Genomic DNA, 47584 nt, shown 5'->3' on the forward strand with positions numbered 1-47584 from the left:
CCCCACCGACGCGGTGTACTTCACCTTCCGGACCCGCAACATGACGGATCTGGCCGGCTTGCCGCGCCGCACGGCGCTGCAGCGGATGGTGCTGGAGCGGATCGACGACGGCGGCTGCTGGCAGCTGGCCTACGGTTACCTTCCGCTTCCCTAGAGTCATCGGGGGTCAACTGCGGTAAACTAGGTATTTTGGCCACCCCGCCCCGGCCTACTCACCACCACAGCACAGCACGGAACCAACGCAGCAGCGAAAGAAGCACAGTGTCCCAAGACGTCATCTCCCCCGCCCGTGTCAATGAGATCCGCGTCAATAAGATCACTGGCCAGGCGGCACGTCGGCGCACCTTCGCCGTAATTTCACACCCGGATGCGGGAAAGTCCACGCTCACCGAAGCCCTTGCCCTGCACGCCAAGGTTATCGGTACTGCCGGCGCCACCAACGGAAAATCGAACCGCAAGGACACAATTTCCGACTGGATGCAGATGGAAAAGGACCGCGGCATCTCGATCAGTTCCGCCGCGCTCCAGTTCTCCTACCGGGACACCGTAATCAACCTGCTGGACACTCCCGGCCACGCGGATTTCTCCGAGGACACCTACCGCGTGCTGGCCGCCGTCGACTGCGCCGTCATGCTTGTGGACGCCGCCAAGGGCCTGGAAACGCAGACCATGAAGCTGTTCGAAGTGTGCCGGCAGCGCGGGCTGCCGATCATCACGGTGATCAACAAGTGGGACAGGCCGGGACTGGACACCTTGGCGCTGATGGACGAAATCACCGAACGAACCGGTCTGCTGCCGATGCCCCTCACTTGGGCCGTCGGCATCGCCGGCGATTTCCGCGGCGTTTGGGATCTGAAGCGGGACCGCTTTGTCCGCTTCACCCGCAACAACAGCGGCGCCAATATCGCTTTGACAGAGTACTACACGCCGGCAGAGGCCGCCGTCAGCGAGGGGGACGTCTGGACCGACGCGGTGGACGAGGCCGGCCTGGTTTTGGATTCCAACCTGTCCTTCGACCCGGCGAGTTTCTATGCCGGCAAAGCCACACCGATCCTCTTCTCGTCGGCCGCGCTGAACTTCGGCGTCAAGGAACTGCTGGACACCCTGGTCGACTTCGCCCCGCCCGCGGCGCCCCGCCCCGACGTTGCGGGTGCCCTTCGGCCGGTGGCTGCGCCCTTCTCCGGCTTCGTCTTCAAGGTCCAGGCCGGGATGAACCAGGCGCACCGGGATCACGTTGCCTTCGTCCGCGTCTGCTCGGGGATCTTTGAGCGCGGCATGGTGGTCACGCAGACCCGCACCGGCAAGTCCTTTGCGACCAAATATGCCCAGCAGGTCTTCGGCCGTGAGCGCGAGGTAATTGACGAAGCTTTCCCAGGCGACGTCGTCGGACTTGTCAACGCCTCGGCGCTGCGTGTCGGCGACAGCCTCTATCTGGAAGATCCCGTCGAGTTCCCCGCCATCCCGCTGTTCGCCCCGGAACACTTCCAGGTTGCGCGGTCCAAGGACCCCAGCCGCTACAAGCAGTTCCGCCGCGGCATTGACCAGCTCGAACACGAGGGCGTCATCCAGGTGCTCCGTTCCGACCTGCGAGGAGACCAGGCACCCGTACTCGCAGCCGTCGGACCGATGCAGTTCGAGGTGGTGGAGGACCGCATGACGCACGACTTCAACGCGCCGATGCGCTTCGAGCGGCTGCCCTACACGCTCGCCCGGCTTACCACGGCAGAGGCCGTCGACACCCTGGGCCTGGTGCACGGCGCGGAGGTCCTGGTCCGCTCCGACGGCGAATATCTGGCGCTGTTCAACGACGTTTGGGCGCTTCGCCGGGTGGAGAAAAACAACCCGGACCTGACCCTGCTGGCCATCGGGACACAATCCCGCAGCGGGTCCTAAGGACCGGACGGCAGGCCTCCCAAATCCTGCGTCGCCCCGGCGGGGCACCCGGGGCATCGTCCCGGCGGCGTCATCGGGCCGCTAGTTTTCCTTCATCACCCGCTGCAGATCCTGCGCCGCGGTGGTCCGCAGCTCCTCCAGCTGGGTAAGCCGCTTGTGGTCAATGTCCCCTTTGGTGTAGTCGCGCTGCGCCTGCGTCAGCTGCCGATTGGCCTCGTCCAGATTATCCTGGGCCCTCTTGACGGGATCTACATGCTGAAAATTGCTCATACCCGCATCATTGCATCGTTTCCCTAACACCGCCAGAACGCCGCGCGGCTGCCAGCTGTGCCATCCGCGGCGTTCCGGGTTCAGGGACCATACCCGGACTCCAGCGTCTGCTGCCGGGGGCAGGCTGAGAGCACGCGTTTCATGGCATCCTTCTCCGCCTGCGTCAGCCAGAGCCGGTACGCGGCCTTCACAGAGATCTGCCGCGCCACATACCGGCAGCGGAACGCCCTGTTGGGCGGCAGCCAGGTGGCGGCGTCGCCGTCGCTCTTCTGGACGTTGGTGGGGCCATCCACGGCCAGCAGATTCAGCGGATCATTGGCCAGACTTTGGCGCTGCTCGACGGTAAGCTGCTGGGCCCCGGTCTGCCAAGCATTACCCAGCGCCACCACGTGGTCGATCTGAATGGCCTTACTGCTCTGCGCGCCCCGGCTGAAATCCAGCTCCTCGCCGGTATAGGGATCCGCCAGCTTGCCCGAAACCCACAGGCAACCCGAACCGGTGACCAGCTGCCCCTGCATCAGATCCCGGGCCAGAATGTCATTGCGCGTGTCGCAGCCGTTCCGGTCGACATCGAGCCACGCCTCGCCGAAGGCGAGCCGGTCGTAGGTGTTCCTCGGCGCCCGGCCCTTGACCTCCAGGATCTCGAGCACGCTCAGCGCCGCCGCCGAATGTACCCGCACAATCGGGCTACCGAGCCCTTTCCAACCAGACTCGACCACCAGCGGTCCCTGCTCCGCGAGCGTCGTAGAGACAGGATTGAGCGGCCCCCAGGTATAGAGCCACGCCAGCAGCGCCACGGCCAGAGCGAACGCGGGAACGGCGACGGCCAGCACCCGCGGCCGCCGTCCCGGCCGGACGGTACGGCGGGAATCCTGAGCGGACCCGGCGGGGCTGGCACTTCGGTGCCCAGAGGGGTTTGCACCCCGGTGCCCGGAGGAGCCGACGCGTTCGACGAGACCCGCACTGAGGAACCGGTGAGAACGGCCGGACCCGCGGGCGCGCCCGACTGATCGGGGAGACGTGGTTCCTGGTGACATCGCCGCTGCCTGAGTACTGGTGGAATGCTGACTGACTGCCACTCAGTGTAGGCAGGAGCCACGACACCGTGCCGACGATATCCACACCTTAAACCCGGGGTGCTCCAAATGGGGCAGGAATGCCGATTTGACCCCATTAAGCGCACCTCAGAGAGTCGGTGCGGGATAATAGATGCCGGCATTATGCGGAACTGGGGCTGTCGCGCGCCTGGACCTTTGGGCTGGATGGGTTGGCCGATACGCCGGGTTCTGTCATCCCGCTCCGTTACCAGCGCGGGAGTGGCGGCCATCCATCTACGAACGCCGTTGCCGACGCCCTCCAGCGGCCTACCCAGACACTCGGGCGAGCAGCCCTCAAACATGCCCTGTCTGGCCTTGCTCCCGGTGGGGTTTACCTAGCTTCCCTGGTCACCCAAGGAACTGGTGGTCTCTTACACCACCGTTTCACCCTTACCTGCCTGCACACGTGTTTCCACGCAGCGGGCGGGCGGTCTGTTTTCTGTGGCACTTTCCTGCGGGTTACCCCGAGTGGGCGTTACCCACCACCATGCTCTGTGGAGCCCGGACGTTCCTCGAGCCACTTTCGTGACGCGCGGCCGCCTGGCCAACCCATCCAGCTCTACAGTCTACTGCCCCACCGGCGGTGCCCGACGACGTGGATGCACGGCGACGACTGTGTCCGACGACGGCGGGCCGGCCGGCCGTCGTCGGGTCCGGTCTGTGGTCGCAACTGTACCTAGCGGACGGAGCAGGCCAAGGGACGCACCCGGTCCACGGCCGGGAAGGCCGGCGGATTCGCCCCGGCCATTTCCTCCATCACACGGACCACCTGGCAGCTGTAGCCGAATTCATTGTCGTACCAGACGTACAGCACCAAATGCTTATCCGTGCTGATCGTGGCCAGCCCATCCACAATCCCGGCGCGGCGCGAGCCGATAAAATCGGTGGACACGACCTCGGGGGAATCGATGAAGTCGATCTGCTTGTGCAAGTCCGAATGCAAGGACATATTGCGCAGGTAGGTGTTGATCTCTTCCTTGGTGGTGCCGCGCTCCAGCGTGAGGTTCAGGATCGCCATCGAGACATCGGGCGTGGGGACGCGGATCGAGTTGCCGGTCAGTTTCCCTGCCAGCTCCGGCAGCGCCTTGGCCACGGCTTTCGCCGCGCCGGTCTCGGTCAGCACCATGTTCAACGCGGCGGAACGGCCGCGGCGGTCACCTTTATGAAAGTTATCTGTAAGGTTCTGGTCGTTGGTGAACGAATGCACCGTCTCCACATGTCCGTGAATAATGCCGAACTTGTCGTTGACCGCTTTGAGCACGGGTGTGATGGCGTTGGTGGTGCAGGATGCGGCCGTGATGATTTTGTCCGTAACGCTGATGGCGTCGTGGTTGATGCCGTGCACGATGTTCTTCAGCTCGCCCTTGCCCGGGGCCGTGAGCAGCACGCGGGCAACGCCGCGGCTGAGCAGGTGCTGGGACAGGCCGTCGGCATCGCGCCAGCGGCCGGTATTGTCCACCACCAGGGCGTCATGAATGCCGAAGGCGGTGTAGTCGATGGTGGCGGGATTGTCCGAGTAGATGACCTGGATCAGCGTGCCGTTGGCCAGGATGGTGTTCTGCTCCTCATCCACCGTAATAGTGCCCACAAACGGGCCGTGCACGGAGTCGCGTCGCAGCAGGCTGGCCCGCTTGACCAGGTCCTGGTCCGAGCCGCGGCGAACCACAATGGCGCGCAGCCGCAGCCCGTCGCCGCCGCCGGCATGCTCGATCAGGATCCGTGCCAGCAGCCTGCCGATCCGTCCAAAGCCATAGAGCACGACGTCGGTGCTGTTGCGCTCGTCGGTGCCCTGGCGGTCGACGACGTCGGCCAGTTCGGCGCGCAGGAATTCGTCCCGCGTCCTGCCTGCACCTTCCTGCGCATAGAGGAGGTTCAGCTTGGCAAGATTGATCGAAGCCGGGCCCAGTTTCAGGGCGCTCAGCGCCTGGAGCAGCGGCAGCGTCTCCTCGGGGCGGAGTTCGACGTTGTCGACGTGGCGGGCGAAGCGGTGCGCCTTCAACACGCTGATGGCGGACTGGTTGATCAAGCTGCGGCCGTGGACAGAAATGACCACGTTGTTTTCCCGGTACAGCCGGCCGATCAGGCCAATCATTTCTTCGGCCAAGGCCTCGCGCCTGATCCAGATGTCCAGAGCTACATCAGAGGTCGGTTTCACAGATTTCCCTTTCCTGTCCCAACCGGAAACGCCTTCGGTGCCGGCCGCTTGCCGGATCCCCTCGGTGCGGACACGGCGCCCGGTCACGCGGCGCGGATTGCCGAACGTTCCGGGAAATTCATCCTGCGGTCAAACGCGGGATGAGGTGAGCGGTGAGTTTTCGGGCCGCCCTGCCCGCTATTCATTCTAGATGAGGTGGCGCCTGCATGGCTCATCGGATGGCCGAACGTGCTAAGGATCACGTCCAGGGAACGACCCGCACGTTCCGCGCGGCGACCGCGGTGCCGCACCGGTTAGGCTCATCGGGTGCGTATTCTGCTGCCGCCTTCCGAAGGCAAAACTCCGGTCCTCTCCGGCTTCCCCCTCCGTCTCGATGAGCTTCACTTCCCGGTGTTGAACGCCGCTCGGGCGCAGGTGATGGAGGCGCTGGCCCATGTTTCCGGCAAAGACGATGCGCTGACCCATTTGGGTGTCGGGGCATCGCTTGCTGTCGAGGTGGCCCGGAACATCCGGCTGGGGACCGAACCGGCGGCGGAAGCGCACCGGGTCTATTCCGGCGTGCTCTACGATGCGCTGGGCTACCGCACCCTCTCCGCCGCCCAGCGGCGCAAGGCGGACGAGGCAGTCGTCGTGATGTCCGGGCTGTGGGGTGTGATCGGCTTCGCGGACCGGATTCCGGCCTACCGCCTCTCGATGGCAGTCGGCCTGCCGGAACTGGGCAAGCTGGCGGCCTACTGGAAGCCGCGGCTGGCGCCGGCACTGGAGGAATTCGCTGCCGGGCATCTGCTGGTCGACTGCCGTTCCAGCACCTACGCCGCCGCCTGGGCTCCGCCGGCAGCCCAGACCGTGGCCGTGAATGTCTTTCGGGAGATCGACGGCAAACGGACCGTCGTTTCACATTTCGCCAAGCACACCCGCGGGGAGTTGGCACGCGAGCTGCTCACCCGACCGGGCAAGGCCCCACAGACGCCCGCACAGCTGCTCAAATTTGCCGGCACTCCCGCGTTTCACGGGCGCTGGGAGGCCGAACTCATCCCGGGGACGACACGGAAGGCACACTCGCTGAATCTCATCCTGCGCTAACAGCTTCTCCTCTGCCCGGATCGCCCGCCGCGCGGCCGGTGGCTGGTGGCTGGTCGCTGGCAGACCATCCTGCGCACCGTTGGGTGTCGGCGCGGCGCACGATCGACTCCTGCGCACTGTAGCGGGCCAACTCCGCGCAGCTTTAGCCGCACGGCCGACCCGGCAGCGTTTATGGCGGGTCGACCAGGGCGACAAGCTCAACCAGCGGGTTAGCCGGTCAGCTCCACTCCGCCGAGCGGACCAGGATGCAACCGGCGTCCGGGCACATGACGAGGTCGTCGTCGGCTGCCTTGCGGATGTCCGCGAGGTCTCCCGGACTAAGTTGCATCCCGGAGCCCTCCGAAGTTCCGTGGAAAAGCCTCGCCGCGCCGATTCCGCGTTTGGTCAAAGCCCGTTCGTAGATGGCCAACAACGCGGCATCGAAGGACGCCGCGAGTGCGGTCCGGTCCCGGACCACGGCCGAACGCTCTGCGGAAACCTCGGCCAACTGCGCATCCACGTCATTGCGGATGGTACCGAGCGAGCCGTCAATGTCATCCACCACGCCCTGCTGCTTGGCCGCCCGGGCCGCGGAGCCCTCGAGCCGTTCCATCAGCTCCAGCTCAATGTCCTCAAGAGTGGAGCGCCGCCGGGCGAGCGATTCGAGCTCCTTCTGCCAAGCGACCAGATCCTTGGAGAGGCCGCTGCCGCTGTTGAGCCGGGCCTCGTCACGGGTTATCCGGGTGGCGACCTGCTCCACATCTGTCTCGGCACGGGTCAGTTCACGCTGGGTGTCGGCCGCCTCGGTGGTCCGGACGACCAGGTCGCTTTGTGCCACGGCCAGGCCGGCGTACAGATCGGTCAGACGCGGGTCTTCCCGCAGTATTTTGGCGCGGTTGTCCAGCTGCTTGATCTTCGCGTCCAGTGCCTGCAATTCCAGCAAACGTAACTGCTCCGCGGGTTCTGCCTTCGCCATCGAAATCCTCTCGGTGTGCCGGCGCCCAGCAAAACGCGGCCGCCCTTCTACGTCCTAGGTTACGTCCAACCCGCGCCGCCACCGCCCAGTCCCGGTGTCAGGATGAAATCCCACGGATCGGTGTTGGTCTGGCTGACGACAAGTTCGACGTCGAATTCCTGGTCCCTGAGCACGTTGCCGAGCGCTCGTGCCGCCGCCGGGAGCCAGAGCCACTCGCTGGCAAAATGCGACAGGTCGATCAGGTAGGGACGGCCGTTGACGGCAGACTCCCGGGCCTCCGAGGCGGGATGGTGGCGCAGATCCGCCGTGACGTAAACGTCGGCCCCACTGGCCCGGACCTCGTCGAAGAGGCTGTCACCGGCGCCCCCACAGACGGCAACCCGGCGCACCAGCCCCTGCCGGTCCCCCGCTACGCGCACTCCTCCGGCGACGGAGGGCAGCACCCGGAAAACGTGTTCGGCAAAATCACCCAGGCTCATGATCCCCGGCAGCTCCCCCACCCGGCCGATGCCTTCCTCCGGCAATCCGAGCGTCGCCGGGGTGAGCGGCGATACCGCCGTCAACCCCAGAGCATCGGCCAACACATCCGAGACTCCGCCGACGGCGCTGTCCCCGTTGGTGTGGACGGTCAGCAGGGCGCAGCCCCCTTCTATCAGCCGGTGCACTGCCCGGCCTTTGCCGCTGGTGGCGGCGACCGATTTAGCCCCTTTAAGCAGCAGCGGATGGTGGGTGATGAGCAGCTGCGCTCCCCAGTCAAGGGCCTCGTCGATGACTTCCAGGTTGGGGTCAACCGCGAACATGATCCGCTCCACGGTGGCATCGGGGCGCCCGACCACCAGACCAACGGCGTCCCAATCCTCCGCCAGAGATTCCGGCCAGAGCTCCTCCACCGCGAGCAGAACGTCGGCCAATCCCGGCCGGGACGCCGGTGGAGCCCCGGTTTCCGCGCGCGCCTCGCCCGCGCTCCCACTGAACTGCGTGCCGCCGTCGTCGTCCGCTTTATCCACCGGTTCCATGCGTCCCATTCTTCCGTAGGTCCGGCTCCCATTGTCCAACATAAGACGCGGACCGCGCGGGCGCCGCGGCAATTTCCGTGCCGCGGGAATCTTCTGGGCCGCCCGGACATTGATACAGGATATGAAGACATTTGTGCTCGGCGGAGGTTGTTTCTGGTGTTTGGATGCCTTGTATCAGCAGACCCTGGGGGTGACGGACGTGGTCTCCGGCTATACCGGCGGCCATGTGCGCCGTCCCGGCTACTATGACGTCTGCAACGGGATGACCGGCCATGCCGAAGTGGTGGCCGTTTCCTTTGACGAGAACATCGTTCCCGAGGAAGTGATCCTGGACATGTTCTTTGTCTCCCACGATCCCACCACGCTGAACCGGCAAGGGTACGACGTGGGCACGCAGTACCGTTCATCGATGTTCTACGCCGACGCCGTGCAGGAGGAAGCCTTCAGCGCCGCCATTGAGCGGAACCAGACCCATTGGGATAAGCCCATCGTCACCGAGGTGACGCGTCTGCCGGAGTTCTATGTGGCCGAGGAGGAACATCAGAACTTTTACGCGAAACGCCCGGAGCAGGGCTATTGCCAGGTGATTATCAATCCGAAGCTGGCCAAGGCCCGGAAATATTACTCTTCGTGGCTTGCGGCTTAGCCCGATCATCACCGCGCTGAATAAACTGGCGTTATATATGCTTACGGCAATTTTCCCTGCAGAGAAGAAGGTATAAATCAATGGGCCGCATTTACGACGACGTCACGCAGCTGGTGGGCAGCACGCCTCTGGTGCGTCTGAACCGTCTCACCGAAGGTCTGGATGCCACGGTGGCCGTGAAGCTGGAGTTCTATAACCCGGCCAACAGCGTCAAGGACCGGATCGGTGTGGCGATCGTTGATGCCGCGGAAAAGGCCGGTGCGCTCCAGGTCGGCGGAACGATCGTGGAGGGCACCTCCGGCAACACCGGGATCGCGCTGGCGATGGTGGGCGCTGCCCGCGGCTACAAGGTCATCCTGACCATGCCGGAGACCATGTCCACCGAGCGCCGGGTCATGTTGCGCGCCTACGGGGCCGAAATTGTACTCACGCCCGGGTCCGAGGGCATGCGCGGCGCCGTCGAGAAGGCCGAGGCAATCGTGGCCAGCACGGAAAACTCGGTCCTGGCCCGGCAGTTCGCCAATCCGGCCAACGCCGAGATCCACCGCACCACCACGGCGGAGGAAATCTGGGAAGACACCAACGGTGCCATTGACATCTTTGTGGCCGGCATCGGCACGGGCGGAACCATCACCGGCGTGGGCCAGGTCCTCAAGGGACGCAAGCCCGGAATCCAGATTGTCGCGGTAGAGCCCAAGGACTCCGCCATCCTCAACGGCGGCGCCCCCGGACCGCACAAGATCCAGGGCCTCGGCGCGAACTTCATTCCGGAGGTGCTGGACCGCGAGATCTACGACGAGGTGCTTGACGCCACGATCGAGGACTCGGTCCGGGTGGCGAGGGCACTGGGCACCGAGGAGGGCATCCTGGGCGGCATCTCCTCGGGCGCTGCCGTCTGGGGCGCCTTGGAGCTGGCCAAACGCCCGGAGAATGCCGGCAAACTGATCGTTGCGGTGGTTCCGGACTTCGGTGAGCGCTACATCTCCACTGTCCTTTACGACGACATCCGGGGCTGATCCTCCCGCGGCGCGGCGGCAGCCGCGGACTGCGGCAGCCGCAGAAAACCTACGCGCACCGTGGCCGGGGGGATCTAGGCGCAACATTGCCAGGGAACATCCGCCCGAAACACTGCCGGGGAACATTCAGCCGGCGAACATTCAACTGAAGGAAGTTCGTGACTTTACTCGTTCGGGCCGTCGCCCGGTTACGTGAGGACCTCGAAGCCGCCCGGTCGCACGACCCGGCGGCACGTGGTTCCTTCGAAAACTTCTTTGTCTACTCCGGCCTACACGCGATCTGGGTGCACCGGCTGACGCACAGAATGTGGGCCCACCCGGCGCTGAGGTTTCCCGCCCGGGCTCTGTCCCAGCTGGCCCGGTCTTCCACCGGCATCGAAATCCATCCAGGAGCCACGGTGGGGCGGCGCTTCTTCATCGACCACGGCATGGGCGTGGTCATCGGGGAAACAGCAGAGATCGGTGACGACGTGATGATCTACCACGGCGTCACTCTCGGTGGCCGCTCGCTGGCCAAGATCAAACGGCACCCGACCATCGGGGACCGCGTCACCATCGGTGCCGGCGCCAAGGTGTTGGGTCCCATCACCATAGGTGCCGGAAGCGCTATCGGCGCTAACGCCGTCGTCGTTAAGGATGCACCGGCAGATTCCATCATCACTGGCATCCCTGCGAAATGGCGGCACCGCGATGCGGCACGGGAGTCCGCCCCGGCCGTGGACCCGGCCGAGTACATCGATCCGGCCATGTACATCTGAGGCAGCAGACGCGTCAGCGCGTCGAGTAGCGAAGCACCTCATCGCCCCGCGATACCAGCCGCAGGCCGGCATTACCCAGCGAGTGTTGGGATGCCGGATTATTCGGCATCGTCTCCGCATGGACATGGGATGCCCCGGAGGAAAGTGCCCAGGCCGTCAGCGCGGCCAGGGCCTCGGCCGCATAGCCTTTCCCCCGCGCGCCCACGGCGGCACCGTCGATCCGGCGGCGGATTTGGTAGTACGCCCACAGCGCCGGCTCGGCGGTGGAGGGTTTCCCCCGAGGCCGGCCGCCAGCGCTCGCGGTCGCCGTCGCCGTCGAACGGATAATCTGCGGCCCAGATATCCCTCGGCAGGGCAGTCCCGGCGTGGATCCTTGCGCTTCGGCCAGCGTGACGGGGTGCAGGATGAGTCGCGCGGTGAGGATACCAAGGGAGCCGGCCATTCAGAGAGTCTAACTAGGCGTTGGGGTCCATGGTGGTTACACCAAGGCTGCTCCAGGCATTCAGCAGCCGGCGGTCTCTACTCGCCGCCGCGAAGTCCGTGTCCGTGAAGCCAGCAGCAGCTGCACAGTGCACGGAATCATAGCCGCTCAGGCCGTAGCGTCGAGCCAACTGCCCCGCCTCCCGCATCAGCAGATCGTCCAGTTCCCGGATATGACAAAGTCCCCATACCAAGCCCATCCGGGCAAGCGCGTCATCGTGCTGACTGTCGGTCAAACGACCGAGACGCCCGGCCTGCGCCAAGGCCGCGGACGCCTCTGTAAAGACCAGACGGGTCACCACCCGAGCCTCAGCGGCGGCCCACAAACGCCGGCACCGTTGAGTACCGGGTTCGGTGATGAACAACGGCAGGAACACCGAGGTGTCAAAGTAGGCAATCACCGTCGCTGCTCATCGACAAAGTCACTGACCGTCCCGGCGATGCCGATGGGTTCCGGAAGATCTCCCCCGGCCGTAGCGGGAGGCCGCAACAATCCACCCGCGAGCAGCACCTCAAAGGCCGATGATCCCTCCATCGGAACAATCCGGGCAATTGCCCGACCATGGTCAGTGATGGTCACGGACTCGCCCGCGCTAACGGCGCGCAAGTGCCGGCTGAGCGAGTCCCTCAGGTCCCGTATTCCAATATCCATGGCCGCCTCCGGTTCCTCGCAAATATTTCTGGCGTCTTTGATGCGCTTAATTGTAGCCACAACTGCCCTGCACACGCACCGACCAGCAGGTCTCCTCATCGATAACGCAATTAAGGCCCATGTCCTTGAAAAACATGGGCCTTAAATGCGTCACCGATGAGTGTGGGGCGGTTAGTGGGTGTCCACCGCTTCGACCTCGGACTTGTCCTCGCCCCAGAGTGTGTGGAACGTGCCGTCACCGTCAACGCGATGGTAGGTGTGCGCACCGAACAGATCGCGCAGTCCCTGCGTCAGCGCTGCCGGCAGCCGCTTGCGCCGCAGCCCGTCGTAATAAGCAAGCGACGATGAGAAGACCGGAACCGGAATGCCCAGCTGCACGGCGGTCGCCACCACACGGCGCCAGGCCGGCAGGGCGCCCGCAATGGCCTCGCTGAACGCGGGCGCGAACAACAGGTTCGCCGGCTTATCCTGCGCCGAGTAAGCCTTGGTGATGTCCTTGAGCAGCTCCGCGCGGATGATGCAGCCGCCGCGCCACAGACCGGCAATCTCGTCCAGCTTCAGGTCCCAGTTGTATTCCTTGGCCGCACCGGTGAGCATATCCAGGCCCTGCGCGTAGCTGACCAGCTTGGACGCGAACAAGGCCTGCCGGACGTCCTCGACGAAGCCCTCGCCCACGGTGATGCTTTCCTCGTGGCCGGCGAGCTTGTCCTGCGCCTCGGTGCGTTGCGCCGTTTGCGAGGACAGCGCCCGCGCAAAAACGGACTCGGCAATGCCCGACGTCGGCGAACCCAGTTCGAGCGCGGAGATGACAGTCCAGCGGCCGGTACCTTTCTGGCCCGCGGCGTCGACGACGACGTCAACAAACGGGCTGCCCGTCTTGGCGTCGGTGTGGGCCAGGACCTCGGCCGCGATCTCGATCAGGAACGAAGCCAGCTCGCCCTTGTTCCACTCGGTGAAGATCTTCGCCTGCTCGGCCGGCTCGATGCCGGCGCCGGCGCGCAATAGATCGAAAGCCTCGCCAATGACCTGCATGTCCGCGTACTCGATGCCGTTGTGCACCATCTTCACAAAGTGGCCGGCACCGTCCGTGCCGATCCACGCGCAGCACGGCTTGCCGTCCACGTGCGCGGAGATTTTCTCCAGCAGGGGGCCCAGTGCGTCATAGGACTCACGCGATCCGCCCGGCATGATGGAGGGGCCGTTCAGCGCGCCCTCCTCACCGCCGGAAACACCGATGCCCACGAAATGCAGGTCCTTCTGAGCCAGTGCGGCTTCGCGGCGGCGGGTGTCCTGGAAGTGCGAGTTACCAGCGTCAATGACAATGTCGCCAGGTTCCAGCAGCGGCTCCAAGGCCTCGATCACCGAATCCACCGGCGCACCGGCCTTGACCATGATCAGCACCCGGCGGGGCTTCTCCAGCGAGTCCACCAGTTCCTGCAGGGTCTCGGTGCGAACGAAATCTCCGTCGCCTCCGTGCTTTTCCAGCAGCGCGTCGGTTTTGGCAACCGAGCGGTTGTGCAGCGCGACTGTGAAGCCGTTGCGGGCCAGATTCCGGGCCAGGTTCGCCCCCATAACAGCCAGACCCGTTACGCCGATTTGTGCAGACATACATCCTCCATAATTAGTTTTGGACATTTACCTCCAGCCTAGCCCGGAGGTCACGCAACCAGAAGAAAACTCCGTTTCATGAATCAGAATGTGACGTGCGGGTATCCGTAACGGTCCAGCCGAGTCACGGGCTGACCCTGCGTCAGTGGCGAAACTTCAGCAGTACCTTGCCGCAGGCCGCGGAATCCATGGCCACCTCGAAGGCCTCCAGACCCCGGTTCAGGGCGAACTCGTGGGTCACCACCGGATCAACGAAGAGCGAACCATCCGCCAGCGCCTTGATGACCTCATCATTTTCATCGTTGAACCGGAAGGAGCCGACCAGCTCAAGCTCGCGGGTGATGGTCACGGGCTGCGGCCCCGAAGGCAGCAGCCCGACCATGACCACCATGCCGCCGCGCGCCGCTCCGTTGATCGCCGAGGCGAGGCCGTGGTGGCTGCCCGACGACTCGATCACGATGTCGGCCTCGACGGCCGCTTCCTTCCACCGGGCCGCTGCCGTCCGCCGCCGGCACCGCGACGACCCCCACGACTTCGTGGCCAAGGATCAGGGGAGCCTTCAGGATCGATTCGCCGGCCGCCCCCTCCAGCCAGTAATGCAGGTCAGAGCCGCAGACGCCGCCGTACACAATTTCCACCACGGCTTCGTCGGCACCGGGCTGCTTCAGCGCCACTTTTCAAGCCGCAGATCTCCGGCCCCGTGAGCCACCACCGCCGGGGCGCTGGCCGGCAGCCCGCCGGCGGCGGGAGACTTCGTCACCGGTTCGGACACCGCGCCGGGATCAAGGTCCGCCCCTGTTGGATCGTTCATCGTTACACCACCACCGTCATGCCGCCGTCGATGAATATTGTCTGACCGTTCACAAAACCGGCTGCGTCTGAGGCCAGCCAGACAACCGGCCCGATCAGGTCCTGAACCGTACCCCAGCGCCGCGCCGGCGTCCTGCCCAGAATCCAGGAATTGAACTCTTCATCGTCCACCAGATTCTGGGTCATCTCGGTATGAATAGACCCCGGCGCAATGCCGTTTATCTGGAGTCCACTGGCCGCTCATTCTGCTGTCATGGCGCGGGTTAGATTCCGCAGCCCGCCCTTGGCCGCGATGGAAGGAGCGATGGTCGGGCGCGCCAGTTCCGTCTGGACGGAACAGATGTTGATGATCTTTCCACGGCCGCGCTCGATCATCGAGCGGGCAGCTTCCCTGCCGACCAGAAATGCGCTGGTGAGGTACGTGCCCAGGACCCTGTCCCAATCCTTCACATCGAGATCCAGCATGGGAACGCGGTGCTGAATAACCGCGTTGTTGATCAGAATCTCCAGGTCCCCGACATTCGTGTGAATCCAGCGGACGCCGTCGGCCGCGGCCGTTGCGTCGGTGATGTCGAAGGCACAGCTGCGGATCCGGCCGGCGGGAAAGTCCGCAGCCAGCGCGGCTGCACTGGCTTCCAGCCGTTCGGGGTTGACGCCGTGCAGCACCACCGTAGCCCCAGCTTCGGCCAGGCCCCTGGCCAATGCGTTGCCGATCCCCGGCTGGATCCCGTTACCAAGGCCACCCGCCCGTCCAGTCTGAAAAGGCCGTTCATCCTGTTGTCTCCTTGTTGTGCCTGAAAAGTTGTGCCTGAAAAGTTGTGCCTGAAGGGTTCCGGTCTGAAGGGTTCCGGCCGGAACCCGGACGGATTAGCCGGAGCCTGGACGGATCAGCCGAGGCGCCGATCGCTGAGATTGGCAATAGTTTCACGCACACCACGGCCAGGTCAGACTCCCCCAGCCCCTGATCCTTTAGCCTTCCGTAGATGCCTTGCGCCGCAGTGGCCAAGGGGACCACGGTGCCGCTCTGCCGCGCGCTGTCGAGCACGAAGGTCAGGTCCTTGTGCATAAACTTTGCCGGCCCCGTTGCCTTGTAGTCTTTGGCCGCCGGACGGTGCTGCCCATCGCCTCGAACAGGGGCCGCAGCCTGGTGAAATCCTGCTCCGACGCGCCCGCCAAGATGGCCAGAGTCCCGGCCTGCGCTCCCGTTCTGCCGCCGCTGACCGGGGCGTCCACGACGACGGCGTTGCCCGCGCTGGCCGCATGAACAGTTGCACCGAATTCGCGCACGGCCACCGGGGAGACACTGCTCATGATGACGACGACGGTTCCCGGCTCGGGTGCCCTGGCGCGCCAAGCGGTAAGGAGCCCGGCGCCGGCTTCCTCTATGTCCGCCAGATCCGGCAGCATGAAGATAATGATCGGTTCGCGGTGAAGTTCGGCCACGGATCCGACCCTGTGCCCGCCCTCGGCAGTGAGCTCCGCCAGCGCGGGCTCGGAACGGTTCCAGGCAGTGATCCGCCAGCCCGCCCGAAGCAGGTTGGCGGCCATCGGGGCGCCCATCAGGCCCAGACCTACGAAACCGGCGGTGCGATCAGTCATCAGCGGGGTGGACCTCTTCTGGCAGCGGAAGTTCTCGGAGAACTCCGGGGAGTGGAACGATGTGACATTTGTTCAACATCCTTGCCACAATTCAGTATGATGAACACCATGACCTCCGACGAACTGACAGTAGCGATCGCCGTCCCCCTCGAAACCGAGTACGTGGACCGCATCCGCGCCGCCCACCCCTCCGTTAAGGTGCTGCACGAGCCCGACCTGCTGCCACCGGAACGATTCCCCGCCGATCATGCCGGGGACCCGGACTTCCAGCGGACAACGGAACAGGAGGAACGGTACTGGGCCATGCTCCGAGCCGCCGACATTCTCTACGGCTTCCCGAACGAGAATCCTGCCGGTCTGGCCACCATAGCGGAAGGCAATCAGCGGCTGCAGTGGATCCAGGCCATGGCCGCCGGCGCCGGCGGCGCCGTCAAAGCATCCGGCGTTAACACCGCGATACTGCAGCGGATCAGAATCACCACCTCTGCCGGCGTGCATGCGCTCCCGCTGGCGGAATTTGCGTTGTTGGGCGTCCTGAACGGATTTAAGCGCACGGCAGAGCTCGCGCAGGACCAGCACACCAAGACGTGGCCGGAGCTGCGGACCCCGACCAGACTGGTCAACGGCTCCCGGCTGGTCATTGCCGGACTCGGCGAAATCGGTCTCGAGACCGCCCGGCTGGCCCGCGCCCTGGGGATGAGGGTGAGCGGGACAAAGCGCACGGTGGAAGCGCTGGAGGGGATCGACCACGTGTCGGACAACGGCGGCCTGCCGGATCTGCTCGCCTCCGCGGACGCCGTCGTCAATACGCTACCCGGCACCCCGTACACCGAGAAGCTGTTCAATCACGAGATCTTCAGTGCCATGAAGCCGGGCACCGTGTTCGTCAACGTCGGGCGCGGCACGGTGGTCGACGAGGATGCCTTACTGGAAGCCCTGGACAACGGCCAGGTCTCCTATGCGTGCCTTGACGTGTTCGCCGTCGAACCTCTTCCGGCGGACAGCCCGCTCTGGGAACATCCCCGCGTCATGGTATCCCCGCACACCTCCGCCCTCAGCGCCGCGGAGAACAGGCTCATCGCCGAGCGCTTCACCGGCAATCTTGGGATCTTCCTGGCCGGTGGAGAGCTGCCGCATCTGGTGGATCCGGTGCACTTCTACTAACCACCTGACAGTGACTCCGGAGCCGGTCCGACGCGGAGTCACTGCATGGGAGTCAGTCGGGCGAGCGCCCTGGACGATACGGTGTCCTGCCGGTCCCGACGGTTTAACCTGCCGGCGGCGTCCAAGTCCAGTCGCGGATTTCGGGCATGTCCTCCAGATGCTCGCGAATGTAGTCGTGATGTCCGGCAAGTTTCTGCTCACAGTACCGGACCAATTCGTCGGAGCCTTCGAAGTGCCCCGTTACCCGCTTGAGTGCCTCAATGACCAGGTGGAACCGGCTCATCCGGTTCAACACGACCATGTCAAAGGGTGTGGTGGTTGTGCCCTGCTCGTTGTAACCGCGTACGTGGAATCGTGCCGGGTTGTTGCGGCCGTGCAGGAGCTGATGGAAGGCCCGGGCGTAGCCGTGCCAGGCGACGATGACTTCTTGGTTGTGGGTGAAGAGGCTTTCAAACCTGGAGTCCGAGAGCCCGTGCGGATGGACGTCTCGGGGCGGCAGCACCAGGGCGTCCATGACGTTGACCACCCGCACTTTCAGGTCCGGCACGTGACGTTGCAGCAGCCAGGCGGCGGCGAGGGTTTCCTCGGTGGGGACATCCCCCACACAGGCCAGGACGATGTCAGGATCTTCTGCCTGTGTCCGGTCCCCGGGCGTGGAGACTGCCCGTTCTTGCAGATGAGAAGCATCCGCCCCGCCGGGCTTTTCGGCGGCGTCGGCCTCGTTGCCGGCCCAGTTCCAGATTGACGCGCCGGCGGCGGCGTGTCGGCGTGCTTCTTCCAGCGTCAGGTACTGGGGGTGGGATTGTTTGTCCACCACGATCAGGTTCACATAGTTCCGGCTGTGCAGCACATGTTCGGCAGTTGCGAGCAGAGTATTTGAATCCGGCGGTAGGTAGACGCGGATGACGGACCCGGACAGGGACAGTACGGTGTCGATCAGCCCCGGGCCTTGGTGGCTGAACCCATTGTGGTCGTTGCGCCAGCAGGTGGAAGTCAGCAGAATATTCAGGCTCGGAACCGGCCTGCGCCAGGGAAGCTCGCGCGCGTGCTGGAGCCACTTGGCGTGCTGGACCGTCATGGAGGCGCTGACCATCGCGAACGATTCGTAGGTCGCGAAGAGCCCGAACCGGCCCGTCAGCAGGTAGCCTTCCAGCCATCCCTGGCACAGGTGTTCAGAGAGGACTTCCATGACGCGCCCGTCCACAGAGACGTGATCCTCGCCGCTGGGAGCGGCTTCCAGCAGCCCCCTGTTGGTGGCCTCGAATACGGCGCCGAGGCGGTTGCTGTTCGTCTCGTCCGGGCAGAACAGCCGGAACCGCGGGTCCGTGGAGGTGTCAGCGTAGATATCCCGCAGCATTTCACCCAGCGGGCGTGTGGTCTCGTGCTTCGTGGAACCGTGGGCGCCCACCTGCAGGGCGTACTTTTCCAGCGACGGCAGTTCAAGCCCGGTCACGTCCGCTCCCCCATTGGCAAAGGGTGTTGCACCCATCCGCAAATCACCGTCAGGAGCGAGCGCGGCGAGTTCCGGCAGCAATCGGCCTGATTCGTCAAAGAGTGTTTCTGGCTCGTAGGAGCGCAGCCACGCCTCCAACTGGGCCAGATGGTCCGGGTTTTCCCGCACCCCGGCCAGCGGGACCTGATGGGCACGGAATGTTCCCTCCACCCGAACACCGTCCACGACGGCCGGCCCGGTCCATCCCTTGGGGGTCCGCAGGATGATGGCCGGCCACGGAGCGGGCCCACTGACCCCGGTCTGGCCGGCCGTGTGCTGGATCTCCCGGATTTGTGCGTAGGCACTGTCCACGGTTTCGGCGAGAGCGGCATGTACGCGGATGGGGTCGTTTCCGGACACGATCAGCGGGTTCCATCCGTGGGCGGACAAGAGTTCTGCGACTTGGGCGTCGGATTGCCGGCCTAGAACGGTGGGCCCCGATATCTTGTAGCCATTGAGGTGCAGGATGGGTAGAACGGCGCCGTCCGTGACCGGATTCAAGAATGCCGGGGCCTTCCATGACCCCTCCAGCGGAGCTGTTTCGGCTTCGCCGTCGCCGACGACGCAGGCCACGATCAGCTCCGGGTTGTCCATCACTGCGCCTGTTGCGTGGGCCAGTGAATAGCCCAGCTCCCCGCCCTCATGGATGGAGCCCGGCGTGGGCGGTCCAACATGGCTGGGGATGCCGCCGGGGGTGGAAAATTGCCTGATCAGCCGGCGCAGCCCCGCGTGATCCTGACTTACCTCCGGGTAAATCTGGGAATAGGTGCCTTCCAGATATACGTTGGCCACGACCGCCGGGCCGCCGTGGCCGGGCCCTGCGACGAAGACAATGTTGGCACCGGTCCGCCGGATCAGCCGGTTCAGATGCACGTAGACCAGTGAGAGTCCGGGGCTGGTGCCCCAATGTCCGAGCAGCCGTGGTTTGATGTGGTCCCTTGTCAGGGGCTCACGCAGCAGTGCGTTCTCCTGAAGGTATATCTGGGCCACGGTGAGGTAATTCGCGGCGTCCCAGTAGCGGTTCAGCAGGGTCAGCTCTTCAAGATCCGCGGACGCCTTAGCGGCCTGGCTGGGTTCGATTGGTGTTTCTCCGGACTGATGGGTCATGTGCGCCTTTGCTCGTCACGGCAGCCCGGGAACTCAACGGTGAAAGGAACCGATTCCGGGACAGCCTGGTCCCAGACTGGCACACTCGCCACCAAATAGTTAGAGGCCGACGACGATCGCTGCGACGGAGACGATCCTGTCGTTGTCCTCCGTCCCGCCGCCCGGAGCCGATTCAACCTCGAGGCGCCATTGTTGCGGCGGGGTCCGTTGCTGTGGTTAATCGTACGGTTGTGGACGGAAGGGACGCTGGGACGCTGAACCGTGCTGCCCGCCGGTGCAGGTGATGGGTCCGGCCGCGGGGATGCGCGGCAGGGGAGGGTTGCTGGGCAGCGCGGGAGAAGAACCATTGCTTGGCGAATTCGACCATGACGAGGTAGATCACGGTCATCGCCAGCAGGGCCAGGAAAAACGGAACCGGCAGCAGATCAAAACCCAGCACGGCGCCCAATGGTGAGAGTGGCAGGTAGATTCCCACCGTGACTACCGCCAGGGAGGCCGCGATCAGTCCCAATGAGGGTCGGCTGCGCAGGAACGGTACCCGTCGGGTTCTGATGGCGAAGATGATCAGGGTTTGGGTGGCAATGGACTCGATGAACCAGCCGGCCCGGAACTCCCCGGGCGCGGCCTGGAAGACCAGCAGCATCAGTGCGAAGGTCGCGAAGTCGAAGAGTGAGCTGATCGGGCCGAAGAGGAGCATGAATCGCCGGATGAAGCCGATGTTCCAGTGCGAGGGTGCCAGCAGCTGTTCCTTGTCCACGCGGTCCCCCGGGATGGCCAGCTGCCCGGAATCGTAGAGCAGGTTGTTCAACAGGATTTGTCCGGGCAGCATGGGCAGAAAGCTCAGCACCACGGACGCCGTGGCGGCGCTGAACATGTTCCCGAAGTTACTCGAGGTGCCCATCAGGACATATTTGATCGTGTTGGCGAAGATCCGCCGCCCTTCCATCACGCCCTCGGCCAGGACACCGAGGTCCTTGTCCATGAGCACGATGTCTGCGGCATCCTTTGCGACGTCGCTGGCACTCTCCACGGAAATCCCGACGTCGGCATGGTGCAGCGCCAGGGCATCGTTGACGCCGTCGCCCATAAAGCCGACAGCCCGGCCATTTTGGCGCAGCAGTTGGATCAGCCGGGCCTTCTGCTCGGGTGAGACGCGGGCAAAGATGCTGGCACTTCGGGCGGCTTCGCTTAATTCCGGGTCGGAGAGTGCATCGATCTGGGTTCCGGTGAGCGTGCCGCCCGAGTTCAGCCCAATCTCCCTGCAGACTTTTTCGGCCACCCTCGCGTTATCGCCGGTGGCGATTTTGACCGTGATGCCCAAGGACGCCAACTTTTCCAGTGATTGTTTCGCGTTGCTCTTGGGCCGGTCCAGGAAGATGAGGAAGCCGACAAGCATCAGGTCTTTCTCGTCCGCTGGTTCAATGGCGGCCAGCCCCGGGGCCGGACGGGTGGCGACGGCGACAACCCTTGAGCCGGCGTCGAACTGTTCATCCAACAGAGCCTGCGCCTGCCACGGAATGGTCCGGCAGAGGCGCATCACGTCCTCCGGGGAGCCCTTGGTGATCAGGGTTGGGTTTCCGGCACCGTCACTGACGAGGACGCTGGTCATCCGGCGTTGGTGGTCGAAGGGGATGATGTCCAAGCGTTGGTGGGCGGCGGTGACGAAGGCGGCGGCTTGGGCGGATTCCCACAGGGCTGCGTCCAAGGGGTTCATCCCGACCGTGGTGACTTTTTCACAGGAGTAGTCGGCTTCGGTGGCGAGCAGGCCGAGGGTGCACAGCTGGTCGTTGGAGATGCCCGGGCCGACGGGCACGGTGCAGGTGAAGCTGACGCGTCCCTCGGTCAGGGTACCCGTTTTGTCGGTGACCAGCATATCCATATCCCCGAGGTCCTCAATGCAGACCAGGCGTTTGACCAGGACTTTCCGTCGCGCCAGCTGCCGGGTGCCGGAGGCCAGGCAGGTGCTCACGACGGCCGGCAGCAGTTGCGGGGTGATTCCGACTGCGATCGCGAGGGAAAAGAGCAGCGATTCGAGCAGGGGCCGGTGCAGCAGCAGATTCGCGATGAAGATCAGCGATGTGAGTCCGATGGCGACCTGCAGCAGCAGAAAGGAAAACTTCTTGAGACCGGACTGGAATTCGGTCTCAGGCTGATGCTCGCCCAGGCCCAGAGCGATGCGGCCGAATTCCGCCCTTCCTGCAGTGGCAACCACCACGCCGGTGCAGCTGCCGGACTGGATCACTGTGCCCATCAGGATGCACGAGGTCAGATCAGCCAGCGCAGCGTCCGTGCCGGTCGGTGCGGGATCCTTCGCAACGGGCAACGATTCCCCGGTAAGGATGCTCTCATCGCACAGCAGATCCTTGCTGCTCAGCAACCGGATATCCGCCGGAACTATGGCTCCCAGCCCCAGCTGGACCAGGTCCCCGGGAACCAGTTCGACGACGTCAATCTCACGGGGGCTGCCGTCCCTAGTGACGACGACGCTGTGGGTAACGCGCGAATGCAGGGCCTCGGCCGCCTGCTCTGCCCGAAATTCGTTACTGAAGCCCAGGCCGACACTGACCAGCAGGATTACACCGATGACGATCGAGTTGGTGGCATCACCAAGAAACAGGGACAGGGCAGCGGTAATGACCAGAAGAATCAGGATCGGGCTGCGCAGCTGCCGGCCCAACACCGACCAGGGACTGGCCTGGTGCGTTCTGACCGCGTTGGGGCCCACGGTGGCCAGACGGCGTCCGGCTTCTGCCCCGGTCAGTCCGGCAACACCCGACTTCAGCTCCCGAAGCATCTGCTCCGCGGTGCGCTGCGCCGACCCGCCAATTTCCTGTAGGTCCAGCTCTGCCATCGAAATGCCTCCGTCAATAGTGGCTCCGGGATCACAACAAGCCGTCCGCAACACGGCCAAGCGGCGACGTTGTCGCGGGCCGCCGTCGTCGCATTCTCAGAGCGCTACCTCTGGCGGCTGATGACGATCTTCAGCGCCTTTGTTTCGCTCGCCCGCGCGAAGGTGTCGTAGGCACCCAGTATGTCGTCGAAGTTGAAATGGTGGGTCGCGAACTTCTCCGCCGGGATCTTCTTCTGTGCCACAAGCTTGAGCAACAGGGGCGTCGTGTCCGCGTTGACCAGTCCCATGCTGATGTTGATGTTCTGGATCCACAACGTCTCCAGATGCAATTCGACCGGCTTGCCATGCACCCCGATGTTAGCCACATTGCCGCCGGGGCGGACCAGTTCCGTGGCCATGCTGAAGGTCTGGGGGATCCCGACGGCCTCAATTGCCACATCAACACCGGTCCCGTCGCTCAATGCCAGCACTTGGTCTTTCCAGTTGGCCGATCCGGAGACAACTGCGTCCGTGGCGCCAAAAGCCTTGGCCTGGTCGAGACGTTTCTCGTCCAAATCGATGGCAATAATTGTTGCGGCACCGTAGAGCCCGGCCGTCATGATGGCCGCCAATCCAACCGGGCCTGCCCCGATGACAGCCACCACGTCTCCGGGTTTGACCCGACCGTACTGGACGCCAATTTCGAAACCCGTGGGCAGGATGTCCGAAAGCATGACGGCCTGTTCATCGCTGACCCCGGCGGGTAGTTTATGCACCGAATTCTCCGCATACGGGACGCGCACGGATTCGGCCTGAGTGCCATCGATCAAATGTCCGAAGACCCAGCCGATTCCGGACTGTCCTTCCTCGCCCAGACAATGGGAGGAGAGTCCGGTCCGACAATTGGAGCAGTGCCCGCAGGACGTGATGCAGGAGATGATGACCCGGTCCCCCACCGCCAGCGTGCTGACGGACGATCCGACCTCCGTAATGGTCCCGACACCTTCGTGGCCAAGGATTCGGCCAGGCTGCACGGCCTGCACATCGCCCTTGAGGATGTGCAGATCCGTTCCGCAGATGGTGGTCGTGTCAACTTGCACGATGATGTCGGTGGGATGGATGATTTCCGGATCCGGGACGTCCTGCCACGTCATCTTGCCCGGCCCACCGTACACAAGTGCCTTCACGATATCGCTCCTTGACTGAACATTCTCCCGTGGCCGGGATGTCCCGCTTAACCGGTATGCGCCAGCACTCGTGGGCTATTCAAAGGACGCCCGCCGCGCGTCGGAGAGGGGGGTGGCCCAGATGTCCGGCCTGGCAACCTTGAAGCGGCGCCCGCTGATGATAGCCACATTGATGCGTACGAATTGTTCTTTGGCCCCTGCCTGCCACGGGAAAAGAGGAAGGGACAGGGTGTCCACCAGTTCCTGGGTTTCCCGGATCTGCTCTGCTTCGCCACGGAGAACAATGCTCCAGGCCTGTTCTGCCTTGGCATCGTAGCCATCAATCTCGAGGGCAACCGGCGACTCGGATACGGCCGCCGTCAGTTTTGTACCTTTCGCCGTCCGGAACACCACGGTGCCATGGTCCACGACAAAGTTCACCGGGAAAATATCAGGGTGACCATCGACGATGACAGCCAGCCGGCCCACGCCAGTGGAGCGCAGGAACTCCCAGCAGACGTTTTCCGGAAGGTCTTCTACCTGTGGCTGCTCGTTGCCTGTCATATACCCGATGATACGTCCCGCGTTGACACATTCGTCTACAAATTACGCCTTGACTTCGTCGGACACACTCTCCACTGCCGCAGATCCTCTCCGCAGGGCCGGACACTGCTTTGCTGCCGGGCCTGCTGCTGCGATCATCCACATCTTAAGCGGCGGTTCAGGGCCCGCGCGTCGGCGCCTGCGGTGGTGGCGGAGTTTGCGGCCGGCGTCATGCCGAATCCACGCACTCCCTCAACGGTTCGATTCGCTCGTGGCCACCTGCCGCCGTCGTCCTTCAGCCGACGGCTATCATGCCCGGGGACCGACATTCCATAGGAAATCTGAAACCCAAGGCCCGATCCCTGTCAGCAGAACGATGACCACGGCATCATCATGGCTGGCTTCTTAGGTCCAGTTCTCGTGGCCCACTATAGGCGTCGGCCACGGCGCATCACGAGGCGGCTGACCACCTGGCGCTCTCACCCCGGCCACTCCTGCCCGGCCCAACGCGGCCACTCCGGCCGGCCCAACCCGGCCCGCGGAGGGCCAGGTTGTCAGGCGTTTTCGAGGGACAACAGGTCGCGGCCCTTGGTTTCTGGAGTGAAGAACGTGGTCACAAAGGAAATCAGGGCCAGCACGAGCGAGTAGATGCCCAAAACCAGCCACGAGTTTCCGGTGACGGCCAGCAAGGTATCGCCCACCAGCGGAACCAGGCCGCCGGCCAGCACGGCGGAGAGCTCGCGGCTCATGGCCACGCCGGTGAACCGGTGTCGGGAGCCGAACAGTTCAGGAAGCAGGGTACACTGCGGGCCTAGCATGGCCTGGACTCCCAGGCCGATGAACCGGCCCGAGAGGGCCCCGAAGAGCACCACCAGTACCGCGGAGAACCCCGCGGCGATGAGCACTCCTGCGGGCCCAATGAATTTGTCGCCGGGGAAGACACCCGCCTTGGCGCTGATGAAGTCGACCAAAAGCGCGGAATAGAGGGAGGAGTTGCCGTTCTCTCCCATCCGCAGCCCGATACCGATCAGGACGTTCTTCTTCGAGCTCCTCCAAAGCTCGCCGATGGGGTTCGTGACCACATTCTTGTGCTTCTCCGGCTCCTGGAAAACCGGCGCTTCGTTCAGCCGGAGCCGGATGAAGATCGCCACTGCGACCAGCAACAGGCCGGCCAGGAACGGAACGCGCCAGAGCCAGCCCTCCAGGACGTTTTTGTCCGCCACTGCAATCGGCGCGAACGTGCCCGCACGCGCCGCAGCCGTCCAGTTTGGCGTGCCTCGGGCTGATTTATCACAGACACTCCCTCAATTGGCTCCAGACTCTCGTTGGTCTGCCGGGGTAGCGGCAGCGGCTGAGACGCTGGTTATTATAGTGAACAACGTACAGTCACCTGAACGATTAGCCGAGAGTCCGTGTTCCCTCCAAGACTCACCCCATCGGGTTACCCAGCGACCGCGCCAGCTCCTTAAGCTCCTCCACCATCGCCTCGCCTTGGGCTTCGGAATAGGTCGCCTTCAATGCGGTAACCGAGAGGCCCAGGCTGGGCAGGTGCGCACCACGCGTGGGCACGGCGACTCCCAGACAAACTACGCCGGTGGCGGACTCTTCATCCTCGAACGCGAACCCCTGTTGGCGGATACTGCCCAGCTGCGCCTTCAGCTCCGCACCTGTCCGCAGGGATTGAGGCGTGAGGACCGGCAACTGCCGATCGTCGGGAAACATCAGGGCAATGTCCTGATCGTGCAGTCGCGCAATCAGCGCCTTCCCGACGGCGCAAAGGGACACGGGCATCTTGTCGCCGATATTCGACGTCAGCCGCACAGCCGGGTGGCCCTCATACCTCGCCAGGTAAATCACATTGCCGCCATCGAGCATCGCAATCCGGACCGTCTCCCCGGACAGCGTCGGTGCCTGCTCACAGAAGCGGTAAAACTCCTGGACCTCATCCAGGCGGCTCAAATACGCGGCACCAAGTTCCACCAGCTTTCGGCCCAGCGAAAATCCCGATCCCTGCCGACTGATCAGTCGGGCTTCTTCCAGCGCGAGCAGTAGATTCGAAGTGGAGGATTTCGGGATTCCGAGTTCCCGGGCCAGATCGCTGAGGGTGAGCCGCCCCGATGGCGCATCGGCCAGAGCCTCCAGGACCGCAGCCGCCCGGGTCACCGCGGGCGCTGGAGACGCGCTGCCTTGTCCATCCACGGTGCGTGCTATCCGGGCATCAGTCATGACCATCCTCCAGGTGGGTTCATTGGAATGAACAGAAACCATCATACTGTCCTCTCCCCGAGCATCGCCGCTGCGCCAGGACGGTCTCGCGTTGTTCACCCCTCGCCGCGCGGCTCGCGCCGCCTCCGCCGACCGTCCTACCGGGCGCCGGCAGGACGGTTGGCTCATGGATTAAGATAGGACGTAGAACATCCCTCTTTACTTTTCCGTCCGGGGCCGTGTATATTTGTTTCAGGCCCTCCACTGCTGCATCCCCCAATAGCCGCAGCGGAGGGCTTTCCAATTTAACGCTCGTCGCCGGCACCCGCCCGAAGTTGTCCGTGGGTCCAATTGAACGAGCGGGGCCCGGAGGTCTTGCGGTCATCCCGACCACCGGCTATATTCGAGTACTGGCTCCGTACCATCGCATCCCCCAATAGCGATGGTGCGGAGTCTTTTAATTTCCGCAACGGTTCAGACCAGCCAGCACCGCCGCCCGTCGTCGGCCGTACATGATCAGGCAGCTGTGACCGAGCGCAGTTTCCACCCTCCACCCTGCTGGTCCCTGAGCAGTTCCATCGTGGTGAGCTCACTCCGAAGGTTCCTTCCCAGCCGTGCCTGAACACGCCAAACCTCTATATCCACCCGGCCCAACCCCTTGGGCATCCGCCGCTGGCTTTCCCACCAGCTCACACGCTCGAACCATCGCAGCGGCTCGGCGCCTATCAACCACTCGCGCCCAGCGCGCTGGACTGCTAAAGGCAACCCGGCCGCCGTCGTACGCACCACTACATGTTCCATAGTCCTGAACGTTATGCGGGCCCACCGACAAAACCCGCTGGAGGGTATGTGTAGGACCGACTGTTGACGGGCGGCGCCCAATCAACCGCATAAGCGCGGCTTTGCCGATGCCCTGGATCGGTTCAGTCACCACTAGCTCAAGACCTTGATTGCGTCCCACTGAGTGGCGGAGGTTCTCATGACGCCCTCCCGGTCGCCGGCCGTTTACTGCATGCCTCCAGTCCATGCCCAGCACGTCCAACAGTATGGTCAGGAAAAGAGCAACGACGGCGGCACGGGCCACCCCCGCACGCGCTGGCCTTGTAGCGTGGTCTCCCGGTGCGCAGCGCACGTGCTCCAGGAGGCGAAGCCGCCGGACTATCCCAGATCGAGCTGTCCGGACGATTCCGGATCCGCGCGAAACACTAACCCGAGCTGGCGAAACATAGTGAATGGATCCATATGCCTGGCCCCGAGGGCGCTACAAACATTTCGAATCCTAACGCGCTTGCGGCTCTGCGGGCTTGGTCGTTCACGCGTCACTAAACAGTGGGTGTCGGCCGAGGCCTTGGCTTCCGCGACATGACCCGACCGAGTTCCGCCTGAAACAGGCCGTCGAACCCATCATTTTTAAGGATTCCCGCCTTCCGCCGTTGAAGGATGGTCGGGGAAGATCATGGCCACTAGGCAGGTGCTGTGCCTGATCTTCTCGCGGGTGCAGTCCAGGCCGAGAACCTGGACGAACGCATTGGTTGATTCCCTGCCCAAGGCCTGGACCATTTTCCGCCACAGTCTTGCTCAGCTCTCGATCCGATCCCCGCACCGTGAGCTCGTCCTGCTTGGTGATATGCGCTGAGAACTAGGGATTCCAGATACCCCTGATCCGTTCAACGCAGACATTGATGCTACTCCTTGACCGGGCTTCATGCGAGGCCGAGCGACTGTGGCTGATCACGCTATTTTTCACGCTATAGGCATCAGCGCAACGGCCTCCTCTTCGGAGTCGACCGCCCCATCGGGCAGCAAAAAGCCCCGGCAACACAAGGCTTTTACCTTGGTTGCCGAGGCTTTATCTTTGTGGGCCCTACCGGGATCGAACCGATGACATCCACGGTGTAAACGTGGCGCTCTACCAGCTGAGCTAAAGGCCCCTTATGCTGCCGCGACCGTCCGCTTCCGCGGATTTCCTGCGCCAGCCAACGAGGAATAACTGTACCCGAAAGTAGACCGTCGATGCTAACCGGGCAGAATCGGGGCATAACCGCCAGGGACTCAGCCGCGCCGAACAACAGTTGGGACAGCGGGGATCGGCAAGCGACTCAGCCGGGCGGAGCCAGCTGGTCGGCCAGGTACTGCAGACTCTCGCTCACGCCGGCGTCGAGCTTGATACTGGCGGTGTCATCGCCGCGGGTTGGCCCGCGGTTGATGATGACCACCGGCTTGCCGGTCTTTTTGGCATGGCGGGGAAATCGAAGTCCGCTCATGACCGTCAGCGACGAGCCGGCCACCAGCAGGGCATCCGCTCCGTCCACGATCGCGTAGGACCGCTCAACACGTTCCTTGGGGACGCTTTCGCCGAAGAAGACAAAATCCGGCTTGAGCATTCCGCCGCAGATTTCGCAGTCGGCGATCACAAACCGCGCGATGTAGGCTTCCTGCTCCAACGCGGCGTCGGCGTCCGGGGCCGCTTCGATGGGACCTTCCGCCTCGACCAGCTCAACGAACCCCGGATTCAGGGTGTCGAGGACGTCGGCGAGATGGCTGCGGCTGACGACAGTGCGGCAGCTCAGACAGACGACCCTGTCGAAGCGCCCGTGCAGATCGACGACGTTCAGCGCACCTGCGTCTTCGTGCAGACGGTCGACGTTCTGGGTGACAATGCCCGTGGTCAGCCCGCTGCGTTCGAGTGTGGCCACGCCATAGTGGCCAGCGTTCGGGCCGGCGTGGCGCAGGTGCCGCCAGCCGAGGTGGTTCCTGGCCCAGTATCGTTGCCGCAGGGCGCTGTCGCCGACAAACTCCTGGTAAGTCATGGGGCTGCGCGGGACGGAGCCGGGTCCCCGATAATCCGGAATGCCCGAATCGGTGCTAAGCCCCGCGCCGGTCAGAATGGCCAGTTTCAGGCCGCCCAAGAGCGCCGTGATCTGCTCCAGCACGGGCAGTTCTGCCGCGGAAGGTTCGGGGACGCCGACACGCGCCGGTGCGCTGGCAAATCCAGTTATGCCGATTCCGACCGGCGGACGCGCATCCATCATGCCGCGGAGTCCGCCACCGCAGAGCCCGTCACCGCAGAGCCCGTCACCGCAGCAGTACCGGCACTCGGCCCCGGGTGCATTTCCACATCCGCCGGATCAGAGTTTCACGAGGGCCTGGCGGTACCGGTCAAGGGAGCGGGCCTGGCCCGTCGGCGTGCTGAAGGCGTCGCGCAGGATCCCGGCTGCATCAATGACAAAAGTTCCCCGCCCCGCCATGCCGCGCTCGTCGTCGAAAACCCCATAGCGGCGGGCCATTTCACCGTGCGGCCAGAAGTCGGCCAGCAGGTCAAAGTCCAGCCCCTCGGCCTCGGCGTACGCGCGCAGCGTGTATTTGCTGTCCACCGAGACGGCCAGCACCCGGGCCTTGGCGGTGGCAAATTCGCCCAGATTGTCCCGGAGAGTACACATTTCGCCGGTGCAGATTCCGGAAAAAGCAAAGGGATAAAACACGACGACGACGTTCCCGCCGCGCAGCGAAGCAAGCGAGATCCGCTCGCCGAACTGATTGGGAAGGTCGAAGTCGGGAGCAGCCTCGCCCACAACCGGCACACCTGCCGGTTCATCCGCCACCGGTGCGTTCGCCGCCGGCGCCGTCATTCCGCCGCCGTCACGTCCGCCGCTGCGGCGGTCATGGCTTCTTGCGCGGCGCGAGCCGGGTGGCCGCCCAGTCGGTCGAAACGCCGACAGTGGTAGTTGGGTGCAGGCCGGCCGTCGGCGCGGCCTCCTGGATTTCCGATGGCGGGACATAACCGACGCGTCCGTTTTTCGGCGTCAGCACCCACACGATGCCGCCCTCATCCAAGGTCGTCAGCGAGTCCACCAGCGCGTCCACCAGATCGCCGTCGTCGGCCCGCCACCACAAAAGAACAGAGTCAACGACGTCGTGGTCCTCCTCGGTAAGCAGCTCGGACCCGACCAGTTCTTCAACACTGTCGCGCAAAGCAAAATCAACGTCGTCGTCGTACCCGAGTTCCTGGATCAAATCGCCATCCTTGAAACCCAATTTGCCCGCCACATTAACTACTGTGCCGGCGTCGGCCTCGCTCACGTTGTTCCTCCTGCTTGAAACGCATCCGCGCTTCGTTGAAGTTGTCGTCTTGATGTCTATTTTACGAACTGCGGTCACGCTGCAAAACCTTTTGGCTCGTTTTCGGAAGCCGTCGATGACAGCATCCGCCCGGCGCCGCCGTGATTTGCGTTACTACAAGCCAACACCCTAACGCGTTCAGCTTCAAGCCAATGCCTGCGGGACATGCGTTTTCGGCGCAGACATCCAGCGCGGTGTCAGCGGCCAGGAGCACGCCGCCAACAGCACTACCCCTAATGGTACGGGGACCCGGGCACTTCCCGCAGGCCGCCGGCTACTTGGTAGGGCCTAACCCGGACTAGAGTGTTCGGTGTGCGCCCGCAGCCACAGCTGAGGGCCGGAAATACTGTCTTTAAGAGAGGTCTGACGTGGCCGCAGGCGAAGAGAATTCCCATATCCTAAGCGGGTTGACCCACCAGCTGCCTGATAGGGATCCAGAGGAGACCGCTGAGTGGATCGAGTCCCTGGATGCGTTGATTCAGGATCAGGGCACCGAACGTGCCCAATTCATTATGCGCAGCCTGCTGCAGCGGGCCGGCGCGCAGAGCGTCGGCGTGCCGATGGTGACCACGACGGACTACGTCAATACCATCCCCGCGGACCAGGAGCCGGAGTTTCCCGGTAACGAGGAGATCGAGCGCAAGTACCGCGCCTGGCTGCGCTGGAATGCCGCCATCATGGTGCACCGTGCGCAGCGCCCCGATATCGGCGTGGGCGGGCACATTTCCACCTACGCCGGTGCCGCGACGCTGTATGAGGTCGGATTCAACCACTTCTTCCGCGGCAAGGACCACCCAGGCGGCGGAGACCAGATTTTTTTCCAGGGCCACGCCTCCCCCGGCATGTACGCCCGCGCGTTCATGGAAGGCCGGTTGAGCGAAGAGGACCTGAACGGCTTCCGGCAGGAAAAATCCAAGGAAGGGCACGCGCTTTCCTCCTACCCGCACCCGCGCCTGATGCCGGAGTTCTGGGAATTCCCCACCGTTTCCATGGGCATTGGCCCGATGAACGCGATCTACCAGGCGCAGTCCAACCGGTACCTGCACAACCGCGGTCTCAAGGACACCTCCGACCAACAGGTCTGGGCGTTCCTGGGCGACGGCGAAATGGACGAGCCGGAAAGCCGCGGACTGCTGCAACTCGCGGCCAACGACAAGCTCGACAACCTCAACTTCGTGATCAATTGCAACCTCCAGCGGCTGGACGGGCCGGTGCGCGGCAACGGCAAGATCATGCAGGAGCTGGAGGCTTTCTTCCGCGGCGCCGGCTGGAACGTGATCAAGGTTGTCTGGGGCCGCGAGTGGGATGACCTGCTGGCAAAGGACGACGACGGTTCGCTGGTGAAGGTCATGAATACCACGGTCGACGGCGATTACCAGACCTACAAGGGCGAGTCCGGCGGTTTTGTCCGTGAGCACTTCTTCGGCCAGACTCCGCAGACCAAGGAAATGGTTGCGGACCTGAGCGACGACGAGGTATGGAACCTCAAGCGCGGCGGTCACGACTACCGCAAGGTCTACGCCGCATACAAGGCCGCCACCGAGTTCAAGGGCAAGCCCACGGTCATCCTTGCCCACACGGTTAAGGGTTACGGGCTGGGCACCAACTTCGAGGCACGCAACGCCACGCACCAGATGAAGAAACTCACCATGCCGGACCTCAAGCTGTTCCGCGACCACCTCCGCATCCCGATCAGTGATGCCGAGCTGGAAAAGGACCTGTACCGGCCCCCGTACTACCACCCGGGGATGGATGCACCGGAAATTAAGTACCTGATGGATCGCCGGGCCAAGCTGGGAGGGTTTCTGCCCGAGCGCCGCACCGAGCATGCGGAGGTTGCCCTTCCCGGTGACAAGACCTATGAGGTGGCGAACCGCGGTTCCGGCAAGCAGTACGCGGCCACCACGATGGCCTTCGTTCGTCTGCTCAAGGACTTGATGCGGGATAAGGAGTTCGGCAAGCGGATCGTGCCGATTATTCCCGATGAGGCCCGGACCTTCGGCATTGACGCGTTCTTCCCGACGGCGAAGATCTACAACCCGAACGGCCAGAACTATCTCTCCGTGGACCGCGACCTGGTGCTGGCGTACAAGGAATCCATCTCCGGTCAGATTGTGCATGCTGGGATCAACGAGGCCGGTTCCGTCGCTGCGTTCACGGCCGCGGGCACAGCGTATGCCACCCACGGCGAGCCGCTGATCCCGGTCTACGTCTTCTACTCGATGTTCGGGTTCCAGCGCACCGGGGATTCCCTGTGGGCTGCCGCGGACCAGATGGCGCGCGGTTTCGTGATCGGCGCAACTGCCGGCCGGACCACGCTCACCGGGGAGGGCCTGCAGCACGCGGACGGACACTCCCCGCTGCTGGCGTCCACGAACCCGGCGGTTGTCACCTATGACCCGGCCTACGGATATGAAATCGGTGTCATAGTCCGCGACGGCTTGGAGCGCATGTACGGCAAGGGACCCGCGTCCGGCGACTCGTCGCGGAACGTGATGTATTACATCACGGTCTACAACGAGCCGATCATCCAGCCGCCCGCGCCGGAGGACATGGACGTCGAGGGAATCATCAAGGGGATTTACCTGCTGGCTCCGGCGAAGGTGGACGGGCCTCGCGCCCAGCTGTTGGCTTCCGGTGTCTCCGTTCCGTGGGCGTTGGAAGCCCAGCAGATCCTCGCCGACGATTGGGGAGTTTCGGCCGATGTCTGGTCCGTGACGTCCTGGACCGAACTGCGACGTGATGGCCTGGCCGCCGAGGAAGAGCAGTTCCTCAATCCCGGTGCCAATGCCCGTACGCCGTTCGTGACCGAACAGCTCGCCGGAGCCACCGGGCCGATAGTGGCCGTCAGCGATTACATGAAGGCCGTGCCGGACCAGATCCGGCAGTTCGTGCCCAATGAATTCGCCACCCTGGGTGCCGACGGCTTCGGCTTCTCCGATACCCGCGCCGCCGCCCGTCGGTTCTTCAAAATCGATTCGCATTCCATTGTGGTCCGTGCGCTGGAAATGCTCGCCCGGCGCGGCGAGGTCGACTGGCAGGCACCGGCCCAAGCGATCGAGAAGTACAAGTTGCTGGACGTCAACGCCGGCACCACCGGGGTGACCGGCGGGGACAGCTAGCAGCCAGAGGCTCCGGCTGACGCGCCAGCGGCAGTTGGAGAGGCTGCGACGCGCTAAGCTGCGCTGATAACGGGGCCGGCCCGCGAAGACGATGTTGCGCAACGTCGTCTTCGCGGGTCAGCCCCGTTATCGGGTTCGGTCTCGACCCGGCACGGTCCAGCCGTTTGTCGTCATCGTGCAAATTGTAGTGATCGTACAAATGCGGCTTCCATGGCGGCTGGCCGTATGCTCGAAGAATGGCTCAAGATCCCCGCACTCCGGCTGCTGCGCCGGAGGTCTCTGCCGCGGCTGCGGATGCGCAGGCCCTGACACTGGAAAAGCTGCGTGCCAACGTCGGCAGGCTTTCCACCGCAACGATGAAAGAACTCGAGAACACACTGCCCTGGTACCGCCGGCTCAGCGCGGATGAGCGCTCCGCGCTGGGAATGGTGGCGCAGAACGGGATCAATGCCTTCGTCTCCTGGTATCAGCGCCCATCGTCGCCGTCGTGGGTACTCTCCGACGTCTTCGGAACAGCTCCCACCGAGCTCACGCGCTCCATCAGTCTGCAGCGCGCCCTGCAGCTGATCCGCGCCGTGGTGCAGGTGGTGGAGGACCACGTGCCGGAGATTGCGCCGAAGGCCGAGCAGGGCGCCTTGCGCGAAGCCGTGCTGCGCTATTCCCGTGAGGTCGCCTTCGCCGCGGCCGATGTCTATGCGCGGGCCGCCGAGAGCCGGGGTTCCTGGGATACCCGGCTGGAGGCACTGGTGGTGGACGCGATTCTGCGCGGCGAGGATACGGATTCCCTGCGGTCCCGGGTGGCCGCCCTGGGCTGGAAATCGCAGAGCCGGTTCACCGTGATGGTCGGCAACTCGCCGTCGGAAACCAACGCCGGCTTCGTCTCTGAACTGCGCCGTGCCGCCGGCCGCTTCGCCGAGGACGCGCTGGTGGGAATCCAGGGTGACCGGCTGATTCTGGTGCTGGGAGGCGTGGCCGATCAGGACACCGCCTACCTGCGTCTGGGCGAGCTGTTCGCCCCCGGCCCGGTGGTGTACGGCCCGCTGGCGGCGTCCCTGATGGAGGCGACCAATTCGGCGCAGGCCGCCTTTGCCGGGCTGGCCGCCGCCAAGGCGTGGCCGGGCGCGCCGCGCCCGGTGGCCGCGGACGATCTGTGGCCAGAACGTGTCATCTCCGGAGACGATTCGGCGCGCCGGGCATTGGTAAAGAACATCTACCGGCCGCTGCTGGCGGCTTCCAACGGGCTGGCCGAAACGCTCAGCAGCTATCTGCAGCTGGGCCATTCACTGGAAGCCACGGCCCGCGAGCTCTTTGTGCATGCCAACACCGTCCGCTACCGGCTGCGCCGCGTCTGCGACGTGACGGGCTGGGATCCGTTAATCCCCCGCGAGGCCTTCGTGCTGCAGACCGCGCTGGTGGTCGGCAGGCTCGCCGTACCGCCCAAGCCCGCCGTCGAACGAAACGGCAGCCGTCTGTGATGGCGCCGGATCCGGTTCACGTGGGCCCGGGATGCGCCCCGGTTATGTCCCCGCTGTGGCAACGTCGCGGTCCGGACGGGTCACGGCGGCGTTGTAGACTTCCTACAAAGCGGCTTCATGACCTTGGTGCATGTAAACACCGATAAACAGCCCACTCTTTGGAAAGCTGGACACTGTGCTTGCAATAGTCTGCCCTGGACAGGGTTCACAAACCCCCGGCTTCCTCGCGCCGTGGCTGGAGCTCCCCGCTGCAGCGGCGCGAGTCGCCGCGCTGAGCGAGGTGGCCGGCGTCGACCTGTCGGCGCACGGAACCACTTCCGACGCCGAAACCATCAAGGACACCGCCGTGGCGCAGCCGCTGATTGTCGCCGCGGGACTGATCACGGCGCACGCGCTTTTCAGTGCCGCGGGACTCCCGCCGGTGGAAGATTCTGCCCTGCGCGGCCTACCGCTGGTCCTGGCCGGACATTCGGTAGGCGAGATCACCGCCGCCTCGCTGGCCGGCGCACTCAGCGAACATGACGCCATGATCTTCGTCCGCGAGCGGGCCAACAGCATGGCCGCGGCCGCTGCCCTGACGCCCACCGGAATGAGCGCCGTCGTCGGCGGTGACCCTGCCGAGGTGCTGGCCGCCATCGAGTCCGCGGGCCTAACCCCTGCGAACATGAACAGCACGGGACAGACCGTCGCCGCCGGCACCCTCGAACAGCTCCAGGTCCTGAAGGATAATCCGCCGGCCAAGGCCCGCGTGCTTCCGCTGCAGGTGGCCGGCGCGTTCCACACCCAGCACATGGCTCCCGCCGCCACCGCCCTGCAGGTGCTGCGCCCGGGCCTGAGCCTGCGCGATCCGGATCCGGTACTGCTCTCCAACTTTGACGGCCGGTCCGTGACCACCGGCGACGCCGTCATCGAAAGCCTGATCGCGCAGGTCTCGAGGCCGGTGCGCTGGGACCTGTGCATGGGAACCCTCGTCTCAATGGGCGTCACCGCGCTGATCGAACTCTCCCCCGCCGGAACACTGGCCGGCCTCGCCAAACGTGCCATGCCCGGTGTTGTCGCCGTTGCCGTCAAATCTCCAGAGGATCTGGAATCCGCCAAGGAACTGCTTGTCGCCGCACTGGCCGAGCGGGAAGAAGGAAACGCGTGAGCACTCCCACCCTGCAGCAGAACCCGTTGCGCGAATTCACCCGCATCCTGGGCGTCGGGGCCTACCGCCCGAACGTCATCGTCACCAATGACGACGTCTGCCAGTGGATCGATTCCTCCGACGAATGGATCCGCCAGCGGACCGGCATCGTGACCCGGCACCGCGCCCCGCGCGAGGTCAGCGTCGTCGACATGGCCGCGGGTGCCGCCAAGGAAGCCCTGGCGAAAGCCGGCATTGACGCCTCCCAGCTGGGCGCCATCATTGTCTCCACCGTCACGCATCCGTACGCGACGCCGTCGGCCGCTTCCCTGCTGGCCGAGCGCATCGGCGCGACGCCGGCTCCTGCCTTTGACGTCTCCGCTGCCTGCGCCGGCTACTGCTACGGCGTGGCCCAGGGTGATGCGTTAGTGCGCGCCGGGACCGCGGACTACGTCCTGGTGGTCGGCGTGGAAAAGCTCTCGGACGTCATTGACAACCACGAGCGGACCATCTCGTTCCTGCTCGGTGACGGCGCCGGTGCCGTCGTGATCGGCCCAGGTGAGCGCGCGGGAATCGGCCCGTCAGTCTGGGGTTCCGACGGCAGCCGCTGGGACGCCATCGGCATGACGCACTCCCAGACCGCGATCCGCGACTTCAGCATCTCCGCGATGAAAGAGGACGACGACGGCGACCTTGCCGCCGTGGGCGAAGCGCACGCCAACCTGTGGCCGACACTGCGCCAGGACGGCCAGACCGTCTTCCGCTGGGCGGTCTGGGAAATGGCCAAGGTGGCCAAGCAGGCCCTCGATGCGGCCGGCATCACCGCCGACCAGCTCTCCGCCTTTGTGCCGCACCAGGCGAATATGCGCATCATCGACGAACTGGCCAAGCAGCTGAAAATCCCGGATTCCGTGCTGATTGCGCGCGATATCGAGGACGCCGGAAACACCTCGGCGGCGTCGATTCCGCTGGCAACACACCGGCTGCTGCGGGAAAACCCCGGCCTCAGCGGCGGTCTGTCACTGCAGATTGGATTTGGCGCCGGGCTCGTATTCGGCGCGCAGGTCGTCGAGCTGCCGTAACATCCGACACGGTGCCGGCCCAGCCGGGCCGGCATAGCATTTCGGACCACAACCGTGGTTTGATCAACACTGCCTCACCCGATCACCGACCAAAGCGAAAATCACAAGAAAAGGAGCCATCAATGGCTAGCAACGAAGAAATCCTGGCCGGTTTGGCTGAAATCGTCAACGAAGAGACCGGTCTTGCACCCGAGGCTGTCGAGCTGGACAAGTCGTTCACGGACGATCTGGACATCGATTCCATCTCCATGATGACCATTGTGGTCAACGCCGAAGAGAAGTTCGGCGTGCGCATCCCGGACGAAGAGGTCAAGAACCTCAAGACCGTCGGAGACGCCGTCAACTTCATCTCCGGCGCACAGGCCTAGTCCTTCCGACTGACCTATGCCCCGCATCGGCAGGGCATGAAGGGTGGCCGGTCCCCGCGTAGGGGAACCGGCCACCCGACACGAACTGTCCTGCACATTTTTCTTTTTTCCAGAGAGTAGAACCATGGCCCGCAAAGTAGTCATCACCGGACTGGGAGCCACCACCCCCATCGGCGGCGACGTTCCCACCATGTGGAAGAACGCACTGATCGGCGTGTCCGGCGCACACACCCTGACGGATGACTGGGTGACGAAGTACGATCTCCCCGTCCACTTTGCCGCCAAGGCATCCACTCCCGCCACCGAGATCCTCACGCGCGTCGAGGCCAAACGCCTGGATCCCTCCAGTCAGTTCGCCGTCGTAGCCGCCCGCGAGGCGTGGAAGGACTCCGGTATCACCGAGGTGGACCACGACCGCCTTGCCGTGGCCTTCGCCACCGGCATCGGCGGCGTCTGGACGCTGCTGGACGCCTGGGACACCCTGCGCGAGAAAGGACCGCGCCGGGTTCTGCCGATGACGGTCCCGATGCTGATGCCCAACGGCGCCGCCGCGGCGGTCAGCCTGGATTTGGGTGCCCGCGCCGGTGCCCACACACCCGTTTCCGCCTGCGCTTCCGGCACCGAAGCGCTCCACCTGGGTCTGGAGTTGATCCGCTCCGGCAAGGCCGACGTCGTAATGGCCGGCGGCGCCGAGGCCGCCATCCACCCGCTGCCGATGGCCTCGTTCTCCTCCATGCAGGCGCTGTCCCGCCGCAATGACGATCCCGAGCACGCCTCCCGACCGTATGACCGCGACCGGGACGGCTTTGTCATGGGTGAAGGTGCCGGCGCTCTGGTGCTGGAGGCCGAAGAGCACGCTTTGGCCCGCGGCGCCCGCATCTACGGCGAACTGGCCGGCACCTCGGTCACGGCGGACGCGTACCACATCACGGCCCCGGACCCGGAGGGGCTCGGCGCCACCCGAGCACTGAAGGCCGCACTCTTTGATGCACGCGCCCAGGACACCGACGTTGTCCATGTCAACGCGCACGCCACGTCTACGCCGGTGGGCGACAAGCCCGAGTACACCGCGCTCAAGGCGTCGCTGGGGAATCATCTGGAGAACGTGGCGGTATCCGCCACCAAGTCGCAGACCGGGCACCTGCTCGGCGCTTCGGGAGCGGTGGAGGCGGTCATGACCGTGCTGGCCGTGTACAACCGCAAAGCGCCGGCGACGATCAACCTGGAAAACCAGGATCCGGAGATTCCGTTGGACGTCGTCACCACCGCCCGGGATCTTCCCGCCGGGGACGTAGTGGCGTTGAGTAACTCCTTCGGCTTCGGCGGCCACAACGCCGTCATCGTGATTCGTAATACGAACTAAGCGCTGCCAGCGGACGACTGCCCTGACGCGGAAAATTCGGACGTGCCCGGTCCCGGCGGGAGCCGGTCACGTGCGTCTGCTCCGGTGACCGGGTTTGGGCCTGCGTCAGAGACTGCACTCGGTCCGGTCTGTGTTCGGAGGCTCGGCCTGCTTCAGGGCCTGAGTAAGCGCCGGGGTCTGGGTCTGTTTCAGGGCATGGAAAGCCTCCGGCCTCAGCCGACCTGATGAAGCCAGCGCACGGGGGCTCCCTCGCCCGCATGGCGGAAGGCCTCCAGCTCCTCATCCCACGCCTCGCCAAGGGCCAGTGACAACTCATGGTAGACGGCGGCCGGATCACCGGCGCCGGACTCGTAGGCGTAGCGGATCCGATCCTCGGTGACCATAATGTTTCCGTGCGCATCCGTCACGGCATGAAATATTCCCAACTCGGGCGTGTGCGACCAACGCCCGCCGTCGACTCCCGCGCTCGGCTCCTCAGCCACCTCATAGCGCAGATGCGCCCAGCCGCGCAGGGCGGAGGCCAATTGCGCACCGGTTCCCTGAGTCCCGGACCAGGACACTTCGGCACGGACCATCCCCGGAGCAGCCGGCTGCGGCGTCCAGTCAAGATCCGTGCGCTTATCCGCCACGGATCCGATGGCCCACTCAATGTGTGGGCACAAAGCAAGAGGGGCTGAGTGTATAAACAAAACACCGCGCGTCATCACAACAGACATTCCATCCTCCATAGCTGTAGGTTCGTCTTCCCCAACGACCTTCGGCAAGGCTGGAATGGCACCGCTGCGTACTGAGCCGGAATTGCTTTTCTGCGCTCCCTGAATCGGTCTACCCGCGGCAGCCCATACTTTTGTTACTTTCCCGTACTACTCCGACACTTTTTATTGTGACATGTTTTACTGGACCGTCTTGATTATGACATTTTCACAGTGCCCAGACTCTCGACCGCGCACCTCACATTGTGCCGCACACGGGCAAATAACGCCAGTGGAATTCCCCCGATGGAATTCGCGGCGTCGATCCCGCCCAAACGGATGCCGGCCGGTCGGCCCGATCCCGTCCCTGGCACCCGCTCCGAGAGCGCCGGGCGCGGATAGGCCAGGGCAACGGCGGACAGGCCAGGGCGCCGGCGGACAGGGCCAAGGCACCCGGCCGCCTGGCACGTGGCGCATGAATGCCGCGCAGAATGACATGCATGAACGCCGGCCTGAATTCGATATCAGGCGCGCGGGTGGGCCTGCTGGTAACTGCTGCGCAGCCGATCCACCGAAACGTGGGTGTAAATTTGCGTGGTGGCCAGGCTGCTGTGCCCCAGAATCTCCTGGACGGCGCGCAGATCCGCGCCGCCGTCGAGCAGGTGCGTGGCCGTTGAATGACGCAGCGCGTGCGGACTGGTGGCCGATGTGTCCCCAAGTGCGTGAAACAGGCGGCCGACGACGGTACGGACCTGCCGCTGGTCGATCCGGTTTCCGCGCTGACCCAGGAACAGGGCGGATCCGCTTCGCGGCGTGTAGAATGCCGGCCGGCCAGTCACCAGCCAAGCCTCTATGGCCCGTGCCGCGGGCTGACCATAGGGAACGGTGCGTTCCTTGTTACCCTTACCGATCACAGTTAACGTGCGCCTCTCCGCGTTCAGGTGGCCCGCATCCAAAGCCGCCAGCTCTCCCACCCGCACTCCGGTGGCATAGAGCAGCTCCATGACGGCCAGGTCCCGCAGCGCCACCGGCTCCCCGCCCAGCGCCTGTTGCTGCAGTGCGCCAAACAGCCTGGTCACCTGCTGCTGCTGCAGCACGCCGGGCAAGGTCTGGTCACGCTTGGGTGCCTTCAGTCGCAGGGCCGGATCGACTGCCAGCAGTTCCTCCCGAACAGCCCAGGACGTGAAGCTGCGGGCCGTGGCCGCCCGCCGGGCCAGCGTCGCCCGGGCCAGCCCCGCAGCACTTTGTTCCCCCAACCATCGCCGCAGCGTTCCCAGCTCCAGACCGGCCAAGCTGGTGGCACCTTCGGTGAGGGCATAAATCAGCAGCCCTTCCACATCGCCTAGGTAAGCCCGCACGGTATGGGCTGAACGGGCCCGTTCCGACGTCAGGTAAGACTCAAACCGGGCCAGTGCGCTGGAAAACTCCTCGGGCAGCTGGGCAATTTCGGATCGGTCCACCTCCCTACTGTGCGTCCATGTTTCCCGCCGGGCAAGTCGCACCGCCGGACGGGAACAATATTAGCCGCGCCGGGAGGGTACCGACCCGTGTCAGGTACGTGTCAGGTCCCGCCTTGCGGAACTCCCAGTCCATCATTGCCGACCCTTGCGGAGCTTCCAGTTCCCGTTGCTGCGCTCGGCCAGTCCCATCAGCTCGAGCCTGCCGAGTCCGGCCAGCACCGATGCAATTCCGAGACCGGCCACGGCGGACAGCTTCTCGGGCGCGCTCCCCTGTCTCACCGGCAGCGCGTCCAAAAGCAGCAGATCCTCCACATTCAGGCCGTCGTGCTCGGCCGAGGTTCCGGTCGGCTCGTCGGCCAGATGCTCACCGCTGGCCCCCGCAAGTTCGGCCACCTCCGTGGCGTCCGTGACACACACCGCCGAGCCTTCGCGCAGCAGCCGGTGGCAGCCGGCGGAGTTCGCGCTGAACACCGACCCCGGTACAGCGGCAACCTGACGGCTTAAGGAATCCGCATGGTGTGCCGTGCTCAGCGCGCCCGACCGCCAGCGTGCTTCGACCACCACGGTAACGGCGCAGAGCGCCGCGATGAGCCTGTTCCGCTGCAGGAACCGGTACCGTGTGGGATTCGTGCCCGGCGGAACCTCGGCAATCATGGCTCCCTCCTGGGAAATTGTGCGCAGCAGATCTTCATTCCCTGAGGGGTAGTACCTGTCGATGCCCCCGGCCATCACGGCGATCGTGGCGATACCACCGTTGCCTCCCGCGAGCGCGGCACGGTGCGCGTGGGCGTCGATCCCATAGGCCCCACCGCTGACAACAGTGATTCCGCGCTCGGCCAGACCTTGGGCAATTTGCCCCGTCACGCTGGCTCCATAACCGGTACTGTCCCGGGAACCGACCACGGCAACGCACCGGCACACCTCCGGGAGGACGCGGTACGGACTCCGGCACCATAGCGCAATCGGTTCCGACAGTCCCAGATCGGCCAGGGCCTGCGGCCAGTCGTCGTCTTCGGGCACGATCAGACCGCCGCCCAGACGCCGGATCACGGCCAGATCCCGATCCGGCGCAAGGTCTTTGACCCTCGGCGCCCAGCGGCCGACCGCAGCTTCCAGCCCTGACCATCCGGATCTGGCGCCTGCTTCGTCGAGCATCTGCACGACCGCATGCTCGGTGGCTGTCCCGGCCCGCACTTCCCCTGTCGCAATCCGGACGGCGTGCACCGGTCCCACTACTCGGATCAGGGCCAGACCGGCGAGGTCCGACGGTTCCATCAGGCGCGTCAGCGCGGCTCTTGCCACCACTACGGCTCCTGCCTCCCCTACAGTGCTCGTACACTCATTACGCACAGTGTTCATGCGCTCATCCCGTTCATGCGCTCATTCCCCTTTGTCTCATGGTCAGGGCAAGTCCCACCTCATGGCTGCCCGGTTCGTCAATTTCCGCCAAGTCGGCCAGTGTCCAGGCCAGCCGCAGCACCCTGTCATATCCGCGTGCCGTCAGAGCGCCCGTTTCAAGCGCCCGGTCGAGGACGGTTGTTGTCCGGGGCGGGAGCCGGAAAACGCCCCGGAGCAACCTACCCGTCACGTCCGCGTTCCGGACCAGCCCGTGAGCGGCCAGCCGTTGGCGTTGCCGTCTCCTCGCCAGTGAGACCCGAGCTGCCACTACGGTCGAGCTCTCCCGGTTTTCCGTGCTGGATAGCTCGGCCAGGGATAGACGGTTGACCTGCAGCTGGATATCCACCCGGTCCAGCAGCGGCCCGGAGAGCCTGCCGAAGTATCGACGGCGCGCCATGGCCGTGCAGGTGCAGTCCTGCCCCTTCCCCGCGGCCTTTCCGCAAGGACAGGGATTTGCTGCCATCACCAGCTGGAAACGCGCCGGGTAGGAAGCCGTTCCGGCCGACCGGTGCAGAATCAGCTCACCGCTCTCCAGCGGCTGGCGCAGGGCGTCAAGGACACGCCGTTCATATTCAGGCGCCTCGTCGAGGAAAAGTACGCCGTGGTGTGCCCGGGATGCAGAGCCCGGATGGGGAATCCCGCTGCCACCGCCGATGATGGCGACGGTACTGGCCGTGTGGTGCGGCCGCTCGTAGGGCGGTCGGCGGATCAGTGCGGACACCTGGCCGTGGCCATCCAGTGAGTGAATGGCCGTGACCTCCATGGCCTCGGCATCGTCCAAATCAGGCAACAGCCCCGGAAGGCGTTCGGCCAGCATCGTCTTCCCCGCGCCCGGCGGACCTACCAGCAGCAGATGATGGCCACCTGCCGCAGCAACCTCCAAAGCGATCCTTGCCTCCGCCTGCCCCGCCACATCAGCAAGGTCCGGCTCACCGGGCACTGCACCGCCCGCTACAGCGACTGGAGGCAGAGCGTCATCTTCCGCGGGCCTTTCCAACACCAGCTCCTGCGCCCTGGCGCCGAAGTCCAGGGCAACCCGCGCCAGCGACTGATAGCCGGTCACATTCGCGCCGGGAACGAGCGCCGCCTCACCCTGATTGGCGGCAGCCACGGCGAAATCCGAGAATCCCGCGCGGACCGCGGCTATCACTGCCGGCAGAATTCCGCGCACCGGCCGCAGCCTGCCATCGAGTCCCAACTCGGCGATGAAAACGGTGCGCCCGGTTCCGCGAACATCGCCGGCCGCGCTCAGCGCCGCCATCACGATGGACAGGTCAAATGCCGATCCCCTCTTGGGCAAGGACGCCGGGACCAGATTGACCGTGATCTTGCGCCGGCTCAGTGGAATACCGGAATTATGCGCCGCGGCCCGGATCCGCTCCTTAGCCTCATTCAGGGATGCGTCCGGCAAGCCAAGAAGAACAAAATTCGGCAGCGTTTGCCCAATGTCCGCCTCGACTTCAACTATGTGACCTTCCAACCCGACCAGCGCGACCGAGAAGGCCCGCCCCATGGACACCTAACCCACGCCCTTGAGGTACTCCAGCACGGGTTCCCCATCGCCGCAGCCCAGCACCGCGATGGCGTCAATGCGCAGAGCGGCCGGAAAGATGCAGTGGTCACGGGACCACAGCACCCCCAAGGTGCGCAGCCGGGTTAATTTGGCCGGAGTGATCGCCTCAAACGGATGGCCGAAGCGCAGAGACCTGCGCGTCTTGACCTCGGCAATGACCAAGGTCTCGCTATCGATGGCGACCAGGTCGATTTCACCTCTGGGACAGCGCCAGTTCCGGTCGATCACCCTGATTCCCCGGTCTTCGAGAACATCGGCGGCCAACATCTCACCACCCCGACCGAGCAAATCCTTGGCTCTCATGAGCACCTCCACCACCAGCCTGGAGCACCGCCGTGAACGGGAGAAGATCAGCAGCGGCTTATGTGCGCAACTGACCTCCGCACGGCGGCGGTGGAGGAATAGACTTGACCGAAAACCGCACAGCCGTAATGCTCGCTAATGCGCAACGCGGACCCGGCCGCACTGATTCGACCGACGGCACCCACAGACGCTCCAATGTTTGTCAACCCACAGAAGGCGCCGGATGAGAGGCGGCGGTGGTTTCCATGACGCGGTAGAGGTGCCGGGCCAAGGTGCGCCTGAGGCAGCGGAGGATGTCGCGCGTCCTGGCTCCGATGACACTCATCAGTGCCACCGCAGATGGACATGCCACCGACACAACGGCGTCCTACTACGAGTCTTGTGCTCGCGGTGGTTTCGGGCTGCTGATCACCGAAGGCATCTACCCCGACACCGCGTACAGCCAGGGCTACCTGTTCCAGCCGGGCCTCGCCACCGAGGGGCAAGCACAGTCCTGGGCCATAGTCGTGGAAGCTGTCCACTCCGCCGGCGCCCGTATATTCGCCCAGCTCATGCATGCAGGTTCCCAGACACAAGGGAACCGGTTTGTGGGCTCCGCCATTGGTCCGTCCGCCATCGCCCCCAAGGGCGAACAGCTGGCGTTCTACCGCGGAGAAGGCCCTACCCCGTCCCTGGGGAGATCACAGCAGCCCGGATGGCCGAGGTACGGGACGGCTTCGTCAATGCCGCGCTGCACGCCAAACAAGCCGGATTCGACGGCGTCGAAATCCACGGCGCCAATGGGTATCTCCTTGATCAGTTCCTCACCGACTACCTGAATAACAGAACGGACAATTACGGCGGCTCACCCGAGAACAGAGTGCGGTACACCGCCGAGATCTGCCCCGCCGCATGCGAGGCCGTGGGCCCGGACATGACCGTGGGAATCCGCATTTCCCAGTCCAAGGTCAGTGACAATGACCACCGTCGGAGCTGGGGCGCCGAAGAAGCGCACGTCATCTTTGAAACCCTGGAGGCTACCGGGATTGACTTCATCGACACCACCGAAAACCTTGCCGCGGCGCCGGCATTCGAAGACCCGGAGTAATTGGCTGCCCTAGCCAAACAGCACTCGGGAGTAACCCTGATCGCCAACGGCAACCTCGACGCCCCGAAACAGCCGCATCCCTGCTCCGTGACGCCGACGCCGACGTTACTGCCTTGGGCAAAGCAGCCTTGGCAAACCGAAACTGGCCTCACCGCGTAAGGAACAACCTGGCCCTCGATGAGCTCGACCCCAGGCTCTTCGCCCCTGTAGCGGACGTCAAGGATTGGGAACTGGAACTTCCTGCATGAGGCACACACCGCAAACGGACAGACCAGGCGAACGCCGGTGAATCATGATCCGCTCACAGTTGGAAGATGATTGGTACGATCGACAGGAATTGTGGGGTGCTCGCGATTCCTTGCCTCAACAAACAACACCCCTCCCCCGCATATCGGCGGACGAGCCCATCCCGACTGCTCGCCAGCAGCCGAAGGTCTCTGATTGCTGACATGATCACGCTGCCACCGCAGGCGCATCCACACCACTATTTGCCGGCATAGCTGGCAGCAACGTCTGTTTTGACACCCGCAACCTGCGCCAGCAGGCGGGGTTTCGTGGTGGTCAAGGCTACTTCCTCTGCCGACATCAGGCTTTCAACTCGGTTGACGGTTGTTGTGGCTAGGACGATGGCTCCGAAGACCAGGACAGCAGTGCGTGGCGGAGCGCGGTGGAGCAGCTGGTATCAAATGCGATGGACGCTGATTATCTTTGAAGTCCTCGAAGCCATGTTGGATACCGATGCTCAACCGGAAGGGGTCTGACCAGGCCGCGGATTGACTAACTCGGGAGTCTCAATAATGGATCCATTGTTGAGATAGCGAGGTCGAGTTGCAGCTAATACAGTCGGCGTGCCATCAAACGCGCCTGCGACGTCACCGGCTAGGTGCGTGGGTCAGTAGTCCGTCCTAGTTTTAAAACGCCGGCGAATTATTTAAAACGCCGGCGGATTAGCCGGGCTGCCGGATGTGGGGCTGGGAGAATTGGGGTATGGATGCCGGTTCCCAGGATGGTTTGTTCGCCGAGTCGCTCGTGGGGCCCCTCGTGCCTCCGGCCGTTGATGAGCCGATGGATGCCAACGGCGGGGCCAGGAAGCGGTTCCGGGGGTTTGAACCCGAGGCGGTGATGCTGGTCCCGCCGTCACTGGATGAGTGGCTGCCGCAAAACCATCTGGCCCGGTTCATTGCCGAAATGGTGGACACGGAGCTGGACCTGGCCCGCTTCTACAAGTCCTATGCGAAGGCCAAGGGCCAGCCGCCGTATGATCCGCGCCTGATGCTGCGCATCGTCCTGTACGGATATTGTGTCGGGGTCCGCTCCTCGCGGGAGTTGGAGCGGGCATGTACGGATGTGGTCGCGTTCCGGTGGCTGGCCGCGCAGCAGGCCCCTGATTTCCGCTCGATCGCCCGTTTCCGCGAACGCCACCTCGCGGCCCTGGCGAACGTGTTCCTCCAGGCCCTGGAACTGTGCCGGGCCGCGGGTATGGTCTCCCTGGGCAGGGTGGCCCTGGACGGGACGAAGGTGCGGGCCAACGCGTCCCGGCACAAGGCCATGAGCTATGCCCGGTTGAGCGCGAAGCAGAAGGTCCTGGCCGATGAGATCAGCGACCTGATGGAAGAGGCGAAGACCGTCGACGTGGCCGAGGACGCCCGCTTCGGGCCGGGCACTCGCGGGGACGAACTCCCCGCGGAGCTGGCGAACAGGCGGGCCCGGGCCGCGGCGATGGCCACGGCCCGTGCCTCACTGGAGGAAGAAGCCGCTGCCAAGGCCCGCCAGCTCGCGGAAGAGAAGGCCCGGTCCCGCGGCGATGATGACGAGGACATCACCGCTGCCGGCGACACTGCCGCTGCGAAGGCCGAGCCGAAGCCCACGGC

At 64.4% G+C, this 47584-nt stretch carries 42 protein-coding genes, 1 tRNA gene, 1 other RNA gene and 5 pseudogenes (1 of these 49 running past the window's edge); 17 read left to right on the forward strand and 32 right to left on the reverse strand.

Going from position 1 to position 47584, the window contains the following annotated elements; genetic code table 11:
- Together QMG52_RS13355 and QMG52_RS13360 are read left to right on the forward strand one after the other, a co-directional pair.
- Positions 1-154 carry the end of an acyltransferase domain-containing protein gene (locus QMG52_RS13355; RefSeq protein WP_283560885.1) on the forward strand. Its footprint begins 719 nt before the window's first position, so only the last 154 of its 873 coding nucleotides appear in the window; its start codon lies beyond the left edge, outside the window; its stop codon occupies positions 152-154.
- 107 nt (positions 155-261) lie between these two features.
- Entirely contained in the window at positions 262-1893 is a 1632-nt protein-coding gene (locus tag QMG52_RS13360) for a peptide chain release factor 3 (RefSeq protein WP_283560886.1), read from the forward strand.
- A gap of 81 nt (positions 1894-1974) precedes the next feature.
- On the opposite strand, the gene QMG52_RS13365 is transcribed toward QMG52_RS13360, so the two are convergent.
- The 4 genes from QMG52_RS13365 to QMG52_RS13380 form a co-directional block, all read right to left on the reverse strand.
- Entirely contained in the window at positions 1975-2163 is a 189-nt protein-coding gene (locus QMG52_RS13365) for a hypothetical protein (protein WP_283560887.1), read from the reverse strand.
- A gap of 80 nt (positions 2164-2243) precedes the next feature.
- Positions 2244-3200, reverse strand: a complete 957-nt coding sequence (locus tag QMG52_RS13370; protein WP_349361720.1) for an HNH endonuclease family protein — start codon at positions 3198-3200, stop codon at positions 2244-2246.
- A 222-nt stretch (positions 3201-3422) separates the two neighbouring features.
- Positions 3423-3812, reverse strand: an RNA gene (rnpB, locus tag QMG52_RS13375) — RNase P RNA component class A.
- A gap of 124 nt (positions 3813-3936) precedes the next feature.
- On the reverse strand, positions 3937-5415 hold the full coding sequence (locus QMG52_RS13380) for a glyceraldehyde-3-phosphate dehydrogenase (protein WP_283560888.1): 1479 nt from the start codon (positions 5413-5415) through the stop codon (positions 3937-3939).
- Between the two features lie 306 nt (positions 5416-5721).
- On the opposite strand from QMG52_RS13380, the gene QMG52_RS13385 reads away from it, so the two are divergent.
- Positions 5722-6498: a YaaA family protein gene (locus tag QMG52_RS13385; RefSeq protein WP_283560889.1), complete on the forward strand. Its 777-nt coding sequence runs from the start codon at positions 5722-5724 to the stop codon at positions 6496-6498.
- A gap of 217 nt (positions 6499-6715) precedes the next feature.
- Here QMG52_RS13385 and QMG52_RS13390 read toward each other — a convergent pair whose 3' ends face one another.
- Positions 6716-7453, reverse strand: coding sequence for a zinc ribbon domain-containing protein (locus QMG52_RS13390; RefSeq protein WP_283560890.1), 738 nt, complete (start codon positions 7451-7453; stop codon positions 6716-6718).
- Between the two features lie 59 nt (positions 7454-7512).
- Entirely contained in the window at positions 7513-8469 is a 957-nt protein-coding gene (locus tag QMG52_RS13395; RefSeq protein ID WP_283560891.1) for a Nif3-like dinuclear metal center hexameric protein, read from the reverse strand.
- 121 nt (positions 8470-8590) lie between these two features.
- Here QMG52_RS13395 and msrA point away from each other — a divergent pair, with 121 nt between their 5' ends.
- From msrA to epsC, 3 genes are all read left to right on the forward strand, one after another.
- A complete protein-coding gene (msrA, locus tag QMG52_RS13400) occupies positions 8591-9115 on the forward strand; it encodes a peptide-methionine (S)-S-oxide reductase MsrA (RefSeq protein WP_283560892.1) in 525 nt (174 codons plus the stop codon).
- 80 nt (positions 9116-9195) lie between these two features.
- Complete coding sequence (gene cysK / locus QMG52_RS13405) at positions 9196-10131, forward strand: cysteine synthase A (RefSeq protein ID WP_283560893.1); 936 nt, start codon at positions 9196-9198, stop codon at positions 10129-10131.
- Positions 10132-10289: 158 nt separating this feature from the next.
- The gene (gene epsC, locus QMG52_RS13410) at positions 10290-10889 is read left to right on the forward strand and encodes a serine O-acetyltransferase EpsC (protein ID WP_283560894.1); all 600 of its coding nucleotides are present in this window, start codon (positions 10290-10292) and stop codon (positions 10887-10889) included.
- Positions 10890-10902: 13 nt separating this feature from the next.
- On the opposite strand, the gene QMG52_RS13415 is transcribed toward epsC, so the two are convergent.
- From QMG52_RS13415 to QMG52_RS13445, 9 genes and pseudogenes are all read right to left on the reverse strand, one after another.
- Positions 10903-11331, reverse strand: coding sequence for a GNAT family N-acetyltransferase (locus QMG52_RS13415; RefSeq protein ID WP_283560895.1), 429 nt, complete (start codon positions 11329-11331; stop codon positions 10903-10905).
- A gap of 13 nt (positions 11332-11344) precedes the next feature.
- Positions 11345-11770, reverse strand: a complete 426-nt coding sequence (locus QMG52_RS13420) for a type II toxin-antitoxin system VapC family toxin (RefSeq protein WP_283560896.1) — start codon at positions 11768-11770, stop codon at positions 11345-11347.
- On the reverse strand, positions 11767-12081 hold the full coding sequence (locus QMG52_RS13425) for a type II toxin-antitoxin system Phd/YefM family antitoxin (protein ID WP_283560897.1): 315 nt from the start codon (positions 12079-12081) through the stop codon (positions 11767-11769). Before QMG52_RS13425 ends, QMG52_RS13420 begins: the two co-directional genes overlap by 4 nt.
- 111 nt (positions 12082-12192) lie before the next feature.
- The gene (gnd, locus tag QMG52_RS13430; protein WP_283560898.1) at positions 12193-13629 is read right to left on the reverse strand and encodes an NADP-dependent phosphogluconate dehydrogenase; all 1437 of its coding nucleotides are present in this window, start codon (positions 13627-13629) and stop codon (positions 12193-12195) included.
- A gap of 142 nt (positions 13630-13771) precedes the next feature.
- Complete coding sequence (locus QMG52_RS13435; protein ID WP_502920526.1) at positions 13772-14173, reverse strand: zinc-binding dehydrogenase; 402 nt, start codon at positions 14171-14173, stop codon at positions 13772-13774.
- Between the two features lie 16 nt (positions 14174-14189).
- Positions 14190-14303 (reverse strand): annotated as a pseudogene (locus QMG52_RS22340) (L-idonate 5-dehydrogenase); the annotation flags it as partial.
- Entirely contained in the window at positions 14294-14440 is a 147-nt protein-coding gene (locus QMG52_RS22345) for a hypothetical protein (RefSeq protein WP_502920527.1), read from the reverse strand. The gene QMG52_RS22345 and the pseudogene QMG52_RS22340, both read right to left, overlap by 10 nt.
- Positions 14441-14442: 2 nt before the next feature.
- Positions 14443-15212: pseudogene (locus QMG52_RS13440) on the reverse strand (SDR family oxidoreductase).
- Between the two features lie 277 nt (positions 15213-15489).
- Complete coding sequence (locus QMG52_RS13445; RefSeq protein ID WP_349361723.1) at positions 15490-16038, reverse strand: NAD(P)-dependent oxidoreductase; 549 nt, start codon at positions 16036-16038, stop codon at positions 15490-15492.
- Positions 16039-16134: 96 nt separating this feature from the next.
- On the opposite strand from QMG52_RS13445, the gene QMG52_RS13450 reads away from it, so the two are divergent.
- Positions 16135-17202, forward strand: coding sequence for a D-2-hydroxyacid dehydrogenase (locus tag QMG52_RS13450; protein WP_283560899.1), 1068 nt, complete (start codon positions 16135-16137; stop codon positions 17200-17202).
- 103 nt (positions 17203-17305) lie between these two features.
- On the opposite strand, the gene QMG52_RS13455 is transcribed toward QMG52_RS13450, so the two are convergent.
- The 8 genes and pseudogenes from QMG52_RS13455 to QMG52_RS22350 all read right to left on the reverse strand — a co-directional run.
- The gene (locus QMG52_RS13455) at positions 17306-19801 is read right to left on the reverse strand and encodes a phosphoketolase family protein (RefSeq protein ID WP_283560900.1); all 2496 of its coding nucleotides are present in this window, start codon (positions 19799-19801) and stop codon (positions 17306-17308) included.
- Positions 19802-19973: 172 nt separating this feature from the next.
- Positions 19974-22652, reverse strand: a complete 2679-nt coding sequence (gene mgtA, locus QMG52_RS13460; protein WP_283560901.1) for a magnesium-translocating P-type ATPase — start codon at positions 22650-22652, stop codon at positions 19974-19976.
- A 104-nt stretch (positions 22653-22756) separates the two neighbouring features.
- Positions 22757-23818 (reverse strand): zinc-dependent alcohol dehydrogenase family protein, encoded by a 1062-nt coding sequence (locus QMG52_RS13465; RefSeq protein WP_283560902.1) that lies wholly within the window; start codon positions 23816-23818, stop codon positions 22757-22759.
- 75 nt (positions 23819-23893) lie between these two features.
- Positions 23894-24361 (reverse strand): pyridoxamine 5'-phosphate oxidase family protein, encoded by a 468-nt coding sequence (locus QMG52_RS13470; protein WP_283560903.1) that lies wholly within the window; start codon positions 24359-24361, stop codon positions 23894-23896.
- 533 nt (positions 24362-24894) lie between these two features.
- A pseudogene (locus tag QMG52_RS13475) lies at positions 24895-25587 on the reverse strand (MFS transporter); the annotation flags it as partial.
- Positions 25588-25768: 181 nt separating this feature from the next.
- A complete protein-coding gene (locus tag QMG52_RS13480) occupies positions 25769-26566 on the reverse strand; it encodes an IclR family transcriptional regulator (RefSeq protein ID WP_283560904.1) in 798 nt (265 codons plus the stop codon).
- 495 nt (positions 26567-27061) lie between these two features.
- A complete protein-coding gene (locus tag QMG52_RS13485) occupies positions 27062-27346 on the reverse strand; it encodes a hypothetical protein (protein WP_283560905.1) in 285 nt (94 codons plus the stop codon).
- Between the two features lie 357 nt (positions 27347-27703).
- Positions 27704-27886, reverse strand: a pseudogene (locus tag QMG52_RS22350) (DUF4411 family protein); the annotation flags it as partial.
- A 115-nt stretch (positions 27887-28001) separates the two neighbouring features.
- On the opposite strand from QMG52_RS22350, the gene QMG52_RS13490 reads away from it, so the two are divergent.
- Positions 28002-28181, forward strand: a complete 180-nt coding sequence (locus QMG52_RS13490; protein ID WP_283560906.1) for a hypothetical protein — start codon at positions 28002-28004, stop codon at positions 28179-28181.
- A gap of 222 nt (positions 28182-28403) precedes the next feature.
- On the opposite strand, the gene QMG52_RS13495 is transcribed toward QMG52_RS13490, so the two are convergent.
- From QMG52_RS13495 to QMG52_RS13510, 4 genes are all read right to left on the reverse strand, one after another.
- A tRNA-Val gene (locus QMG52_RS13495) sits at positions 28404-28476 on the reverse strand.
- Between the two features lie 168 nt (positions 28477-28644).
- Complete coding sequence (locus QMG52_RS13500) at positions 28645-29574, reverse strand: Sir2 family NAD-dependent protein deacetylase (protein WP_502920531.1); 930 nt, start codon at positions 29572-29574, stop codon at positions 28645-28647.
- Positions 29575-29673: 99 nt separating this feature from the next.
- Complete coding sequence (locus QMG52_RS13505) at positions 29674-30174, reverse strand: peroxiredoxin (protein WP_283560908.1); 501 nt, start codon at positions 30172-30174, stop codon at positions 29674-29676.
- Positions 30175-30205: 31 nt separating this feature from the next.
- Complete coding sequence (locus tag QMG52_RS13510) at positions 30206-30625, reverse strand: DUF3052 domain-containing protein (RefSeq protein ID WP_283560909.1); 420 nt, start codon at positions 30623-30625, stop codon at positions 30206-30208.
- Between the two features lie 407 nt (positions 30626-31032).
- On the opposite strand from QMG52_RS13510, the gene aceE reads away from it, so the two are divergent.
- The 6 genes from aceE to fabF all read left to right on the forward strand — a co-directional run bounded on the left by aceE (position 31033) and on the right by fabF (position 39200).
- Positions 31033-33786, forward strand: a complete 2754-nt coding sequence (gene aceE, locus QMG52_RS13515; protein WP_283560910.1) for a pyruvate dehydrogenase (acetyl-transferring), homodimeric type — start codon at positions 31033-31035, stop codon at positions 33784-33786.
- 236 nt (positions 33787-34022) lie between these two features.
- Positions 34023-35261 carry a PucR family transcriptional regulator gene (locus tag QMG52_RS13520; RefSeq protein ID WP_283560911.1) on the forward strand — a complete coding sequence of 413 codons (1239 nt, stop codon included), beginning with the start codon at positions 34023-34025 and terminating at the stop codon, positions 35259-35261.
- A gap of 175 nt (positions 35262-35436) precedes the next feature.
- Positions 35437-36408: an ACP S-malonyltransferase gene (locus tag QMG52_RS13525; protein ID WP_283560912.1), complete on the forward strand. Its 972-nt coding sequence runs from the start codon at positions 35437-35439 to the stop codon at positions 36406-36408.
- Positions 36405-37469, forward strand: a complete 1065-nt coding sequence (locus QMG52_RS13530; RefSeq protein ID WP_283560913.1) for a beta-ketoacyl-ACP synthase III — start codon at positions 36405-36407, stop codon at positions 37467-37469. The genes QMG52_RS13525 and QMG52_RS13530 overlap by 4 nt, the downstream gene beginning before the upstream one ends.
- 122 nt (positions 37470-37591) lie before the next feature.
- Positions 37592-37837, forward strand: a complete 246-nt coding sequence (locus tag QMG52_RS13535) for an acyl carrier protein (RefSeq protein WP_283560914.1) — start codon at positions 37592-37594, stop codon at positions 37835-37837.
- Between the two features lie 124 nt (positions 37838-37961).
- Positions 37962-39200 carry a beta-ketoacyl-ACP synthase II gene (gene fabF, locus QMG52_RS13540; protein WP_283560915.1) on the forward strand — a complete coding sequence of 413 codons (1239 nt, stop codon included), beginning with the start codon at positions 37962-37964 and terminating at the stop codon, positions 39198-39200.
- Positions 39201-39412: 212 nt separating this feature from the next.
- On the opposite strand, the gene QMG52_RS13545 is transcribed toward fabF, so the two are convergent.
- The 5 genes from QMG52_RS13545 to QMG52_RS13565 form a co-directional block, all read right to left on the reverse strand.
- Complete coding sequence (locus QMG52_RS13545) at positions 39413-39916, reverse strand: DUF3145 domain-containing protein (RefSeq protein ID WP_283560916.1); 504 nt, start codon at positions 39914-39916, stop codon at positions 39413-39415.
- Positions 39917-40416: 500 nt separating this feature from the next.
- Positions 40417-41352, reverse strand: coding sequence for a tyrosine recombinase XerC (locus QMG52_RS13550; protein WP_502920528.1), 936 nt, complete (start codon positions 41350-41352; stop codon positions 40417-40419).
- Positions 41353-41484: 132 nt separating this feature from the next.
- Positions 41485-42711, reverse strand: coding sequence for a DNA-processing protein DprA (gene dprA, locus QMG52_RS13555; protein WP_283560917.1), 1227 nt, complete (start codon positions 42709-42711; stop codon positions 41485-41487).
- Between the two features lie 13 nt (positions 42712-42724).
- Positions 42725-44269, reverse strand: a complete 1545-nt coding sequence (locus QMG52_RS13560) for a YifB family Mg chelatase-like AAA ATPase (RefSeq protein ID WP_283560918.1) — start codon at positions 44267-44269, stop codon at positions 42725-42727.
- Entirely contained in the window at positions 44270-44626 is a 357-nt protein-coding gene (locus QMG52_RS13565; protein ID WP_283560919.1) for a YraN family protein, read from the reverse strand.
- A 314-nt stretch (positions 44627-44940) separates the two neighbouring features.
- On the opposite strand from QMG52_RS13565, the pseudogene QMG52_RS13570 reads away from it, so the two are divergent.
- From QMG52_RS13570 to QMG52_RS13580, 3 genes and pseudogenes are all read left to right on the forward strand, one after another.
- Positions 44941-45144: pseudogene (locus QMG52_RS13570) on the forward strand (oxidoreductase); the annotation flags it as partial.
- 176 nt (positions 45145-45320) lie between these two features.
- Positions 45321-45713: an oxidoreductase gene (locus tag QMG52_RS13575; protein WP_283560920.1), complete on the forward strand. Its 393-nt coding sequence runs from the start codon at positions 45321-45323 to the stop codon at positions 45711-45713.
- A gap of 1065 nt (positions 45714-46778) precedes the next feature.
- Positions 46779-47584 (forward strand): transposase (locus QMG52_RS13580; protein WP_502920532.1); only part of this gene is annotated, 806 nt, incomplete at its 3' end.

This window comes from Paenarthrobacter sp. PH39-S1 (assembly GCF_030063245.1).
In the GTDB taxonomy this organism is placed as follows: domain Bacteria; phylum Actinomycetota; class Actinomycetes; order Actinomycetales; family Micrococcaceae; genus Arthrobacter_M.

Excerpts from the sequence above, each read along its gene's own strand:
- QMG52_RS13365 (WP_283560887.1), bottom strand. The coding sequence starts at position 2,163 with ATGAGCAATTTTCAGCATGTAGATCCCGTCAAGAGGGCCCAGGATAAT.
- QMG52_RS13370 (WP_349361720.1), bottom strand. The coding sequence starts at position 3,200 with ATGTCACCAGGAACCACGTCTCCCCGATCAGTCGGGCGCGCCCGCGGG.
- QMG52_RS13390 (WP_283560890.1), bottom strand. The coding sequence starts at position 7,453 with ATGGCGAAGGCAGAACCCGCGGAGCAGTTACGTTTGCTGGAATTGCAG.
- QMG52_RS13395 (WP_283560891.1), bottom strand. The coding sequence starts at position 8,469 with ATGGAACCGGTGGATAAAGCGGACGACGACGGCGGCACGCAGTTCAGT.
- msrA (WP_283560892.1), top strand. The coding sequence starts at position 8,591 with ATGAAGACATTTGTGCTCGGCGGAGGTTGTTTCTGGTGTTTGGATGCC.
- cysK (WP_283560893.1), top strand. The coding sequence starts at position 9,196 with ATGGGCCGCATTTACGACGACGTCACGCAGCTGGTGGGCAGCACGCCT.
- QMG52_RS13415 (WP_283560895.1), bottom strand. The coding sequence starts at position 11,331 with ATGGCCGGCTCCCTTGGTATCCTCACCGCGCGACTCATCCTGCACCCC.
- gnd (WP_283560898.1), bottom strand. The coding sequence starts at position 13,629 with ATGTCTGCACAAATCGGCGTAACGGGTCTGGCTGTTATGGGGGCGAAC.
- QMG52_RS22345 (WP_502920527.1), bottom strand. The coding sequence starts at position 14,440 with ATGAACGATCCAACAGGGGCGGACCTTGATCCCGGCGCGGTGTCCGAA.
- QMG52_RS13445 (WP_349361723.1), bottom strand. The coding sequence starts at position 16,038 with ATGACTGATCGCACCGCCGGTTTCGTAGGTCTGGGCCTGATGGGCGCC.
- QMG52_RS13450 (WP_283560899.1), top strand. The coding sequence starts at position 16,135 with ATGATGAACACCATGACCTCCGACGAACTGACAGTAGCGATCGCCGTC.
- QMG52_RS13455 (WP_283560900.1), bottom strand. The coding sequence starts at position 19,801 with ATGACCCATCAGTCCGGAGAAACACCAATCGAACCCAGCCAGGCCGCT.
- mgtA (WP_283560901.1), bottom strand. The coding sequence starts at position 22,652 with ATGGCAGAGCTGGACCTACAGGAAATTGGCGGGTCGGCGCAGCGCACC.
- QMG52_RS13470 (WP_283560903.1), bottom strand. The coding sequence starts at position 24,361 with ATGACAGGCAACGAGCAGCCACAGGTAGAAGACCTTCCGGAAAACGTC.
- QMG52_RS13480 (WP_283560904.1), bottom strand. The coding sequence starts at position 26,566 with ATGACTGATGCCCGGATAGCACGCACCGTGGATGGACAAGGCAGCGCG.
- QMG52_RS13485 (WP_283560905.1), bottom strand. The coding sequence starts at position 27,346 with ATGGAACATGTAGTGGTGCGTACGACGGCGGCCGGGTTGCCTTTAGCA.
- QMG52_RS13490 (WP_283560906.1), top strand. The coding sequence starts at position 28,002 with ATGGCCACTAGGCAGGTGCTGTGCCTGATCTTCTCGCGGGTGCAGTCC.
- QMG52_RS13500 (WP_502920531.1), bottom strand. The coding sequence starts at position 29,574 with ATGGATGCGCGTCCGCCGGTCGGAATCGGCATAACTGGATTTGCCAGC.
- QMG52_RS13505 (WP_283560908.1), bottom strand. The coding sequence starts at position 30,174 with ATGACGGCGCCGGCGGCGAACGCACCGGTGGCGGATGAACCGGCAGGT.
- QMG52_RS13520 (WP_283560911.1), top strand. The coding sequence starts at position 34,023 with ATGGCTCAAGATCCCCGCACTCCGGCTGCTGCGCCGGAGGTCTCTGCC.
- QMG52_RS13535 (WP_283560914.1), top strand. The coding sequence starts at position 37,592 with ATGGCTAGCAACGAAGAAATCCTGGCCGGTTTGGCTGAAATCGTCAAC.
- fabF (WP_283560915.1), top strand. The coding sequence starts at position 37,962 with ATGGCCCGCAAAGTAGTCATCACCGGACTGGGAGCCACCACCCCCATC.
- QMG52_RS13545 (WP_283560916.1), bottom strand. The coding sequence starts at position 39,916 with ATGTCTGTTGTGATGACGCGCGGTGTTTTGTTTATACACTCAGCCCCT.
- dprA (WP_283560917.1), bottom strand. The coding sequence starts at position 42,711 with ATGAACACTGTGCGTAATGAGTGTACGAGCACTGTAGGGGAGGCAGGA.
- QMG52_RS13565 (WP_283560919.1), bottom strand. The coding sequence starts at position 44,626 with ATGAGAGCCAAGGATTTGCTCGGTCGGGGTGGTGAGATGTTGGCCGCC.
- QMG52_RS13575 (WP_283560920.1), top strand. The coding sequence starts at position 45,321 with ATGGCCGAGGTACGGGACGGCTTCGTCAATGCCGCGCTGCACGCCAAA.